49 protein-coding genes are annotated in these 45,618 nt (G+C 65.5%); 24 read left to right on the top strand and 25 right to left on the bottom strand.

Annotation, left to right across the window (positions count from 1 at the left end; all coding sequences use genetic code 11):
* The 3 genes from DKT70_RS15675 to DKT70_RS15665 all read right to left on the bottom strand — a co-directional run.
* Positions 1-471 (bottom strand): pseudouridine synthase (locus DKT70_RS15675; protein ID WP_111560018.1); only part of this gene is annotated, 471 nt, incomplete at its 3' end.
* The gene (locus tag DKT70_RS15670; protein WP_111560017.1) at positions 468-1,094 is read right to left on the bottom strand and encodes a LysE family translocator; all 627 of its coding nucleotides are present in this window, start codon (positions 1,092-1,094) and stop codon (positions 468-470) included. The genes DKT70_RS15675 and DKT70_RS15670, both read right to left, overlap by 4 nt.
* 49 nt (positions 1,095-1,143) lie before the next feature.
* Complete coding sequence (locus tag DKT70_RS15665; RefSeq protein WP_111560016.1) at positions 1,144-1,596, bottom strand: GAF domain-containing protein; 453 nt, start codon at positions 1,594-1,596, stop codon at positions 1,144-1,146.
* Positions 1,597-1,710: 114 nt separating this feature from the next.
* Between DKT70_RS15665 and DKT70_RS15660 the strand changes: the two genes are divergently transcribed.
* From DKT70_RS15660 to DKT70_RS15630, 7 genes are all read left to right on the top strand, one after another.
* Positions 1,711-3,024: a histidine kinase gene (locus tag DKT70_RS15660; RefSeq protein ID WP_158530087.1), complete on the top strand. Its 1,314-nt coding sequence runs from the start codon at positions 1,711-1,713 to the stop codon at positions 3,022-3,024.
* Between the two features lie 12 nt (positions 3,025-3,036).
* Positions 3,037-3,663, top strand: a complete 627-nt coding sequence (locus DKT70_RS18680) for a response regulator (protein WP_158530085.1) — start codon at positions 3,037-3,039, stop codon at positions 3,661-3,663.
* A gap of 15 nt (positions 3,664-3,678) precedes the next feature.
* The gene (locus tag DKT70_RS15650) at positions 3,679-4,191 is read left to right on the top strand and encodes a DUF2478 domain-containing protein (protein ID WP_111560013.1); all 513 of its coding nucleotides are present in this window, start codon (positions 3,679-3,681) and stop codon (positions 4,189-4,191) included.
* Positions 4,188-4,436: a sulfurtransferase TusA family protein gene (locus tag DKT70_RS15645; RefSeq protein ID WP_111560012.1), complete on the top strand. Its 249-nt coding sequence runs from the start codon at positions 4,188-4,190 to the stop codon at positions 4,434-4,436. The genes DKT70_RS15650 and DKT70_RS15645 overlap by 4 nt, the downstream gene beginning before the upstream one ends.
* A 9-nt stretch (positions 4,437-4,445) precedes the next feature.
* The gene (gene mbfA / locus DKT70_RS15640) at positions 4,446-5,426 is read left to right on the top strand and encodes an iron exporter MbfA (protein ID WP_111560011.1); all 981 of its coding nucleotides are present in this window, start codon (positions 4,446-4,448) and stop codon (positions 5,424-5,426) included.
* A 26-nt stretch (positions 5,427-5,452) separates the two neighbouring features.
* Positions 5,453-6,376 carry an AEC family transporter gene (locus DKT70_RS15635; protein WP_111560010.1) on the top strand — a complete coding sequence of 308 codons (924 nt, stop codon included), beginning with the start codon at positions 5,453-5,455 and terminating at the stop codon, positions 6,374-6,376.
* Between the two features lie 70 nt (positions 6,377-6,446).
* Positions 6,447-7,247, top strand: a complete 801-nt coding sequence (locus DKT70_RS15630) for a crotonase/enoyl-CoA hydratase family protein (RefSeq protein ID WP_111560009.1) — start codon at positions 6,447-6,449, stop codon at positions 7,245-7,247.
* A 102-nt stretch (positions 7,248-7,349) separates the two neighbouring features.
* On the opposite strand, the gene DKT70_RS15625 is transcribed toward DKT70_RS15630, so the two are convergent.
* Genes DKT70_RS15625 through dapD form a run of 3 tightly spaced genes read right to left on the bottom strand, consistent with a single transcriptional unit; the run spans position 7,350 to position 9,283 of the window.
* On the bottom strand, positions 7,350-7,928 hold the full coding sequence (locus tag DKT70_RS15625; RefSeq protein WP_111560008.1) for an exopolysaccharide biosynthesis protein: 579 nt from the start codon (positions 7,926-7,928) through the stop codon (positions 7,350-7,352).
* Positions 7,929-7,987: 59 nt separating this feature from the next.
* Positions 7,988-8,440, bottom strand: a complete 453-nt coding sequence (locus DKT70_RS15620; RefSeq protein ID WP_111560007.1) for a YaiI/YqxD family protein — start codon at positions 8,438-8,440, stop codon at positions 7,988-7,990.
* 18 nt (positions 8,441-8,458) lie between these two features.
* Positions 8,459-9,283, bottom strand: a complete 825-nt coding sequence (gene dapD, locus DKT70_RS15615) for a 2,3,4,5-tetrahydropyridine-2,6-dicarboxylate N-succinyltransferase (RefSeq protein WP_111560024.1) — start codon at positions 9,281-9,283, stop codon at positions 8,459-8,461.
* 103 nt (positions 9,284-9,386) lie between these two features.
* On the opposite strand from dapD, the gene DKT70_RS15610 reads away from it, so the two are divergent.
* On the top strand, positions 9,387-10,220 hold the full coding sequence (locus tag DKT70_RS15610) for an LOG family protein (protein ID WP_111560006.1): 834 nt from the start codon (positions 9,387-9,389) through the stop codon (positions 10,218-10,220).
* On the opposite strand, the gene DKT70_RS15605 is transcribed toward DKT70_RS15610, so the two are convergent.
* Complete coding sequence (locus DKT70_RS15605; protein ID WP_158530083.1) at positions 10,217-11,119, bottom strand: EamA family transporter; 903 nt, start codon at positions 11,117-11,119, stop codon at positions 10,217-10,219. The genes DKT70_RS15610 and DKT70_RS15605 overlap by 4 nt on opposite strands.
* Positions 11,120-11,167: 48 nt before the next feature.
* Here DKT70_RS15605 and DKT70_RS15600 point away from each other — a divergent pair, with 48 nt between their 5' ends.
* Positions 11,168-11,671 carry a MarR family winged helix-turn-helix transcriptional regulator gene (locus tag DKT70_RS15600; protein ID WP_233490616.1) on the top strand — a complete coding sequence of 168 codons (504 nt, stop codon included), beginning with the start codon at positions 11,168-11,170 and terminating at the stop codon, positions 11,669-11,671.
* On the opposite strand, the gene rlmN is transcribed toward DKT70_RS15600, so the two are convergent.
* The gene (rlmN, locus tag DKT70_RS15595; RefSeq protein ID WP_407672226.1) at positions 11,672-12,844 is read right to left on the bottom strand and encodes a 23S rRNA (adenine(2503)-C(2))-methyltransferase RlmN; all 1,173 of its coding nucleotides are present in this window, start codon (positions 12,842-12,844) and stop codon (positions 11,672-11,674) included.
* Between the two features lie 110 nt (positions 12,845-12,954).
* The gene (locus DKT70_RS15590) at positions 12,955-13,473 is read right to left on the bottom strand and encodes an invasion associated locus B family protein (RefSeq protein ID WP_111560023.1); all 519 of its coding nucleotides are present in this window, start codon (positions 13,471-13,473) and stop codon (positions 12,955-12,957) included.
* A 171-nt stretch (positions 13,474-13,644) separates the two neighbouring features.
* On the opposite strand from DKT70_RS15590, the gene DKT70_RS15585 reads away from it, so the two are divergent.
* A complete protein-coding gene (locus tag DKT70_RS15585; protein WP_407672225.1) occupies positions 13,645-14,616 on the top strand; it encodes an asparaginase in 972 nt (323 codons plus the stop codon).
* A gap of 112 nt (positions 14,617-14,728) precedes the next feature.
* On the opposite strand, the gene DKT70_RS15580 is transcribed toward DKT70_RS15585, so the two are convergent.
* Together DKT70_RS15580 and serB are read right to left on the bottom strand one after the other, a co-directional pair.
* On the bottom strand, positions 14,729-15,487 hold the full coding sequence (locus tag DKT70_RS15580; protein WP_111560022.1) for a TSUP family transporter: 759 nt from the start codon (positions 15,485-15,487) through the stop codon (positions 14,729-14,731).
* A 64-nt stretch (positions 15,488-15,551) separates the two neighbouring features.
* On the bottom strand, positions 15,552-16,430 hold the full coding sequence (gene serB / locus DKT70_RS15575; protein ID WP_111560001.1) for a phosphoserine phosphatase SerB: 879 nt from the start codon (positions 16,428-16,430) through the stop codon (positions 15,552-15,554).
* A gap of 131 nt (positions 16,431-16,561) precedes the next feature.
* On the opposite strand from serB, the gene DKT70_RS15570 reads away from it, so the two are divergent.
* The 5 genes from DKT70_RS15570 to hspQ all read left to right on the top strand — a co-directional run bounded on the left by DKT70_RS15570 (position 16,562) and on the right by hspQ (position 21,109).
* Entirely contained in the window at positions 16,562-17,704 is a 1,143-nt protein-coding gene (locus DKT70_RS15570) for a phosphoserine transaminase (protein ID WP_111560000.1), read from the top strand.
* A 111-nt stretch (positions 17,705-17,815) separates the two neighbouring features.
* Positions 17,816-19,405 (top strand): phosphoglycerate dehydrogenase, encoded by a 1,590-nt coding sequence (gene serA, locus DKT70_RS15565; RefSeq protein ID WP_111559999.1) that lies wholly within the window; start codon positions 17,816-17,818, stop codon positions 19,403-19,405.
* A 75-nt stretch (positions 19,406-19,480) separates the two neighbouring features.
* Positions 19,481-20,203: a metallophosphoesterase gene (locus tag DKT70_RS15560; protein ID WP_111559998.1), complete on the top strand. Its 723-nt coding sequence runs from the start codon at positions 19,481-19,483 to the stop codon at positions 20,201-20,203.
* 3 nt (positions 20,204-20,206) lie between these two features.
* The gene (locus DKT70_RS15555; RefSeq protein ID WP_111560021.1) at positions 20,207-20,668 is read left to right on the top strand and encodes a CreA family protein; all 462 of its coding nucleotides are present in this window, start codon (positions 20,207-20,209) and stop codon (positions 20,666-20,668) included.
* Between the two features lie 93 nt (positions 20,669-20,761).
* Positions 20,762-21,109, top strand: coding sequence for a heat shock protein HspQ (gene hspQ, locus DKT70_RS15550; RefSeq protein WP_407672224.1), 348 nt, complete (start codon positions 20,762-20,764; stop codon positions 21,107-21,109).
* A gap of 6 nt (positions 21,110-21,115) precedes the next feature.
* On the opposite strand, the gene DKT70_RS15545 is transcribed toward hspQ, so the two are convergent.
* Positions 21,116-21,613: an ATP-binding protein gene (locus DKT70_RS15545; RefSeq protein WP_111559997.1), complete on the bottom strand. Its 498-nt coding sequence runs from the start codon at positions 21,611-21,613 to the stop codon at positions 21,116-21,118.
* Entirely contained in the window at positions 21,610-21,942 is a 333-nt protein-coding gene (locus DKT70_RS15540; RefSeq protein ID WP_111559996.1) for an STAS domain-containing protein, read from the bottom strand. Before DKT70_RS15540 ends, DKT70_RS15545 begins: the two co-directional genes overlap by 4 nt.
* An 82-nt stretch (positions 21,943-22,024) precedes the next feature.
* Here DKT70_RS15540 and DKT70_RS15535 point away from each other — a divergent pair, with 82 nt between their 5' ends.
* The 4 genes from DKT70_RS15535 (at position 22,025) to DKT70_RS15520 (ending at position 26,567) form a co-directional block, all read left to right on the top strand.
* Positions 22,025-23,191 carry an acetyl-CoA C-acyltransferase gene (locus tag DKT70_RS15535; RefSeq protein ID WP_111559995.1) on the top strand — a complete coding sequence of 389 codons (1,167 nt, stop codon included), beginning with the start codon at positions 22,025-22,027 and terminating at the stop codon, positions 23,189-23,191.
* A gap of 175 nt (positions 23,192-23,366) precedes the next feature.
* Positions 23,367-24,779 (top strand): circularly permuted type 2 ATP-grasp protein, encoded by a 1,413-nt coding sequence (locus DKT70_RS15530; RefSeq protein ID WP_111559994.1) that lies wholly within the window; start codon positions 23,367-23,369, stop codon positions 24,777-24,779.
* A gap of 14 nt (positions 24,780-24,793) precedes the next feature.
* The gene (locus tag DKT70_RS15525; protein WP_111559993.1) at positions 24,794-25,750 is read left to right on the top strand and encodes an alpha-E domain-containing protein; all 957 of its coding nucleotides are present in this window, start codon (positions 24,794-24,796) and stop codon (positions 25,748-25,750) included.
* A gap of 4 nt (positions 25,751-25,754) precedes the next feature.
* The gene (locus DKT70_RS15520; protein ID WP_111559992.1) at positions 25,755-26,567 is read left to right on the top strand and encodes a transglutaminase family protein; all 813 of its coding nucleotides are present in this window, start codon (positions 25,755-25,757) and stop codon (positions 26,565-26,567) included.
* Between the two features lie 66 nt (positions 26,568-26,633).
* On the opposite strand, the gene DKT70_RS15515 is transcribed toward DKT70_RS15520, so the two are convergent.
* Positions 26,634-28,607: a bifunctional 2',3'-cyclic-nucleotide 2'-phosphodiesterase/3'-nucleotidase gene (locus DKT70_RS15515; RefSeq protein WP_111559991.1), complete on the bottom strand. Its 1,974-nt coding sequence runs from the start codon at positions 28,605-28,607 to the stop codon at positions 26,634-26,636.
* A 154-nt stretch (positions 28,608-28,761) separates the two neighbouring features.
* Here DKT70_RS15515 and DKT70_RS15510 point away from each other — a divergent pair, with 154 nt between their 5' ends.
* Both DKT70_RS15510 and DKT70_RS15505 read left to right on the top strand, forming a co-directional pair.
* A complete protein-coding gene (locus DKT70_RS15510) occupies positions 28,762-29,487 on the top strand; it encodes an Ntn hydrolase family protein (protein WP_111559990.1) in 726 nt (241 codons plus the stop codon).
* Between the two features lie 114 nt (positions 29,488-29,601).
* Positions 29,602-31,881 (top strand): NADP-dependent malic enzyme, encoded by a 2,280-nt coding sequence (locus DKT70_RS15505; RefSeq protein WP_111559989.1) that lies wholly within the window; start codon positions 29,602-29,604, stop codon positions 31,879-31,881.
* A gap of 9 nt (positions 31,882-31,890) precedes the next feature.
* Here DKT70_RS15505 and trhO read toward each other — a convergent pair whose 3' ends face one another.
* Complete coding sequence (gene trhO, locus DKT70_RS15500; protein WP_111559988.1) at positions 31,891-32,766, bottom strand: oxygen-dependent tRNA uridine(34) hydroxylase TrhO; 876 nt, start codon at positions 32,764-32,766, stop codon at positions 31,891-31,893.
* 127 nt (positions 32,767-32,893) lie between these two features.
* Between trhO and pncA the strand changes: the two genes are divergently transcribed.
* Together pncA and pncB are read left to right on the top strand one after the other, a co-directional pair.
* Positions 32,894-33,490 carry a bifunctional nicotinamidase/pyrazinamidase gene (gene pncA, locus DKT70_RS15495; protein ID WP_111559987.1) on the top strand — a complete coding sequence of 199 codons (597 nt, stop codon included), beginning with the start codon at positions 32,894-32,896 and terminating at the stop codon, positions 33,488-33,490.
* Between the two features lie 73 nt (positions 33,491-33,563).
* A complete protein-coding gene (gene pncB, locus DKT70_RS15490; protein WP_111559986.1) occupies positions 33,564-34,856 on the top strand; it encodes a nicotinate phosphoribosyltransferase in 1,293 nt (430 codons plus the stop codon).
* Between the two features lie 6 nt (positions 34,857-34,862).
* On the opposite strand, the gene DKT70_RS15485 is transcribed toward pncB, so the two are convergent.
* From DKT70_RS15485 to DKT70_RS15460, 6 genes are all read right to left on the bottom strand, one after another.
* Positions 34,863-36,302 (bottom strand): inorganic phosphate transporter, encoded by a 1,440-nt coding sequence (locus DKT70_RS15485; RefSeq protein ID WP_111559985.1) that lies wholly within the window; start codon positions 36,300-36,302, stop codon positions 34,863-34,865.
* A gap of 15 nt (positions 36,303-36,317) precedes the next feature.
* Entirely contained in the window at positions 36,318-36,776 is a 459-nt protein-coding gene (locus tag DKT70_RS15480; RefSeq protein ID WP_233490614.1) for an NUDIX hydrolase, read from the bottom strand.
* The gene (gene arfB, locus DKT70_RS15475; protein ID WP_111559984.1) at positions 36,773-37,195 is read right to left on the bottom strand and encodes an alternative ribosome rescue aminoacyl-tRNA hydrolase ArfB; all 423 of its coding nucleotides are present in this window, start codon (positions 37,193-37,195) and stop codon (positions 36,773-36,775) included. Before arfB ends, DKT70_RS15480 begins: the two co-directional genes overlap by 4 nt.
* A gap of 70 nt (positions 37,196-37,265) precedes the next feature.
* Complete coding sequence (locus DKT70_RS15470; RefSeq protein WP_111559983.1) at positions 37,266-38,126, bottom strand: carbon-nitrogen hydrolase family protein; 861 nt, start codon at positions 38,124-38,126, stop codon at positions 37,266-37,268.
* Entirely contained in the window at positions 38,123-38,707 is a 585-nt protein-coding gene (locus tag DKT70_RS15465; protein ID WP_111559982.1) for a GNAT family N-acetyltransferase, read from the bottom strand. Before DKT70_RS15465 ends, DKT70_RS15470 begins: the two co-directional genes overlap by 4 nt.
* Complete coding sequence (locus DKT70_RS15460) at positions 38,704-39,099, bottom strand: ketosteroid isomerase-related protein (RefSeq protein WP_111559981.1); 396 nt, start codon at positions 39,097-39,099, stop codon at positions 38,704-38,706. Before DKT70_RS15460 ends, DKT70_RS15465 begins: the two co-directional genes overlap by 4 nt.
* Positions 39,100-39,264: 165 nt before the next feature.
* Here DKT70_RS15460 and DKT70_RS15455 point away from each other — a divergent pair, with 165 nt between their 5' ends.
* Positions 39,265-40,653 (top strand): phosphohexomutase domain-containing protein, encoded by a 1,389-nt coding sequence (locus DKT70_RS15455; RefSeq protein ID WP_111559980.1) that lies wholly within the window; start codon positions 39,265-39,267, stop codon positions 40,651-40,653.
* A 42-nt stretch (positions 40,654-40,695) separates the two neighbouring features.
* Here DKT70_RS15455 and DKT70_RS15450 read toward each other — a convergent pair whose 3' ends face one another.
* From DKT70_RS15450 to DKT70_RS15435, 4 genes are all read right to left on the bottom strand, one after another.
* Positions 40,696-42,093: a hypothetical protein gene (locus DKT70_RS15450; protein WP_111559979.1), complete on the bottom strand. Its 1,398-nt coding sequence runs from the start codon at positions 42,091-42,093 to the stop codon at positions 40,696-40,698.
* On the bottom strand, positions 42,090-43,784 hold the full coding sequence (locus DKT70_RS15445; RefSeq protein WP_111559978.1) for a DUF5927 domain-containing protein: 1,695 nt from the start codon (positions 43,782-43,784) through the stop codon (positions 42,090-42,092). The genes DKT70_RS15450 and DKT70_RS15445 overlap by 4 nt, the downstream gene beginning before the upstream one ends.
* Positions 43,781-44,806 (bottom strand): glycosyltransferase family 2 protein, encoded by a 1,026-nt coding sequence (locus DKT70_RS15440; protein WP_111560019.1) that lies wholly within the window; start codon positions 44,804-44,806, stop codon positions 43,781-43,783. The genes DKT70_RS15445 and DKT70_RS15440 overlap by 4 nt, the downstream gene beginning before the upstream one ends.
* Positions 44,807-44,893: 87 nt before the next feature.
* The coding region (locus tag DKT70_RS15435) for a glycosyltransferase family 2 protein (RefSeq protein ID WP_111559977.1) at positions 44,894-45,618 on the bottom strand (725 nt) is incomplete at its 5' end.

Raw genomic sequence — 45,618 nt, 5'->3', positions numbered from 1 at the left:
CACCGGCATCAGACGCACCCGCGTTTCATCGGCCAAGGTCTTCATCACCCGCCAATCGGTCTGCGAGGGGCGGCCCTGTTCGTGGTCGACCTTCTGGCGCGGGCGGTTCGGCCAATCGACCATCAACGGCAGGTCGACGCGTCCGGTCTTGGGCTGCAATCGGCCCCAGACCCGCGCGACATAGGATTTCTTGGTCTGGCGATCCTCGAATTGCTTGGACAGATGGCGCTGCGCATGGGGCGTCAGGCCAAAGACCATCACTCCGGACGTGTCCAGATCAAGCCGGTGGACCAGAAGGACCGTGGGAAAGGCGCGGCGCAGGCGGGCGATCAGGCAATCCGCGCGGTCATCCCCCCGCCCCGGCACCGACAACAGACCCGCCTGCTTGTCCACCACCAGGATTTCATGGTCGGCATGCAGGATGACCGGATCATCGGGCGGCGGTTGATAGATGAAACGTTCTTCAGTCATTTCGCCACAAGGCGGATCGCAAGGCCTGCGAACATCACGGCGGCGATCTTGTTGACCAGCCCCAGACGCTTGCCGATGACATGACCAGCGACCCCGCCCACGATGCCGTATCCCATCGTCACCAAGGTCCCGGTAAAGGCAAAGATCAGCCCCAGCCCCAGGATCTGCTGCCAGATCGGGCCCCAGGCGATGTTGGTGAATTGCGGCAGGAAGGCCAACATGAACAGAACCGGTTTGGGGTTCAGCGCATTGGACAGGAACCCCCGGCGGATGATGTTCCAGACCCGGACGCTGCCCCGCGCCGACGGGTCGATGTCGCCCGCGCGCCAGCTTTTCCACGCCAGCCACAGCAGATAGGCCGCGCCCGCGTATTTGATGGCGCGCAAGGCCTCGGGGTGGGCGGCGACGACGGCACCAAGGCCGATGGTGGCCAGCGTGACATGCATCAGCACGCCCAGGCCCACGCCGAAGCCCGCCCATGCGCCCGCGCGGGGGCCGCCCTGGATGCCGCAGGCGCTGGCAAAGAACACGTCCTGGCCGGGGGCAAAGTTCAGCACCAGCCCGCCCGCGATGAATGCCATCATCTGGCCCGCGGGAATGTTCATCAAGGTATCCCAGATCATCAGATGTCCTTTCGCACCCATGCAGGCGGCGCGCCCGCGACGTTTCGGATCAAAGCCGGCCGAAGACCTCGGCCAGCATGGAGGAAAGCGCATCGGCGTCGCTCTGGTCGAAGGCGTCCGGACGGTCGCTGTCGATGTCCAGCACCCCGATCAGCCGGTCGTCGCGCCCGATGACCGGCAGCACGATCTCCGACCGGGTCGAGGACGAGCAGGCGATATGGCCCGGGAAAGCCTCGACATCGGCGACGATCTGGGTCTGGCGCGTGCGGGCGGCGGCGCCGCAGACGCCCCGCGCGAAGGGGATGACCAGACAGCCGTGACCGCCCTGATAGGGGCCGATCTTCAGCAGATCGGGCGCCACGACCCGATAGAAGCCGGTCCAGTCGAAGCGGTCGTCCGAATGGTGCAATTCGCAGGCCATGGTGGCCATCAGGGCGACCTCGTCGGTCTCTCCCTCGGTCAGGGCCCGGATGCGGGCGGCAAGGTCTTGATAATCGCTCATGCGCCATCTCTACGACGGCGGCAGGGCGCGGAAAAGCCCGTCCCGCGCGGCCCGTGCAAATATCGGTCCCGCTTGCCCATTGCCCCGGCAACCGCTTGCCGCCAGTCTGCGCCCATGACGCTGAAGACCCGCATCCTGATCGTGATCCTGACGACGCAGCTGTTGCTGATCGGCGTTCTGGCCATGGGCAGCCTGGACCGGCTGCGCGGCGATATTGCGGCGGGCAGCCGCCTTGGGGCGCAGGCCGCGCGTCACCTGGTTCTGGCCACGATCGGCACGATGCAGGGCGCGGTGCCCCCCGACCGCATCATGGCGCTGCTGCCCGAACGCCTGAGCGAGCCCCCGAATGCCCGCATCGCGGTCCTGGACGCGCGCACCGGAACGCCGCGACGGCCCGCAGGCGTCATCGACCGGCCCGATGGCGCGCCGGGATGGTTCCGCGACCTTGTCGCGCCCAACGTGACCGAATCGCGGCTGCCCGTGGTCATCGCCGGACGTCCGCAGGGGATGGTCGTGATCTCGGGCGATCCGTCGCGCCAGATCGCGGTGGCATGGCGCGACATGCGCGATCTGATGGCGCTGGTCCTGGCTATGGCGGCGCTGCAGGGGGCGCTGGTCTGGTGGGCGGTGCGCCAGGCGCTGCGCCCCGTCACGGCCCTTGGCGCCCGCCTGTCCGAAATGACGCGCGGCCAGCTTGATGAGCGGATCGGTAGGCTGCGACAGCCCGATCTTGCGCCCTTGGCCCGCCACGTGGACCAGCTGGCCGACACGCTGGCCCAGGCCCGCCTGGACCGCCAGCGGCTGCAGCATCAGATCGTCAGCCGCGCCGATGCCGAACGCAAGGCAATCGCCCGCGACCTGCATGACGAGATGGGCCCCTGCCTGTTCGGCCTGCGCGTCGAGGCGGACGCCATGGCCACCGCCGCCCCCGATGCCGCCACCGCAGGTGCGGCCCGCCAGATCGCCGCGATCGCCGATCAGATCGGCCAGCTGAACCGCAACCTGCTGAACGACCTGCGGCCCATGGCGGTGGGCCAGCTGCCCTTGGCCACGGTGCTGGGCGATTTCGTCGACGACCTGTCCCGCCGCATGCCCGACATCCGCTTCCGGCTGGAGATCGCCGCGGGCCTTCCCGAACCCGACGAGGCGACCGCCCTGACCCTGTTCCGCATCGTGCAGGAGGGGACGACCAACGTGCTGCGCCATGCCGGGGCGCGGCAGGTGGTGATCCGGCTCTGGACCGATCCGGCGCATTGGCGCATGATCCTGACCGATGACGGGGTGGGCCTTGGCCCTGACCACCGCGAAGGCACCGGCCTGACAGGCATGCGCGAACGGATCACCCTTCTGGGCGGGACCCTTTGCATCGGCACCGAGGGCCGGGGAACCCAGCTGCAGGCCAGTCTGCCCCGTCCGACGACATCATGAATGGACCCTGACGTGACCAAACGCGCACTTGTGATCGACGACCACCCCATCACCCATCTGGGCGCCAGCCGCCTGCTGCGCGATCTGGGCTATGATCATGTGGGCCAGGCCATGTCCGGCGAGGAGGCCCTGACGCAACTGCAGGACCAGCCCCCGCCGGACCTGATCGTTCTGGACATCAGCCTGCCCGGTGCGGGCGGGCTGGATCTGGTGGCGCCCCTGCGGGAACGGGCGCCGGATGCGCGCATCCTGATCTTTTCCATGAACGACCAGACGGGGTTCGCGGCCCGCGCGTTGCAGGAGGGCGCGCAGGGTTTCCTGTCCAAGAACGCGCCGCCTGCGGATTTCCGTCAGGCCGTCACCACGCTGGAGGCGGGCGAGTTTTATCTGGACCCCCGTCAGGCCATGGCGCTGGCCACGCTGCGGGCGGGGGCGGCGGATGACCCCCTGGGGGCGCTGTCGGACCGCGAAAGGCAGGTGCTGGCGTTGATCGGGCAAGGTCATGGGCTGCAGACCATCGCGGATCGGATCGGGGTCAGCTACAAGACGGCGGCGAACACGTCATCGGCCCTGAAAAGAAAGCTGGGCGTGGACGGGATCAACGGCTTGATGAAATTCGCGCTGGATAGCGGCGTCTGAAGCAGGAGAGATGCGATGCTGGCATGGTTCGGCCTTGATGAAACCGCCGCCCCCGGTGCCGCCGACCGCCTGATCGCGGATCTGGCCCGCGATCTGCAGGCGCGCGGCCTACGGATCGCGGGGGCGGTGCAGACCAACCACGACCTGGGCCCCGATTGCGCCTGCGACATGGACATGCAGGTGATCGGCGACGGGGCGGCCCCGGTGCGGATTTCGCAATCGCTTGGGGCGGGCGCCTCGGGCTGTCGGCTGGATACCGGCGCGCTCGAGGAGGTCGTGGCCCGCACCGCCCCGACCCTGCCCGGTGCCGATCTGGTCGTCATCCCGAAATTCGGCCGGCAGGAAGCGATGGGACGCGGTTTTTACAGCCTGATCGCCGAGGCCGCCGCCGCGGGCCAGCCGGTCGTCCTCTATGTTCCGCGCCAGCAGCGCGCGGCCTTTCTGGCGTTTGCGGGCGGGCTGGCGGTCGAACTGGCACCCGGCGACGTCGCGGGTTGGTGCCTGGAACAGGCGGCGGCGCTGTCATGACCCATGTCGATGCGCGGGGGCTTTTGTGCCCGCTGCCGGTGCTGCGGCTGCGCAAGGCCCTGATGGCGGTAGCGCCGGGGGACCAGGTCGTGATGGTCGCATCCGATCCGATGGCGGTGGTCGATGTGCCGCATTTCTGCGGGCAGTCGGGTCATGCCATGGTGGCACAGCGCGACCTGCCTGACGGTGCGCATGAATTCACGGTGCAACGGGGGCACGCCGCCCCGCCCCCCGAGGATATTTGAGCACGAACGATGAACCTGTCCTTCATGTCCACCCGCAAGCGCCTGACCGATCTGTCCGAGCGCGAGATCCTGGCCCTGGCCATCGCATCCGAGGAGGATGACGCCCGCATCTATCGCAACTGGGCTGATTTCCTGCGGGCCGATTATCCCGCCACCGCCGCCGTCTTCGAGGGCATGAGCGCCGAGGAGGACGGCCACCGTCGCCAGCTGATCGATGCCTTTGCCGCGCGGTTCGGCGACGCGATCCCGGTGATCCGGCGCGAACATGTGGCGGGGTATTTCACCCGTCGCCCCGCTTGGATGATGCAGAATCTGTCGTTGGAAACCATCCGCGCCGAGGCGGCGGGCATGGAACGCGACGCCGCCGATTTCTATGCCCGCGCCGCCCAGCTGAGCCATGATGCCGGGACGCGCAAGCTGCTGGGCGATCTGGCCGCCGCCGAACGCGGCCACGAAAACCGTGCCCACGAACTGACCGATCAGCATCTGGGTGACGACGCCCGCGCCGACGAGGATGCCGTGGCGCATCGCGATTTCGTGCTGACCTGGGTGCAGCCGGGACTGGCGGGGCTGATGGATGGCAGCGTGTCCACCTTGGCGCCGATCTTTGCGGTGGCCTTTGCCACGCAGGACCCCTGGACCACCTTTCTGGTCGGGCTGGCCGCCAGCATCGGCGCGGGCATCAGCATGGGCTTTACCGAGGCCGCATCCGATGACGGCGTCATCTCGGGTCGCGGATCGCCATTGAAGCGGGGCCTGTCCTCGGGGGTGATGACGGCGGTGGGCGGCCTGGGGCATGCGCTGCCCTATCTGATCCCCGATTTCTGGACCGCCACCACCATCGCCATCATGGTCGTCTTCGTCGAGCTGTGGGCCATTGCCTGGATCCAGAACCGCTGGATGCAGACCCCCTTCTGGCGGGCCACCTTGCAAGTGGTCGTGGGCGGTGGTCTGGTGCTGGCTGTGGGGGTGCTGATCGGTTCCGGATGACGCCCCCGGCAACGGGGACCATTGGATTGACCGAGATTTTCCTGAAGACGCTGCCCTTTTTCGGGCTGATCGGATTGGGCTGGGCCGCTGCCGCATCGCGGTTCTTTCCGCCCGAGGCAGCCGCGTGGCTGACGAAATTCGTCTTCTACTTCGCGCTGTCGGCCATGCTGTTCCGCTTTGCGGCGGGGCTGGACTTGGGGGCGCTGTTCGACCTGCGCTTCGTTCTGGCCTATCTGGCGGGATCGACCCTGGTCTGGGCGATCGGCATGGCGGTGGGCCGGTGGCGCGGCCTGCCCCTGCCTGATGCCGCGATGGAGGCGCAATGCTGCATGACCGGCAACACGGGCTTTCTGGGCGTGCCGATGCTGGTCGTGCTGCTGGGCGAACGCACCGTGGGGCCGGTGCTGATGGTGCTGACCATCGACATGCTGGTCTTTTCCACGCTGATCACGCTGATCATCCATGGCGCGCGCCAGGGGGGACTGCGCGGGGCGGCGATCCTGCCGGTGCTGCGCGGGGTGGCCGCCAACCCGATGATCCTGTCGATGGTGGCGGGACTGTCCTGGTCGCTGCTGCATCTGCCGATGCCGGGGCCGCTGGACGAATTCCTGACCATTCTGGGACAGGCCGCCACGCCCGGCGCGCTGTTCGCAATCGGGGCCAGCCTTGCGGGGCGGCAGCTGCGGCGGATGGCGACGTCGGGGTGGCTGGGTTTCGCCAAGCTGGTGCTGCATCCCCTGGCCGTGGGCGTTGCGGCCCTGCTGCTGGCTGTCGAACCCTTCTCCGCGGGGGTCATGATCGCGGCGGCGGCCCTTCCGGTCGCGGGCAACGTCTATATCCTGGCCCAGCATTTCGGGGTGGGCCAGCAGCGGGTGTCGACCGCGATCCTGATCTCGACCGCGTTCAGCATCGTCACCATTCCACTGGTGATCGGGTTGATCGCCGCCTGATCGGGCCTCTCGACCCCGGCGGGGTGGCGGGCTATCCCCATCAGGTCACTTTGAGGGAGGAGACCCGGACATGCGCGGCATCGCGGACCTGACGCTGGAAAACATCGTGCTGGAGGTGGACGAGGATGACATCGCCACCGTCACGCTGAACCGACCCGCCAAGCGCAACGCGCTGGATGCCGCCACGATCGAGGAACTGGTCGACATCTTTTCGACCCTACCCCGCGCGGGCGTGCGCGCGGTGATCCTGCGATCCAACGGCGATCATTTCAGCGCCGGACTGGACTTGGTGGAACATCACCGCGAAAACCGCAATGCCAGCGATTTCATGCATCTGTGCCTGCGCTGGCACGAGGCATTCAACAAGATGGAATATGGCGGCGTGCCGATCATCGCCGTGCTGAAGGGCGCGGTCGTGGGCGGCGGGCTGGAACTGGCCAGCGCCGCCCATATCAGGGTCGCGGGGCCGGACACCTATTTCGGCCTGCCCGAGGGCCAGCGCGGGCTGTTCACCGGCGGCGGGGCCACGATCCGCGTGGCGGACCTGATCGGCAAGGCGCGCATGATCGACATGATGCTGTCGGGGCGGCTCTATCGCGGGACCGAGGCTGTCGATGTCGGGCTGTGCCAGTACTTGGTCGAGGATGCCGAGGCCAAGGCGTGGGACATCGCGCGGGCCGCCGCCAAGAACCCGCCCTTGTCGAATTTCGCCATCTGTTCCGCCATCAGCCACATGCAGAACATGAGCGCCCTGGATGCCGCCTATGCGGAGTCAGTGGTCGCGGGGGTGGTAAACACCCAGGATGCCGCGCGCGAACGGCTGGCGGCCTTTGCCACAGGATCCGCCACCAAGATAAAGCCCGTTGACTGAAGGTAGGATCGCCACGTCGTCGGCCATTGAGGCCGACGCCGCGGCGGCGCATGCGCCGGCCTCGATGGCCGGCTCATGCGCTCTCTCGCTACCGGTGGTGCATCAGGTGATCAGGCGCATCGCGGCCCAACCCACGCCGCCCAATGCCCCCAACCCCAACAGCGTGAACAGCCCATCCCGCGCCAGCATTCCGAAGGCAAAGAGGCAGACCACCACCCCCATCAGTGATGACGTAAAGGGAACCAACTCCAGCAGAGGCATCGTCAGACCGCACAGCAGACAAATCAACTGCGTCACCCAGAGGAACGGCCGGTGGACAAGCAGTCGCAACCGTTCCTTGGTGATGCGGTCCAGAAACCGTGCGGGTTTCTTCATCCAATCAGTCGCCTTGCGCACCCGCTGCGTGCTCAGATGCTTGCGCATCAGGAAGTCCGGCAACCAGATGTGATCGCGCTGGATCACCATCTGCATTGCCACCAAAGCGATCGTCAGACCGCAGATCGACGAGAATAGCGGCACCCCTGACAGAGGCGACACGACCGCTAGTGCCGGGATCATCATGTTGGGCAGGAAGGACGTCTGACCAAGGGCCTGAACGATCTGCGCCACGCTGGTCTGATCGCCATCCGAGGCATGGCTGACCCTCTCGACCAGATCCGTGATGCTGATATGGTCGGTCATGCTGCCTCGGTCTGTTGGGGAATGTCGCGCGTCAACGCGGTGGCCCCCGGACGGTTTCCCTAGCCGCGCAAAGCCTTGGTCAGTTCGCGGTCCAGCGCCTGCAGGAACCTTGCGCGATCGGCCTTGCCGAAGGCCGCGCCGCCGCCCTGCATGAAGGGATTGGCGGCCCGCAGATCGGCCATCAGGTCGCGCGTGGCAAGCCGTCCGCCGATATTGGCGATGGTCAGCGGCTCTCCGTCGTGGCGCAGGACGCGGGCGCCCGCCTTGAGGCAGCGATCGGCCAGGGGCAGGTCGCCGGTCACGACGACATCGCCTGGCCCGCAATGTTCGGCGATCCAGATATCGGCGATATCGGGACCCTCGGGGACGATCTGCAACGTCACGAAGGGGTTCTGCGACGGGCGCAGCCCGCCATTGCAGACCAGTACCATGGGAACGCGCAGCCTGGTGGCCACGCGTTCCGCCTCGGATTTGACGGGGCAGGCATCGGCGTCGATGTAAAGCGTCGTCATCCCTGCCCCCTTTCGCGATCAGTCGCGCAGCAGTTCATTGACCGAGGTCTTGGAGCGCGTCTGCGCATCCACCCGCTTGACGATCACCGCGCAATAGAGATGCACGCCGTTCTTCGAGGGCATTGAGCCCGACACGACGACCGAACCCGCGGGGACTTCGCCATACATGACTTCGCCCGTTTCACGGTCGACGATCTTGGTCGATTGGCCGATATAGACGCCCATGCCCAGCACCGCGCCTTCGCGGATGATGCAGCCCTCGACCACCTCGGAGCGGGCGCCGATGAAGCAGTTGTCCTCGATGATGGTGGGGCCCGCCTGCAGGGGTTCCAGCACGCCACCGATGCCGACGCCGCCCGACAGATGGACGTTCTTGCCGATCTGCGCGCAGCTGCCGACGGTGGCCCAGGTGTCGACCATCGTGCCTTCGCCCACATGGGCACCCAGGTTCACGAAGGACGGCATCAGCACCGCGTTCTGGCCGATGAAGGCGCTGCGGCGTACGATCGAACCGGGGACGGCGCGAAAGCCCGCCTCGCGCCACTGGTTGTCGCCCCAGCCGTGGAATTTCGACGGCACCTTGTCCCACCAGTTGCTGCCCTGCGGGCCGCCCGACATTTCTTCCATGTCGTTCAGACGGAAGGACAGCAGCACGGCCTTCTTCGCCCATTGGTTCACATGCCAGTCGTCACCGCGCTTTTCGGCCACGCGCAGTTCGCCGCTGTCCAGCTGGGTCAGGGTCTGTTCGACGGCCTCGCGCACGGGTCCGGTGGTGGCATTGTTGATCTGGGCGCGGTTTTCCCACGCGGCTTCGATGGCGGTTTCCAGGGCTTGGGTCATGATGGCCTCTCTTGGATCGGGTGTGCGGGTGGAAAACGTCTTGGTCGGGCTATAAGCATCGGGGAAAGCCCGCGCAATCCGCGCGTGGCCGCAGATGAGGCCATGGATGACCGACACGCCCAAAGACGACCACGTTCACGCCCTTCCCCACAGCGATCAGGACGTGGCGCGGGCAAGGCGCACGCCCGACACGCCCCAGACCCGCGCGCCGTCCTATCGGCTGGCCTTCACCGACACCGACTTCATGCTGCGCGACGAATTGCGCCCCGTCCGCCTGCAGCTGGAACTTTTGAAGCCGCAGATGATCATGGACGAACATGGCATCGAATCGACCGTAGTAATCTTTGGCGGTGCGCGCATTCCCGCCCCCGACCGCGCCGATCAGGCCCGCACGCCGGAACTGGCGGCGCTGTCGCAATATTACGAACAGGCGCGCCTCTTTGGCCAGAAGATGACCGAACGCAGCCTGGCCAGCGGCGGGCGCGATTTCGTCATCTGCACCGGCGGCGGCCCCGGCGTGATGGAGGCGGGCAACCTGGGCGCCGAACAGGCGGGCGGGGAATCCATCGGCTTGGGGATCGTGCTGCCGCACGAGCAGGCCCCGAACGCGCATGTGACGCCGGACCTCTGCTTCAACTTCCACTATTTTGCGATCCGCAAGATGCATTTCCTGATGCGTGCCTGCGCGATCACGGTCTTTCCGGGCGGGTTCGGCACCTTCGACGAATTATTCGAGACGCTGACTTTGATCCAGACCGGCCGCATGGCCCGCGTGCCGGTCCTGCTGTTCGGCAAATCCTTCTGGGAAGAGATCATCAACTGGAAGGCCTTGGCCCGCGCCGGAACCATCAGCGATGCCGACCTGGACCTGATCCACTATGTCGAGACCGCCGAGGAGGCCATCGCGATCATCGACGGCTGGTCCGACCCCGCGGGCTAGGCGGCTTCCGGGGCGGGGCGGCGGCGCATCAGCATCAACATGACCCCCGTCCCGACCAGAAGCCCCGCCAGCAGGAAGCCCTGCGGCAGCGGTTCGGCAAAGATCCACAGCGCGCCTGCAGCCCCGGTCAGGGCAGCGACCGGACCCAACAGCGACAGCGTCACCGGCCCGCCAAGGCGCTGAAGCTGGAAGAAGGCGATGTACTGGATGACGAAGACGGCGATGTCGACGCCCAGCAGGTGGCGCAACGCTCCCTCATGCCACAGCGCGGCGGGTGATCCGTCCATCAGGGCCGCCACCGGCACGCAGGCCAGCCCGCCCATTAGCAGCGTCAGCCCCGACAGCGTCAGCGGGCGCGCGCCTTTCGGCCAATAGCGGCTGCGGAAGATGTTGCCGCCCGCGATTACCACCGGCATCGCCGTCGCCGCCAACAGCCACAGCGTCGCATCCGAAGGCAGCTGCGTCAGCTTGGACGTCGCGATGATCAGGCCCCCGATCAGCCCCAGCCCCACGGCCAGCGTGCGGCGGCGATCGGCGCCTTCCAGCCCGATCAGCCGGGCCAGCGCCCAGGTCAGCAGGATCGGAAAGGCGAAGGTCATCGAGATGTAGCCCGCCCCCACATGCGACACCGCCAGATAGCCAAGCGCGGTTGGTCCCGCCAGCAGCGCCCCCGCCCCAAGGGCGAAGACCAGCATCGGTCGCATGTCCTGCCCCTGGCCCAGCACCTGGGCCAGCACCAGCTGCGCCAGACCGCTGCCCGCCAGCACCGCGCCCAGGAACCAGATCATCGGCGCCCCGGCATCGGATGCCATCCGCGAAATCAGGATGGTGACCGCCAGCGCGGCCCCCGCCGTCACCAGGCATCCCAGCATGACGATGCGCGCTTGCAGGTCGGTCATTGAAACACCTCGCCTCCGGGGGGTAATGTCTTGATGGAAAGTATCTTGATGGAAAGACATATGCCCGAAAAGGATCGCGCTGCCAAGGCCGCCGCATCATGGCGCCGCGAACGTCCCGATCTGGATGTCGAGGCGATGGAAATCATCGGCCGCCTGAATGAACTCTCCGCCCTGATCACCCGCGACCATCTGCAGCCGGGATTTGACCGATTCGGGCTGCAGGGGGGGGAATTCGACGTGCTTGCGACGCTGCGCCGCGCGGGCGCGCCCTATCGGCTGACGCCAACCGCGCTTTACGAGGCGACGATGCTGAGTTCGGGGGGCATGACGGCGCGGCTGGACCGGTTGCAGGCGCGCGACCTGATCCGACGCGAACCCAACCCCGATGACCGCCGTGGGACGCTGGTGGGTCTGACGGAGGCGGGGCTGGCGCTGATCGACCGCGCCATCGGACCCCATGCGGAGAACGAGACGCGGCTGCTGTCGGCCCTGACCGGTGACGAACGCGCGCAGCTAAACGGCCTCTTGGCCCGACTGCGCGCGGTGCTGTGATCAGCCGGCGGCTTCGGCGGCGATGGCGGCGGCGGATTTGCGGCCGCGTTCGGTCGCCGATTTCAGCTGGCCACAGGCAGCCATGATATCCTCGCCCCGCGGGGTGCGGATGGGGCTGGCATAGCCGGCATTGTGGACGATGTCGGCAAAGGCATGGATGCGATTATTGCTGGACCGCTTGTAGGGCGCACCGGGCCATTCGTTGAACGGGATCAGGTTGATCTTGGCGGGAATGCCCTCGATCAGCTTGACCAGACGGTATGCATCCTCGTCGCTGTCGTTCACCCCGGCCAGCATCACGTATTCGAAGGTGATGCGTTCGCTGTTCGTCAGCCGCGGGTATTCGCGCAAGGCGTTCAGCAGGGTCTCGATATTCCAGCGCTTGTTGATGGGCACCAGCTTGTTGCGCACTTCGTCGGTGGTGGCATGGAAGCTGACGGCCAGCAGGCAGCCGATTTCCTGCGCTGTGCGGGCGATCTCGGGGACGACACCGCTGGTCGACAGGGTGATGCGACGGCGCGACAGCGACAGGCCCTCGTTGTCCATGACGATCTTCATCGCGTCACGGACGTTTTCGAAATTGTACAGCGGCTCGCCCATGCCCATCAGGACCATGTTGCTGATCAGGCGGGTTTCGTCCTTTGGCGCACCCTGAACGGGCCATTCGCCCAGATCGTCGCGGGCCAGCAGCAATTGGCCGACGATTTCACCAGCAGTCAGGTTGCGGACCAGCTTCTGCGTGCCGGTATGACAGAAGGAACAGGTCAGCGTACAGCCCACTTGGCTGCTGACGCACAGCGTGCCGCGGCCTTCCTCGGGGATATAGACCACCTCGACCTCGTGCCCGCCGGCGATGCGGACCAGGTACTTGCGGGTGCCGTCGGTGCTGACCTGACGGGACACGATCTCGGGCAGGGTGATCTCGAATTTATCGGCCAGCAGCTGGCGATAATCCTTGGCCAGGTTCGTCATCTGCGCGAAATCGCGCACGCCCCAGTGATAGATCCACTGCCAGACCTGCCCGACGCGCATCTTGGCCTGACGTTCGGGGGTGCCTGCTGCGACCAAAGCGTCGTGCAACTGGTCACGGGTCAGACCGACGATGTTCATGCGGCCCGATTCGGGCAGCTTGCGGGGGATGGTCAGAACATCCTGCGTGATCGGGGCGGACATGACGATACCTGAGTTTGGGTGAAACGACGCAGATATGCCAGACGGGGCCGGAAATCAACCAGCCCCGCCCGATCGTGATGGAACCGTGGGGGATATCCCCCAAGGTCGCCTTACTTGCAGCGTTCGCGCGCCGTGTTCGTCGCGGCGGTGATGCCCGACAGGCTGAACGTGTCCTTGGTGGTCGTGCCACGCGACGAACGGCCCGTCACGACGGCGGCCGAACCCGCACGCAGCGCGCTGATGATCGCCTGATCATCCGAGGGGCTGCCCGTCCAGGCGCTCTCGCCTTCGGTGAACAGGTTGAACTGGCGACCGCCGATATCAACCTCGACCGTCGAATCGGGCGCGAAAGGATAGCCGCCAGTAAAGGACAGCTCGCCCTCCTGACCCGGACGATAGGCGACGTAAAGCCGGATATCCCCACGGGCCACTTCGGTCGGCTGACCGTCCTTGGTGTTGATCGTCGATTTGGGCGGGGACACCGCCCAGCATTCGCGGGGGTTGTCGGCGGCAAAGACCGTCCAGTCCCCTTCCGTCGCCACGACGTTGTTGGATTCCTGTGCCATCGCCGTACCAAGTCCGCCGATCAGGACAAGACTTGCACCGATGCCGCGCAGCGTAGTTTTCATCATGCTCTGGCCTCCTGACATTCATTTCGCCACTTCGATCGGCGTTGTTCCCGATTGCTGTGGTCTTTTCAACCGTCTCTCGTCAGGATAGCGAAAATCGCGGCCCCCGAAAGGGTGCACGATGCAAATCGCGCAATTGTCAGGGAGAATTTGCGTATGCGGTCTGCGGACATGATCGAATTGTGGCGTGGCGACCTGAGGGAAAGCCTGCACCGGGGCCATGCCGTCATCTGCGACGCCCATGGCCTGGTCGAAGCCTGGGGCCAGCCAAGCCGCACGATCTTTCCGCGATCATCATGCAAGATGATCCAGGCGCTGCCCCTGGTGGAAAGCGGGGCGGCGGATGCGGCCGGGCTGACCGACCGGCAGCTGGCGTTGGCCTGCGCCAGCCATTCGGGATCGGCGATGCACGTCCAGGCGGTGCGCGACTGGACCCGCGCGCTGGATCTGTCCGAGGACGATCTGCGCTGCGGCACCCACATGCCCCGCGACCCCGACGAGAACCGCCGCCTGACCTGTTCGGACGAAAGCCCCTGCCAGTTCCACAACAATTGTTCGGGCAAGCATGCGGGTTTCCTGACGCTGAATCGCCATCTGGGCGGCGGGCCGGACTACATCGACCCCGACCACCCCGTCCAGCAGGCCGTCAAGGACGCCTTCGAAGATGTGACCGGCGAAACCAGCCCCGGTTACGGCATCGACGGATGCTCGGCCCCGAACTGGGCCTGTTCGCTGGAAGGACTGGCCCGCGCCATGGCGCGCTTTGCCAATCCTGGCGACGACACGCGCGGCCGCGCCATGCGTCGACTGACCGACGCGATGCGCCACCATCCCGACATGGTGGCGGGGGCGGGCCGGTCCTGCACCCTGCTGATGGAGGCGATGGACAACAAGGTCACCGTCAAGACCGGGGCCGAGGGCGTCTTTGTCGCCATCCTGCCCGAACAGGGTCTGGGCGTCGCGCTGAAGATCACCGACGGCGCCACCCGCGCCAGCGAAGCGGCCATCACCGCACTGCTGATCCATCTGGGCGTGCTGGACGCTCAGCACCCGATTGCGGGCAAATTGCTGAACAGCCCCATCGTCAATTGCCGCGGGATCGTCACGGGCCGCATGTGCACCGCCGACGCCTTTCCGCACTGACCCGTCACAAAACCGTCGCGCAAACATGGTTTCATCACGGGCACAAGGTCCCCGCCTTGCCTGTCCCGTATCATGACCGGCGCCCTCTTGGCAGAGAGGGCGCCGCGACCATTCACAGCATCTGCCAGATCAGCCGCAGCGCCAGGATGGTTGAGGTTGCGACCAGCAGCGGCTTGATCAGCCGTGATCCAATTCGCGTGGCCAGCCGCGCCCCCAGCGCCGCCCCCGCGATCTGCGCCAGACCCATGCAGATCCCCAACCCCCACAGCGGATTGCCGACCAGCGCAAAGGCCGCCAGCCCGCCCAGGTTCGAGGCGAAGTTCAGCATCTTGGTATGGGCGGTGGCCTTCAGCACGCCGTATCCGGCCAGGGTGACGAAACCGATCATGTAGAAGGCCCCCGCCCCCGGCCCGATCAGCCCGTCGTAAAAGCCGATCAGCGGCACGATGGCAATCGCGAAGGCCAAGGGCGTCAGGCGGCGCGTGCGGTCCAGATCGTCAAGGCCGGGCTTCAGCGCAAAGAACAGCGCGATGGCGATCAGCACCACCGGCAGGATCAGCCGCAGCCCATCCGTCGGGATCCAGCTGACCAGCGCCGCGCCCGCGGCCCCCGCCGCCCCCGCGATCAGCGCCGACCGCCATTGGCTGCGCAGGTCGACCAGCCCCTTTGCGGCATAGCTGACGGCGGCGGTCGCGGCGCCGAACACGCCCTGCACCTTGTTGGTGGCCAAAGCCTGCGCGGGCGGAATGCCCGCCAGCATCAGGACGGGCACGGTGATCAGCCCGCCACCGCCCGCGATGGCATCGACGAATCCCGCCGCAAAGGCGGCGCCGACCAGCAGGATCAGCAATTCGATAGTCAGGTCCAGCATCATGCACCACGCTTGCGGGACGGGCGGCCCAAGGGGCGCGCGTCGAAAGTCGGTCGGGGTCGGCTCAGGCTGTTACGAAATCGGCCTGCGCATAGCCCTGAAGATACAGCAGCGCCGTCAGATCGCCGTGGTTGATGCGGATATGCGCCTGAGCGGCCACCGCTGGCTTGGCATGCAGCGCGACACCCGATCCGGCCATCTGGATCATGCCCAGATCATTCGCCCCGTCGCCCACTGCCATCACGTCCTGCGCCGTCAGGCCGAATCGGTCGATAATACGCTCCAAGGCCTCGACCTTGGCCTCGCGGCCCAGAACGGGCAGTGCGACATGGCCGGTCAGCACGCCGCCATCGGCCAGCAGGACGTTGGCGCGGTGTTCGTCGAAGCCCAACTGTTCGGCCACCGCTGAGGTGAAGGCCGTGAACCCCCCCGAGACCAGTGCCGCATGTGCGCCATGCGCGCGCATTGTGGCGACAAGTTCCCGCCCGCCCGAGGCCAGCGTGATGCGGTTTTCCAGCACCTGCTGGATGACGCCTTCATCCAGCCCCGCCAGCAGCGAGACGCGCTCGATCAGGGCCTCGTGGAAGTCCAGCTCGCCGTTCATGGCGCGGGCGGTGATCTCGGCGACGCGGGTGCCGACGCCCGCGAAGTCGGCCAGCTCGTCGATGCATTCCTGGTCGATCATGGTCGAATCCATGTCCGCCAGCAGGACCTTCTTGCGGCGGCCCTCGACAGGCTGGACGACCATGTCGATGCCGATGGCCTGTAGTTCCGACCAGACCTGATCAATGTCGACGGGCGTCTCGGGGATGTCGAATTCGGCGGCGATACCCGGGGCCAGCCAGCGCGGATCCGAGCCCTTCCACCTCGCGGAAATTCCCTGCGGCAGATCGCCGTCCAGGTTGGCGGCGGCAGGGGCGGCAATCAGCGAGACGGTGAACATGGCGGTTCCTTCGTTGGGCTGATCCGGGGTGTAGATCAAAGATTTTGCTTGCGCCAGAGAGCGACGCCCACTAAGTCCGACGGCGGGACACCCTTCCCCAACGAAGGGCTTTTAGCTGGAAGGCTAGTCACATGACCGAACTGAAGACCCCGGCAACGCGGCCGGCAAACCCGCGCTTTTCTTCGGGCCCCTGCGCCAAGATCCCCCAATACAATCTGGACATGCTTGCCGACGCGCCCCTGGGCCGTTCGCATCGCGCCGCAATCGGCAAGTCGAAGCTGGCCGAGGCCATCGACCTGACCCGCGAGGTCCTGAACGTTCCCGCCGACTACCGCATTGGCATCGTCCCCGGTTCCGACACCGGCGCGGTCGAGATGGCGATGTGGACCATGCTGGGCGCCCGCCCCGTGGAAATGCTGGCCTGGGAAAGCTTCGGTGAAGGCTGGGTCACGGATGCCATGAAACAGCTGAAGCTGGACGCCACCGTCCGCAAGGCCGATTACGGCCATATCGTCGATTTCGCCGAGGTCGATTTCAACAAAGACGTCGTCTTCACCTGGAACGGCACCACCAGCGGCGTGCGCGTGCCCAATGGCGATGCGATCCCCGCCGACCGTCAGGGCCTGACCATATGCGACGCCACCAGCGCCGCCTTTGCCATGGACCTGCCTTGGGACAAGTTGGACGTCGTCACCTTCAGCTGGCAGAAGGTGCTGGGCGGCGAAGGCGCACACGGGATGCTGATCCTGTCGCCCCGCGCGGTCGAGCGTCTGGAAAGCTTTACCCCCGACCGTCCTCTACCGAAAATCTTCCGCCTGACCAAGGGCGGCAAGCTGATCGAGGGCATCTTCAAGGGCGAGACGATCAACACGCCCTCGATGCTGGCCGTCGAGGATTACCTGGTCGCGCTGAAATGGGCGCAGTCGCTTGGCGGCGTGTCGGGCCTGATCGCCCGCGCCGATGCCAATGCCAAGGCGGTGCGCGATTTCATCGCCGACAAGGATTGGATCGCAGACCTTGCCGCCGATCCCGCGACCGCATCGACCACCAGCGTCTGCCTGAAGTTCACCGACCCGGCCATCAAGGACGGCGCTGCCTTTGCAAAGGCCGTGGCCAAGCGGTTGGACAAGGAGAACGTTGCGCTGGACGCGGGTGCCTATCGCGATGCGCCCGCCGGTCTGCGGATCTGGTGCGGATCGACGGTGGAAGCCAGCGACGTGGAAGCCCTGATGCCCTGGATCGAATGGGCCTATCGCGCTGAACTGGCCGCGTAATAAGCCGGACCGTCCGGGGGCGAGCCCCCGGACCCCCGGGGTATTTTTCCAAAGAAGAAGCAGGATGTCAGCGTGGCCAAGCCCGGACGTCCCCAGACAAGGATAGACCACATGCCCAAGGTTCTCGTTTCCGACAAGCTTTCCGAAACCGCCGTCCAGATCTTTCGTGATCGTGGCGTCGAGGTCGACTACATGCCCGATCTGGGCAAGGACAAGGAAAAGCTGGCCCAGGTGATCGGTCAGTATGACGGACTGGCGATCCGCTCGGCCACCAAGGTCACCGACAAGCTGCTGGAGGCCGCGACCAATCTGAAGGTCATCGGCCGCGCCGGTATCGGGGTCGACAACGTCGACATCCCGGCCGCCAGCAAGAAGGGCGTGATCGTTATGAACACGCCCTTCGGCAACAGCGTCACCACCGCCGAGCATGCCATCGCCATGATGTTCGCCGTCGCCCGCCAACTGCCCGAGGCCAGCGTCAGCACCCATGCTGGCAAGTGGGAAAAGAACCGCTTCATGGGGGTCGAGCTGTTCAACAAGACCCTGGGCGTGATCGGCGCGGGCAATATTGGTTCGATCGTGATCGACCGGGCGCTTGGGCTGCACATGAAGGTCGTGGCCTATGACCCCTTCCTGTCCGAGGAGCGCGCCAAGGAACTGGGCGTCACCAAGGTCGAGCTGGACGAGCTGCTGGGCCGCGCCGATTTCATCACCTTCCACGTGCCGCTGACCGACAAGACCCGCAACATCATGTCGCGCGACGCCATCGCCAAACTGAAGCCGGGCGTGCGCATCATCAACTGTGCCCGCGGCGGCCTGGTCGATGAGGACGCGCTGGCCGAGGCCCTGAAGGAGGGTCGCGTCGCCGGGGCGGCCTTCGACGTCTTCGCGGTCGAACCCGCCACCGACAGCCCGCTGTTCAACCTGCCCAACGTCGTCGTCACCCCGCATCTGGGTGCCGCCACGACCGAAGCCCAGGAGAACGTGGCCCTGCAGGTCGCCGAGCAGATGTCGGATTATCTGCTGACGGGCGCGGTCGAAAACGCGCTGAACATGCCTTCGGTCACCGCCGAAGAAGCCGCCGTCATGGGGCCGTGGATCAAGCTGGCCTCGCATCTGGGGGCCTTTGTCGGCCAGATGACGGACGAGCCGATCAAGGCGATCAACGTGCTTTACGACGGGTCGGTATCGGGGATGAACCTGAACGCACTGAACGCGGCCGTCATCGCGGGCGTGATGAAGGCGACGAACCCGGACGTTAACATGGTTTCGGCCCCCGTGATGGCCAAGGAACGCGGCGTGCAGGTCGCGACCACACGCCAGGACAAGGCCGGCGCCTATGAGGGTTACATCAAGCTGACCTGCGTGACCGCCACACGCGAACGGTCCATCGCGGGCACCGTTTTCAGCGACGGCAAGCCGCGCTTCATCCAGATCCGCGGCATCAATGTCGATGCCGAGGTGGGTGAACACATGCTGTACACCCGCAACAAGGACGTTCCGGGCGTCATCGGCCAGCTGGGCATGACCCTGGGGGATCTGGGTGTGAACATCGCGAACTTCACGCTTGGCCGTTCGGCCAATGACAAGGACGCCATCGCCATCCTGTACCTGGACGAAGCGATCAGCGACGAGGCCCTGGCCACGCTGCAGAACACCGGCAAGTTCCTTCAGGCCCGCCGTTTGCAATTCGAGGTTTGACCTGAACGCCGCGCGCCCTTACCCAAGGGCGCGCGGCATGCCTGCCTTGCCGCCCGCCACGACAAGGATGACAGGATGCGACTTTACGCGATCGGCGACATTCACGGACAACTGGATCTGCTGAAGGCCGCGCATGGGCGCATCTTCCGCGATGGCGGGCGCGATGCCACCATCGCCCATGTGGGCGACCTGATCGACCGCGGCCCGGATTCCGCAGGCGTGGTCGAATACCTGATGAAGGGGCGTGCGGATGGCCGGCCCTGGATCGTGACCCGCGGCAACCACGACCGCTTTTTGCCGAAATTCATCGACGATCCGGACTGGATCGATCCGGGCCTGTCCTCGGGTGCGCATTGGGTCGATCATGCGGGGCTGGGGGCGGCGGCGACGCTGGCCTCCTATGGGGTCGATCCCGACATGCCGCGCGATGCGGTGCTGCGCGACACCCGCCGTGCCGTCCCCCGGTCGCATGTGCGGTTCCTAGCAACGCTGCCACTGTGGTATTTGCACCCCCGCGCGCTGGTCGTGCATGCGGGCATCCGCCCCGGGGTCGATCTGCAGGCCCAGGACGAAAGTGACCTGGTCTGGATCCGCAAGGGTTTTCTGGACAACGATATCGATCACGGCCCTCTGGTCGTGCATGGACATACCGCGCTGGATCGGCCCATGCTGCATCGCAACCGGTTGAACATCGACAGCGGCGCCGCCTATGGCCGCGAACTGACCGCGGTCGTCATCGACGATGACGGCGTGCATGTGCTGACGGAAACGGGCCGCGTGCCCATGATGATGGAATAGATGATGCGCAGAATTGCCGCCGCGATCGCCTTGGCCGCCCTTCCCCTGACCGCCGCCGCCGAGGAGGTCGCCCGCGTGGGCGTCGATTGGGTGGGCAACGACGTGATCGTCGAGGCGATCCACGACCCCAAGGTGTCGGGCGTGACCTGCCACCTGGCCTATTTCAGCCGTTCGGTCCTGGACCGCCTGAGCCAGGGCAACTGGTTCGAGGATCCCTCGAACAGTGCCATCCAATGCACGCGGACCGGCCCCATCGACCTGTCGCAGATCGACACCGGCGATGACGGCGAACAGGTGTTCAGCGAAGGCCGGTCACTGATTTTCAAGTCGCTGCGCGTGCGGCGGATCTATGACGCGGAGAACCGGGTGTTGATCTATCTGGCCCACAGCGCCGAACTGTCCGAAGGGTCTGCCAAGATGTCGCTGGCGACCGTTCCCCTGGCCCAGGACGACAAGGCCCCCTGATGGCCCGGCCGTCATGCACCGGTCATCTGGTGGACAGAATCGCCCAAGCCAGCTAGAAGGCCCGCTGTCTTTCAAGGATATCGGACTTTGACGATGGATGCCCCCTCTATGCCGGTTGCAAGCCGCAGCGCCAAATACAGCCTGGGCCAGGTGGTCAAGCATCGCAACCGCCCCTTTCGGGGGGTGATCTTCGATGTCGATCCGGAATTCGCCAATACCGACGAATGGTACGATTCCATCCCCGAAGATGCGCGTCCCGACAAGGATCAGCCCTTCTACCACCTCTTTGCCGAAACCGAGGCGACCTATTACGTGGCCTATGTCTCGGAGGGGAACCTGGAACCGGATGCGTCCGGGGAACCGCTCGACCACCCCGAGGTCGACGAGATGTTCGGCGCCTTCGAGGATGGCCGCTATCATCTGGCGGCCCACGTCAACTAGACGCGTTCAGCCCTCTCCGTCCGCGGAAAAAGGGATGTTGAACGCCAGATAATTCCGGCTTTCGCGCCGGTAATAGCACAGCGCCTGCGTCAGGTCCTGGATCAGGAACCAGCCGAAGCCGCCTTCGGGCAGGTCATCGGGAATGGCGGCGGGCAGGCTGCGCGGCAGCACGCATTCGTCGGGCAGCGAAGTGCCGTCATCGGTCAGCGCGCAGGCCAGCCCCCCATTGTGGCGCACCACGCACAGATGGATCACCGGAACGCGGCGCGGGCGTTCCTTACCGGTTGGCGCATGTTCGGCGACGTTGTTCATCAATTCGGCCAGCACCAGCTCCAACCGGCCCAAGGTGTCGTCGCCGACATCACGCGCAAAACGGCGGCGCACGTCCATCAGCGTGGCGCGGACGATCATCGGCTGCGCGTTCAGCACGCGGTGGAACATCGGCTGCCCGGGCACGTCCTTGAAGCCCACCGCGCCGGTTTGTCGGTCTTCGTGTGCTGTCATTCGCGGATATCCTTGCCAGTGGCATCTGCCCGGATGTCGAAGACGCTGTCCATGCGCGTCAGCCGGAACACGCGTTCCACATTCGGCGTCATCGCGCAAAGCACCATCGCCAGGTTGGCCGGCAGGCTTTTTCGGACGGCGATCATCGCGCCCAGTCCCGAACTGTCCATGAAATCGACCGCCGCCATATCCAGATGAACGGGCTTGCGGTTCTTCATCACGATCTCTCGCAGCTTGTCCTTGAAGGGGGTGGCAATGGCCGCGTCGATCCGCGTCTCGGTCACCTTGATCTGCAGATGGGTTGCGGCATCTTCGACGATGAACTTCATGGGGCGGCCTTCCTTGGTGTTTCCAAGCTGACTAGACGCAAAAGGTTACGATCCGGTAAGCGTGGACCCAGGGGAGGACACCATGAACGACAGACAGGTCTATGTGCTGGGTGCCGCGCGCACGCCGATGGGCGGGTTGCAGGGTGCATTTGCGGGCGTCACGGCGCCGCAACTGGGGGGAACCGCAATCGCTGCGGCGTTAGCGCGGGCCGGGGTGGGGCCGGACGCACCGCAGGCGCTCTATATGGGATGCGTGCTGCCGGCGGGCTTGGGACAGGCACCGGCACGCCAGGCGGGCTTTGCAGCAGGGATGCCCGAATCGGTGCCCGCCACCACGCTTAACAAGATGTGCGGGTCGGGGATGCAGGCCGCGATGATGGCCTGCGACGCGATCCGCGCGGGCAGCGCCGACCTGGTCGTGGCGGGCGGCATGGAAAGCATGACGAACGCCCCCTATCTGCTGCCCAAGATGCGCGGGGGCGCAAGGCTGGGCCATGGCCAGGTCATCGACCACATGTTCCTGGACGGGTTGGAGGATGCCTATGACAAAGGCCGCCTGATGGGTACCTTGGCCGAGGATTGCGCCTCCGAATTCGCCTTCACCCGCCAGGCGCAGGACGAATTCGCCTTGGCCAGCCTGACCCGCGCCCTGTCGGCCATCGAAACCGGCGCCTTTGCCGCCGAGATCGCCCCCGTGACCGTTCCGGGCCGTGGCGGCGACAGCGTGATCGACACCGACGAACAGCCCGGCAAGGCCCGCCCCGACAAGATCCCGCAGCTGAAGCCCGCCTTCCGCAAGGATGGCACGGTGACGGCCGCCAACAGCAGCTCGATCTCGGACGGAGCGGCGGCGCTGGTGCTGGGCACGCGCGCGGATGGCGCGATCGCCCGCATCATAGGCCATGCGAGCCATGCCCAGGCCCCGGGCGATTTCCCGACCGCCCCCGTCCCCGCCGCTGAAAAGCTGCTGGCACGGATCGGCTGGACCCGCGACGATGTCGATCTGTGGGAGGTGAACGAGGCTTTTGCCGTCGTGCCCATGGCCTTCATGGCGCGCATGGGTGTATCCCATGACAGGGTCAACGTGAATGGCGGGGCCTGCGCGCTTGGTCATCCGATCGGCGCGTCGGGGGCGCGGATCATCGTGACGCTGATCCATGCCCTGCAGGCCCGCGGGTTGAAACGCGGTGTCGCCGCCATCTGCATCGGCGGCGGCGAGGGTACGGCCCTGGCCGTGGAACTGGCCTAGGACTGCTTCGAAAACGGGCAGAGCGTGCATGCTCTGCCTGATTCCACCTCGGGGCGGCGGGGGGATTGCGGAACCAACGGGCATGGCGGACGGTTCGAATATGGACTTGCCGCAAAGCTTCGGGATCTGATGTTTGCGCAAGACCCAAAAAGAACATGCGTCAGGCAGTGGGGGAATGATGAGTTATTACAATGAAATGTTCGAGGGCGACCAGGTCCGCGACCCCTATGCGCGTCTGCAAGAATGGGTGCAGACCATGCCCGACGATTTCCGCCAGATGAAGCAGGCCGAGGCCGAGGCGCTGTTCCGACGCATCGGCATCACCTTCGCCGTCTATGGCGAAGGCGGTGATCCCGACCGGCTGATCCCCTTCGACATGATGCCGCGCGTCTTCGAACAGGCCGAATGGCGCAAGCTGGAACGCGGCATCAAGCAGCGCGCCCGCGCCCTGAACGCCTTCCTGCGCGACGTTTATGGCCGCGGAGAGATCGTCCGCGCCGGCCGCATTCCCGCGCGCCTTGTCTATCAGAACGAAGCCTATGAGAAATCCGTGGTCGGCATCGTGCCGCCGCGCGGCGTCTATTCCCACATCATCGGCATCGACCTGGTGCGGACCTCGAAGGACGAGTTCTATGTCCTTGAGGACAATTGCCGCACGCCCTCCGGTGTCAGCTACATGCTGGAAAACCGCGAGATCATGATGCGCATGTTCCCGCAGCTGTTCCGCAAGAACCGGATTGAGCCGGTGGACCAGTATCCCGACCTGTTGCGCCGCACGCTGGAATCGGTGGCCCCCGCCAAGTGCAATGACCGCCCCACCTGCGTGATCCTGACGCCCGGCCATTACAACAGCGCCTATTACGAACACAGCTTCCTGGCCAACCTGATGGGGGTTGAATTGGTCGAGGGGCAGGATCTGTTTGTCGATGGTGATTTCGTCTATATGCGCACCACCACCGGCCCGCGGCGCGTCGACGTCATCTATCGCCGCATCGACGATCCCTATCTGGACCCTCTGTGCTTCCGCCCCGACAGCATGCTGGGCATTCCCGGTCTGATGAACGTCTATCGTTCGGGCGGCGTGTCGATCTGTTCGGCCCCTGGCGCCGGCGTGGCCGATGACAAGGCGATCTATACCTTCGTTCCCGAAATGGTCCGGTTCTATCTGGGCGAGGAGCCGATCCTGAACAACGTCCAGACCTGGACGCTGTGGAAAGACGACGACTACCGATATGTCATGGAACACCTGCCCGAACTGGTCGTGAAGGAAGTCCATGGATCGGGCGGCTATGGCATGCTGGTCGGCCCGAAATCCACCAAGGAGGAGATCGAGATCTTCCGCGCCAAGATCCAGGCCAACCCGTCGAACTATATCGCCCAGCCCACGCTGGCACTGTCCACCTGTCCGACCTTCGTCGAGGAAGGCATCGCACCGCGTCACGTGGACCTGCGCCCCTATTGCCTGTGCGGCGACCGGATCGAGCTGGTGCCGGGCGGTCTGACCCGCGTGGCCCTGCGCGACGGCAGCCTTGTCGTGAACTCGTCCCAGGGCGGGGGCGTCAAGGACACTTGGGTGTTGTCAGAATGAGGGGACGTTCCACGATGCTCAGCCGCACCGCCGCCAACCTGTTCTGGATGGGTCGCCACCTGGAACGCGCCGAAACCGCCGCACGCCTCTTGGACGTGGGTCAGCGCATCACGCTGTTGCCCAATACCGATGCGGGTTATCAGAACGAATGGCGATCGCTTTTGCAGGCCTCGGGAACATCGGACATGTTCACTGCGAAATACGACGAGTTCAGCCAAGAAAACATCGAGGAATTCATCTTCTTCGACCGCGACAACCCCTCTTCGGTCGTCAACTGCATCGAGAGGGCGCGCGAGGCGGGCCGCATCGTCCGCACCGCTCTGACCAGCCAGGTCTGGGACGCGTTGAACGTTACCTATCAGGAATTGCGCAAGATCGAGAACACCCCCCGTCACCGGCTGGACACGGCATCGCTGACGGATTTCACCACGGGCCATACCTCGACCGTGCGGGGCGCCATCAACGCGACCCAGCTGCGCAACGACGGCTGGCATTTCATGAACCTGGGCTATGGCCTGGAACGCGCCGATGCCACCGCCCGCCTGCTGGACGTCAAGTATTTCGTCCTGCTGCCTCGGATCGAATTCGTGGGATCGGGGCTGGACACCTATCAATGGCAGGTGATCCTGCGGTCGCTGTCGGCGCATCGCGCCTATCACTGGGCCTATGGCGGTGACATCACGGCGGGACAGGTGGCCGATTTCCTGATCCTGAACGGCGAAAGCCCGCGTTCGCTGATCACCTCGCTCTATGAGGTCGTCTGGCACCTGGAAGGGCTGGCGCGGCGCTATGGCGATGCCGTCAGCACCGATGCCCGCGACAAGGGCCGCGAGGTTCTGGAACAGCTGCAAAGCCGCGACATCGACATGATCTTCGACGAGGGTCTGCACGAATTCCTCAGCTGGTTCATCCGCGAATTGGGGACAATCTCGAACCTGGTGCACCAGGATTACCTGCTGGGGGGCGCTTGAGGCCATGAAACTGCGCATATCGCATGAAACGACCTATCGCTATGGCCAGCCGATCCGCAATTTGGTCCAGAGCCTGCGCCTGACGCCGTCGATCTTCGAAGGGCAGAAGGTCCATGAATGGCAGATCGACGTGACGGGCGGCATCCGCGGCCCGGGCTTTCGCGACGGGGCGGGCGACTGGATCGAGGGCTGGACCGTGCGCGGCCCCGTCGATCAGGTCACCATCCGCATCGACGGGCGCATCGACACCCGCGACATGGCCGGCGTCCTGCGCGGCCACCGCGAGATGATCCACCCGATGGCCTATCTGACCAAAACGGCGGCGACGAAACCCGATGCCAGCCTGCGCGACTTGGCGGCCGGGGTTCAGGGCAGCACCGCCGACAGCCTGGATCTGGCGCACCGCCTGTCCACGCAGGTCAGCGACAGCATCGCCTTCAGGCCCGGCGTCACCGGCCACGCCACCACCGCCGCCGAGGCCTTGGCCTTGGGCGAGGGCGTCTGCCAGGATCACACTCATGCGCTGCTGGCACTCGCGCGCATCCGCGACCTGCCCGCGCGCTATGTCTCGGGCTATCTGCAATCGACCGTCGACGGCAAGGCCAATGACGCCGCCCATGCCTGGGCCGAAATCCATGTCCAGGGGCTGGGCTGGGTCGGCTTTGATGCGGCGAACAAATGCTGCCCCGACGAACGCTATGTCCGGCTGGGCTCGGGGCTCGATGCCTCGGACGCGGCCCCGATCCGCGGTGTGGCTATGGGCAGCGGCTCCGAGGAACTGGCCGTCGCCGTCCGGGTCGAGGAATTGGCCCAGTAACAGGGCGCGATGATGCCAAGGGGCGGACCGGTCATTCCGGCCCGCCCCTGTTCCGTTGCGGGGGCCCTACAGCGTGATCCGATACTCAACAAAGCCGTCCTCGGCCTCGCCCGCGGCGGCAATGTCCAGCGTGGTCACGTCCCCGACATAGGCGGCAGCGCCCGGCCCGGTCTGGAAGATCACCGTGGCCCCGTCCAGCGGTGCAAAGGACCAGTTCCCGTCAGCCTGCGGGTCGATGGTCCCCTTGTCGACGATATAGCGCACAATGATGTCACGGTTGGTATCGGGGCCTTCGAAGACGACGGTCGACCCGTCCGCCCCCGGAAACGCCCCCCCACCCGAGGCGCGGTAGTTGTTCGTCGCCACGATGAATTCGGCCGCCATGTCCAGCGGCTTGCCCTGCCAGGTCAGATCGACGATCCGGTTCGCCCCGGCATCCGCCACTGCGCCTTCGCTGTCGAACCGCGCGGGCTGGGACAGGTCGATCCGATAGCTGACCCCGTCGATCACGTCGAAATTATAGCTGGGGAAATCCGGGTTGATCAGTTCCTGATCCGCCTCTCCGGGCGTGATCCGGTTGAAGGCCCCGGCGCTGCGCTCCAGCCAATCCTTGACCTGCTGGCCGGTGATCCGGACGGCCCGGATGGTATTGGGATACAGATAGAGATCCGCGACGTTCTTGATGGCGATATCGCCCGCCGGCACGTCGGTATAGTAATCCGCGCCCCCACGTCCGCCCGCCTTGAAGGGTGCCGCCGCCGACAGGATGGGCAGGCCTTCATGCGCGGTCCCCGCCATCATCTGTTCGATATACCAGCTTTGGGCATTCGACACGATCTGCACCGACGGATCATCCGCCACCATCGCGAAATAGCTGTAGAGCGGCGCGCTGGTCTGGCCCACGGGTCGGCGGACATAGTCCAGCGTCGCTTGGTGTTCGGCCCGGGTGACCTTTTCGATGGCGGGCACGCTTTCGACCAGGGGCGTCACGTTGCGATCCGCGTCACGCTCATAGATGGGGCGTGCCTCGGATTGGTGGCTGGCAACGATCCACCGATCGCCTTGGCGTTCCATCATCAGGTCGATCAATCCCATATGCGACCCCCAGAAGCCCCCCATCACGGCGGGTTTGCCATTGATCGTGCCGGCGGCCACGTCGACCTCTTCGACGCCTTCGAAGTCGGGCCCCGGAAAGACCAGGTGCTGGTGGCCGGTCAGAACGACGTCGATGCCCTGAACCCCGGCCAGCGGCACCGAGGCGTTCTCCATCCCCTGAACCGCCTCCGCATCGCCGATGCCCGAATGGGACAAGGCGACGACCAGTTCGGCCCCCTGTTCCAGCAGCTTGGGAACCCAGGCCTCGGCCGCCTCGACGATGTCGCGGGTGGTGACGTTGCCCTCCAGATGCGCGCGGTCCCATTGCATGATCTGGGGCGGGACGAAGCCGATGACGCCGATGCGGATCGGATGCGACGCCCCCGCCCCGTCGGTCAGCTGATGGTCGATGATCGCATAGGGCGGCACCAGCGTCTGGTCCAGATCGGGCGTGGCCCCGCGTTCGGTCACCACGTTGGCGCAGACCACAGGATAGCCTGCCCCCGCCAGTGTGGTCTTCAGGAAATGCAGGCCATAATTGAATTCATGGTTCCCCAGCGTGCCTGCCGCGACGCCGACCTCGTTCAGGGCCGACACGATCGGGTGCATCTGCCCCTCGGCCATGCCGCGTTCATAGGCGATGTAATCGCCCATCGGGTTGCCCTGCAGGAAATCGCCATTGTCGAACAGGATGGCATTCGTCGCCTCGGCCCTGATTGCCTGCACCAGCGCCGCGGTGCGGGCCAGCCCCAGCGTATCGACCGGCTTGTCGGCGTAGTAGTCATAGGGCCAGACATGCACATGCAGGTCGGTCGTTTCCATGATGCGCAGATGCGCCTGCCCCGCCTCGGCGCGGGCCGAGAAGGGGTGCAGCACCACGACCGCCAACCCGGCGGCGCTGGATGTCAGGAAACCGCGGCGGGTCAGGGCAAGGGATTTGGACATGGCGAAGGCTCCGGGATGATGATGCCGGAAAGTTGCACGAACTGCAGGCGAATTGCCAAGACTTCTCTGCGCGACTCCTATCCATTCGGAAGCATTGCCTCGCCCGCGGCAGACCCCTAGTCTGCTTTGCGGAATACGAAGGGAAAGACCGCCGATGACCTATTGCGTCGGACTGAAACTGGATGCCGGGCTGGTGCTGTTGTCGGATACGCGCACCAATGCGGGGCTGGACAACATATCCTGCTATCGCAAGATGTTCTTCTTCGAAAACCCCGGCGAACGCATCATCACCATCATGACCGCCGGGTCGCTGTCGGTCACCCAGACCACCATCGCCCGCCTGGAGGAGGCGATCGAGGACGACCTGGCCGATGAGACGACATCGATCCTGAAGGCGCCGACGATGCTGCGCGTGGCCACGATCATCGGCGACACCCTGTCGCGCACGCGCCGCGAAATCGCTGACCAGTGCCGCGACCTGAAACAGCAGGCATCGGCCAGCATGATCGTCGCGGGCCAGCGGCAGGGCGGCGACATGCGCATGTTCCTGATCTATCCCGAAGGCAACTTCATCGAGGCGACCGAGGACACCCCCTTCCTGCAGATCGGCGAACACAAATACGGCAAGCCGATCCTGGACCGGGTGGTGACGCCCGACACGAACCTGCAAGACGCCCAGAAGGCGGTGCTGCTGTCGATGGATTCGACGCTTCGATCCAATCTGTCGGTGGGCATGCCGCTGGACCTGGCCGTGATAGAGCGGGATCATTGCGGCATCACCCTGCGCCGCCGCATCCAGGACGGGGATGCCGATTTCATGCAGATGAGCGCCGCCTGGTCCGCCGCCCTGCGCGACAGCTTCGTCAATATCACCATCTGAAATCCCCCGGGGCGACCGGTCCCGCATGTTAGCGCAACCCCGCACCCGTTGCGCGTTGATGCAGCCAAACCGGCGCGTTAAGCATGCGGGACACAGTCCCCGGGGAACGATTTCATGACCGACAAGACCACCCGCAGCACACGGATCACCCCCGAGGAGGCGCTGGCCTATCACATGGAGCCGCGGCCGGGGAAATACGATATTGTGGCCTCCACCCCCATGACGACGCAGCGCGACCTGTCGCTGGCCTATTCGCCGGGCGTCGCGGTTCCCGTGCAGGCCATCGCGGACCGGCCGGAAACGGCATATGATTATACCACCAAGGGCAACATGGTGGCGGTCATTTCCAACGGGACGGCGATCTTGGGCATGGGCAATCTGGGCGCGCTGGCCTCCAAGCCCGTGATGGAGGGCAAGGCGGTGCTGTTCAAGCGCTTCGCCGATGTGAACGCCATCGACCTGGAGCTGGACACCGAGGACGCGGACGAATTCATCAATGCCGTCAAGCTGATGGGCCCGACCTTCGGGGGCATCAACCTGGAGGACATCAAGGCGCCGGAATGCTTCATCATCGAACAGCGCCTGAAGGAGCTGATGGACATTCCGGTCTTTCACGACGACCAGCACGGCACGGCGGTGATCTGCGCCGCCGGCCTGCTGAACGCGCTGGAGCTGTCGGGCAAGAAGATCGAGGATGTGCGCATCGTCCTGAACGGCGCGGGGGCCGCTGGCATCGCCTGCCTTGAACTGTTGAAGTCGATGGGCGCGCGGAACGACAACTGTATCATGTGCGACACCAAGGGGGTCATCTATCAGGGCCGCACCGAGGGCATGAACCAGTGGAAATCGGCCCATGCGGTCGCAACCACCGCCCGCACGCTGGAGGAGGCGATGAAAGGCGCCGACGTCTTCCTGGGCGTCAGCGCCAAGGGTGCCGTGACCCAGGACATGGTCGTCAGTATGGCCGACAACCCGGTGATCTTCGCCATGGCGAATCCCGACCCCGAGATCACCCCCGAAGACGCTCATGCCGTCCGCCCCGACGCCATCGTGGCCACCGGCCGCAGCGATTATCCAAACCAGGTCAACAACGTCCTGGGCTTTCCCTACCTGTTCCGCGGCGCGCTGGACATCCACGCCCGCGCCATCAACGACGAGATGAAAATCGCCTGCGCCGAGGCCTTGGCGAAACTGGCGCGCGAGGATGTCCCCGACGAGGTCGCCGTCGCCTATGGCCGCAAGCTGCAGTTCGGGCGTGACTACATCATTCCGACGCCCTTCGATCCGCGCCTGATCCATGTGATTCCGCCCGCCGTGGCCCGCGCCGGGATGGAAACCGGCGTCGCCCGCCGCCCGATCATCGACATGGACGGCTATGTCCAGACGTTGAAGAACCGGATGGACCCGACGGCATCGATCCTGCAGGGCATCCATGCCCGCGCCCGATCCAAGCAGGCCCGGATGATCTTTGCCGAGGGCGATGATCCCCGCGTGCTGCGCGCCGCCGTGGCATGGCAACGCGGTGGCATGGGCCAATCGCTGGTCGTAGGCCGCGAAGCCGAGGTCAAGGCCGAGCTGGAGGCCCTCGGCATGGGTGACGCCTTCCGCGAGATCAGCGTGGTGAATGCCGGTAACACCCGCCATTTGGAAAGCTATCACGAATTCCTGTACCAGCGCCTGCAACGCAAAGGCGTCGACCGAGAGGACGCCTACAAGCTGGCCAACCGCGACCGCCACATCTTTGCCGCCCTGATGCTGGCGCATGGCCATGGCGACGGGCTGGTGACCGGGGCCACGCGCAAGAACGCGCCGGTGCTGGCGCAGATCGGCCATGTCTTCGACGTGCGCCCGCAGGATGGGGCGGTGGGCATCACCGCCGTGCTGCACCGGGGCCGGATCGTGCTGATCGGGGACACGCTGGTCCATGAATGGCCCGAGGCCGAGGATCTGGCCGATATCGCCACCCGCGGTGCATCCGTCGCGCGCGGCTTGGGGCTGGACCCGCGCGTGGCCTTCCTGTCGTTCTCGAACTTCGGCTATCCGGTCAGCGAACGCGCCATCAAGATGGCCGAGGCCGCCAAGGTGCTGGACCGCCGGGGCGCCGATTTCGAATACGAGGGCGAGATGACCGTGGACGTGGCGCTGAACATGGACGCCGCCGCGCGCTATCCGTTCAGCCGCCTGACCGCGCCCGCGAACGTGCTGGTGGTGCCCGCGCGGCATTCGGCATCGATCTCGGTCAAGCTGCTGCAGGAAATGGCGGGGGCGACGGTAATCGGGCCGATCCTGACGGGCGTGCCCAAGCCGATCCAGATCTGTTCCACCAATTCGACCGTCAGCGACATCCTGAACATGGCGGCCATCGCGGCGGGGGGCGTCGGCGCGGCAGGCTGAGGGCGCCCCTCAGCCGTTCCGGTCGAACTGTCGCTGGCGTTCGCGAAAGCGTTCGCGATCGGCGTCGGTATATTCATCGACGCAGCGATGACAGCAGGCGCCCTCTTCGTATTCGGGGCGCTGGCGGTCCTCGGGGGACAGGGGGCGGCGGCAGGCGTGGCACAATTGATGCCGGCCCTGCTGCAACCCGTGCCCCAGGCTGACGCGTTGGTCGAAGACGAAGCATTCGCCTTGCCACAGGCTGTCGTCCTGCGGGACCTCTTCCAGGTATTTCAGGATGCCGCCCTTCAGGTGGAAGACATCCGTGACACCCTGCGCCATCAGGAAATTGGTCGATTTCTCGCAGCGGATGCCGCCGGTGCAGAACATCGCGATCCGCTTGTTGTGGAAGCGATGGGCGTTTTCCTCCCACCAGGCGGGAAAATCGCGAAAGCTGGTCGTGCCGGGATCGACCGCGCCCTGGAAGGTGCCGATCTGAACCTCGTAATCGTTACGGGTGTCGATGACGGCGACATCAGGGGCGCTGATAAGCGCGTTCCAGTCCCGCGCCTCGACATAGCTGCCGACCGCGGCGGTGGGGTCCACGTCGGGCTGGCCCATGGTCACGATTTCCGCCTTCAGGCGGACCTTCATGCGGGCGAAGGGCGGGGTCGCCGCAGAGCTTTCCTTCCAGTCCAGCGTCGAAAATCCGGACCAGGCGCGAATATGCGCCAGCACGGCGTCGATGCCCGCGCGGGGACCGGCAATGGTGCCGTTGATGCCTTCGGGGGCCAAAAGCAGGGTGCCGCAAAGGCCCTGCGCCCGACACAGGTCCAGCAGCGGGGCCTGCCGGACCGCGGGGTCGGGCAGCCGGGCGAAATGATAAAGGGCGGCAACGGTCAGCATGCGCGTGATTTAGACAGCGCCGGTGTCCGGGGCAAGGGTCACCGTCGCATCGGACGTCGCATCGGGGCTTGACCATGGCTGCCCGGCCCCGGCTTACTGGACGCCCCGGGAATGGCACAGGTGGACCATGGCAAACGCGCTGATCGTGATCGACATGCAGAACGATTTCTGCCCCGGCGGCAGCCTGGCGGTGCCGCATGGCGACCAGATCATTGACCCGATCAACCGCCTGATGGAGGATTTCGACGCCGTCATCCTGACCCAGGACTGGCACCCCGCCGATCATGCCAGTTTCGCTGACAACCATGACGGCGCCGCACCCTTCAGCGTGACGCAGATGCCCTATGGCCCGCAGGTGCTGTGGCCGCGCCATTGCGTCATCGGCACGCCGGGCGCTGCTTTTCACCGCGATCTGGCGGTCAAGCGGGCGGATATGGTGCTGCGCAAGGGCTTTCGCGCCGGGATCGACAGCTATTCCGCCTTTTACGAGAACGACCATGCGACGCCGACCGGCCTGGCGGGCTATCTGCGCGAACGCGGCATCACGCAACTGTCGCTGGTGGGGCTTGCCCATGATTTCTGCGTCGCCTGGAGCGCGATCGACGCCGCCAGGCTGGGCTTTGCGACGCAGGTGATCGAAGATGCCTGCCGGGCCATCGACATGGATGGCAGCCTGGCCGCGGCCCGCAAGGCCATGCGCGATGCCGGCGTCACGCTGGCCTGACGCGACTTGACGTGGGCTTGCGCCCCGATGCCGGAACGGGCACGAAAGGCGAAATGCCATAAGGAATGCGGTCATGGTCGATATCGCCACGCGCGTCTATAACCACAAGTGGAAGATCGACCCCATCGTGCGGTCCCTGATCGACACCGATTTCTACAAGCTGCTGATGTGCCAGTCGGTGTTTCGCAACCATCCCGACACCACCGTCACCTTCAGCCTGATCAACCGCAGCAAATCGGTGCGCTTGGCCGACATCATCGACGAGGGAGAACTGCGCGAACAGCTTGACCATGTGCGCGACCTGTCCCTGACAAGGGGCGAGAGCACATGGCTGCGCGGCAACACCTTTTATGGCAAGCGCCAGATGTTCCGCCCCGATTTCATGGAATTCCTGGAGGGGCTGCGCCTGCCCGCTTATCACCTGCGCAAGCATGACGGGCAGTATGAACTCACCTTCGAGGGCAAGTGGCCCGAGGTGATGCTGTGGGAAATTCCCGCCCTGTCGATCCTGATGGAACTGCGGTCCCGCGCCGTTCTGAAGGATATGGGCCGGTTCGAGCTGCAGGTGCTTTATGCCCGCGCCATGACGCGCCTGTGGGAAAAGATCGAGGCCCTGCGCCAGCTGGACGATCTGCGCATCGCCGATTTCGGGACCCGCCGCCGCCACAGCTTCCTGTGGCAGGACTGGGCCGTGCAGGCCATGATCGAAGGGTTGGGCGACCGGTTCACCGGCACCTCGAACTGCCTGATCGCCATGCATCGCGACATCGAGGCGATCGGCACGAACGCGCATGAACTGCCCATGGTCTATGCCGCACTGGCCGAAACCGACGCGGCGCTGAAGCAGGCCCCCTATGACGTGCTGGCCGACTGGCACGAGGAACACGAGGGCAACCTGCGGATGATCCTGCCCGACACCTATGGCAGCGCGGGCTTTTTGAACGACGCACCCGACTGGCTGGCGGGCTGGACCGGCATCCGCATCGACAGCGGCGATCCCGCGACGGGCGCGGAAACCGCCATCCAGTGGTGGAAGGACCGGGGCGAAGACCCGCGCCAGAAGCTGATCATCTTTTCCGACGGGCTGGATCAGGACCGGATCGTGGCGCTGCACAGGCAGTTCCACGGGCGGGTCAAGGTCAGCTTCGGCTGGGGCACGCTGCTGACCAACGATTTCCGCGGGCTGGTGCCGGGCGATGGGCTGGCGCCGTTCAGCCTGGTCTGCAAGGCGGTCGCGGCGAATGGCAGGCCCACGGTCAAGCTGTCGGACAACCCCGCCAAGGCCACCGGACCCGCGGCCGAGATCGAACGCTACAAGCGGGTCTTCGGCGTCGGCGCCCAGGAAAGCCAGGCCGTCACGGTCTAGGGCCCGTCAGACGCCGGTCGCGCGCAGGACCAGCGCACAGGCCAGCGCGCCCAAACCCGCCGTGATCGGCAGGGTGATCAGCCATGCGGCCGTGATCGTCACGACATGGCTGCGCCGGACCAGCATGCGCCGGCGGGATTCCTCGGCAGGCATGGCGTCGTGACGGGTGTCGCGGCGACGGTCCAGCCATTCGCGTGCAAACCCCACGCCAAAGATCCCACCAACCGCCACATGGGTCGTCGATACCGGCAAGCCAAAGCCCGATGCCCCCAGCACCGTGACCGCCGTCGCCAGCGACACGCAGAAGGCACGCCCGGCATTCAGCTTGGTGATGCCGCTGCCGACCATGGTGACCAGCCGCCGCCCGAACAGCAGGGTGCCCGCGGCGATGGCCAGTCCACCCCCGATCAAGATGGCGGCAGGCACGACCCCGATCTGGCCGCTGACCGCATGGCCCTGCAGGATGACCGACAAAGGCCCGGCGATATTGCCGACATCGTTCGCCCCGTGGGCAAAGCCCATGATGACCACCGCGATCAGCAAGGCGGGGCGCAGCAGGCGCTTGGTGCTGGGCTTCTTGGGGTGGTCGCGCAATTCGCGCAGGACGCCGCGATGGGTGATGCCATAGCCCGCTGCCCCGGCCAAGGCGGCGGCGGCCGGTTGCAGCAGCACCAGTTGCGACCCGTCGAAGGTCAGGACGCAGACATAGACGGCAAAGGCGGCGCACATCGTCGCCACCATTCCGGGCAGCCACCGCAGGGCCGCCGCCCCCCGGTCAGGCGCATCCACCACATTGGCCCGCAAGAAGACCAGCAGCAGGGCCGCAAGCCCACCCGCCACCAAGGGCGTCGCCACCCAGACCGAGGCGATCATCAGCACGGTCGTCCAGGCCACTGACGACACCCCAAGGGCCACCGCGCCCGCCCCCGTGATCCCGCCCACGATGGAATGCGAGGTGCTGACCGGCAGGCCAATCCCTGTCGCCAGCGTGATCCAGGACGCCGCCCCGATCAGCGCCGCGACCATGACCATCGGCCCGCGGATCCCCTGGTTCAGTGGGGCAAGGTCGATGATGCCCCCCGCCAGCCTGTCCGACACGGCGCCGCCTGCCAGAAAGGCACCCAGCAGCCCCGCCACCGCCACCAGCACCAGCCCCGGCAGCAGCGGAACTGCCCCCGCCCCGACCGCCGGCCCAAGCGAGTTCGCAACATCGTTCGACCCGATCGCCACACCCAGCCAAGCGGCCACGATCAGGCCCGCCCCCGTCGCCAGAACCCCCGGCGCGGCCCCCGACAGCGCCAGGAAGACCAGAAGCCCGCCCACCAGCGCCAGCACGCTCAGCCCCAGGCGCCAGACGGGGCGAAAGGCGTGCAGCTGGGCGACCTCGGCATGGGTGATGCGGCCAAGATCCTTGTCCAGGGTGCGAAAGCTGGGGCGTGGGCTCATGCGGGGGTCCGGGCCTCAGATCTGGAAATCATGGTGGGCCAGGGCGCTCAGCATCGTCTTCAATTCCGGTTCGACGACCATGTTGGCGGCGTCGGCGGGGGCGAACCAGCGGCGCTTGCGTTCGCTGGCCTCGGGGAAATCGTCGTGCAGCTTGTGGACCGACAGCAGGAAGACCCGCACCTCGACCGGGACGGCAAAGCCGCGATCCTGGCCCTTGTCATAGGTGAAGCGCCCCATTTCCTGCGCGGCGATCTCGCCGCGAACGCCGGCCTCTTCCCAGGCTTCCTGGGCGGCGGCACCGGGCAGGCTGCGCCCGGCCATCGGCCAGCCCTTTGGAATGACCCAACGCCCCGTGTCGCGGCTGGTGATCAGCAACACCTTGCGCGCGACCGGATCGCAGCAGACCGCACCCACCTGCATCGACACCGGCCTGCGCCCCAGCAGCATGTCCATCGCACCGCGAAACCAGCTCATTCTGCGTCATCCACCTTGCCGCGCATCGCCTTGACGCCCGACCGTACGGTCTTGGCCTTCAGGCGGCGGCGCTGGCTGCCCAGGGTGGGGCGGGTCGCGATGCGCCGCTTGGGGGCGGTCAGGGCTTGGCGAATCAGTTCGGCCAGCCGTTCACGCGCCAGTTCGCGGTTGCGCGCCTGGCTGCGGGTTTCCTGCGCCAGAATCAGCAGCGCGCCCTCCGAGGTCCATCGCCGTCCGGCCAGCCGTTGCAGGCGGCGCTTGACGGGGTCGGACAGGTTGGGCGACCGCGCGGCCTCGAACCGCAATTCGACCGCGGTTTCGACCTTGTTCACGTTCTGCCCGCCCGGGCCTTGCGACCGGGTGAACTGTTCGGAAAGTTCCCATTCCTCGATGGAGATGTTGTCGGTGACATAGAGCATGACCACAGGATATGGCGCGTTACCGACACAGTTAAAGCGCAAACCGGTTAATTTGCGGTAAATATGGACACTAATCGGTCAGCAGGCGGCTTGCAGTCTGCTCGGGCCAATGCGCGAAGGGCAAAACGGCCCCATCGGCGCGGCTTTGACGCACGCGCGACAGGTCGACCTCGGCAATGACCCATCCCGGTTCGTCCATCGCGCCTTCCGCGATGATGCCGGTTTCGGGCCAGAACCCGTCCGGCGGACCATAGATCGCCGCCTGCCCCCGGTTTTCGTCCAGCGCGGGCATCCAGTCGCAGGCACCCACCGTCGGGGCTTGGACCACCACGCATTGGCTTTCCAGCGCCCGCGCCATCGCCCCGATGCGCACCCGGTGGAACCCCGCCACCGTATCGGTGCAGCTGGGCACCAGCAGCAGTTCCGCGCCGGCTTCGGCCAGGATGCGCCCCAGCAGGGGAAATTCGCTGTCATAGCAGATCAGGATGCCGATCCGCCCCAGCGCCGTGTCAAAGATCCGCAAGCCCGGACCGCCGGTCACGTCCCAATCCTCCCGCTCGAATCGGGTCATGATCTGCTTGTCCTGATGGCCGATGACGCCGCCGGGACCATAAAGCACGGCGCGGTTCACCGGGCGCGCGCCGTCGAAAACCGGACCGGACGCCGCCAGGATATGACAGCCATGTTCCGCCGCCAGCGCCGCATGCAGATCGCGCATGGCATCGGCATGACGCGCGACCTGATGCAGGCTGGCCTCCAGATCGCCCGCCACATCGCGCCCGCCCAGCGAAGCCAACTCCATCGCCGCATATTCCGGAAAGACCAGCAGATCGGCCCCCTTCGCATCGACGACCCAGCGGCTGATCTTGGAGCGGTAGGCGTCGAAATCGTCGAACCAGTCGATGGGATAGGCGGCAGCGGCGATCTTCACAGGGCTTTCATCCAGAATTGCAGCGGCTTGTCGGTTTCCTCGGGCCGACCGATATCCTTCCAGGCAAAGCGCGCGATCACCCCCGGCAGCGGAGCATAGCCGCGCTTGCGCCAGAACGGGTCCAGCGGCCGGTAATCGGCGGGGCGCGCGGGGTGGTCGCCCGGGCGGATCACGCTGCAAAAGGCGCTGAAGCGGTGACCCAAGGCACGCGCATGATCTTCGCGCGCGTCAAAGAAGGCGTGACCGATGCCCTGCCCGCGATATTCGGGCAAGAGCGCCGATTCGGCACAATAGAAGATGTCGGACAGATCCTCGGGGCGATCCTGAAAGGCGGCGGCGAAATCGGCGGCGTGGTCGACCATCGGCGCGCCCGTGGCCGCGCCCACGATTCGGTCGCCGTCCAGGGCCGCCACCACGACCGCGCCGGGCGACAAATAGGCCTGCAGGTAATCGCGCTCGTAATCCTCGTCCCCGTCGTAGAGATAGGGCCAGTCGCGAAAGACCGTCATCCGCAACCGCGCCACGTCGTCCAGCGCATCGGCCAGCGCCTGTCCCGTCAGGACGCGGGTCGCGACGCTCATCCGCCGACCTGCCGCATCCAGTCGGCCAGGTTGTAATAGGTGGTGACGCGGGCAATCTTGCCGTCGCGGATGGTGAAGAAGGCCCCTGCGGGCAGGCGATAGGTCTGGCCATCGGCGGGGGGCAGGCCTTCGTCCGTCTTCAGATAGGTGCCGTTCACCACGAATTCGGCGGCCGCACGATCGCCATTGGCCATGACGACCATGTCGGTCAGATTTTCACGATAGCATTCGGTCATGTGGGCGTTGAATGCCGCGAACAGGTCGCGCCCCTTGCGGATCTGTCCCTCGTTAACGTGATGTTCCACGTCATCATGCAGCAGATCCAGCATGCGGTCGGTCTGACCGGCGTTGAAGGCATCGTAATAGGTCTGGATCAGGGTGACGGCGTCCATGGATGTCCTCTTGGCTGTTCTCAGGGAACTTAACGCCCTGTCGATGCGTCGTCACCTGCTTCCAAGGTTGCAGGTGGGCATTTCATCCCCTCGCCATCCCGGCGACTTGAATTTAAGCCTGAACCTGTTAGCGCTGATAGCTAAGATACCATCGGAGGACCCGGAATGACCGGAAAAGATCAGCTAGGCAGGCGCGAGATCACCTGCTTCAAGGCATATGACGTGCGCGGCGAACTGGGCAAGAACCTCGACCCCGATGTCGCCTATCGCATCGGTCGCGCCTTTGCGCAGGCGCGCGCGGCCAAGCGCGTCGTCGTGGGCCGCGACAGCCGCGAATCCTCGCCCGAACTGGCCAAGGCCCTGATCGAAGGGCTGACCGATGGCGGCGCCGACGTGTTGGACCTGGGTCTGGCCGGCACCGAGGAGGTGTATTTCCACACCGGCAACCAGGATACCGATGGCGGGATCGAGGTCACGGCCTCGCACAACCCGATCAACTACAACGGCATGAAGATCGTGGGCCGCGGCTCGGCGCCGCTTGATCCCGCAACCGAACTGCCGCCCATCGTCGATCTGGCGACCAGTGGCGATTTCGCCCCCGCCACCAAGGGCAGCGTCACCGATTTCAGCGATGCCCGCGCCGAATACGCATCGCGCATGGTCGATTTCGTCGATATCGACGCGCTGCGCCCGATGAAGATCCTGGTCAACGCGGGCAATGGCACCGCGGGCCCGACCTTCGACGCCATCGCCGCCGAGCTGGAACGCCGTGGCGCGCCGCTGACCTTCGTGCGCATGCACCACGACGTGGACAGCAGCTTCCCGAACGGCATCCCGAACCCGCTGCTGGACGAGAACCAGCCCCCCACCGTCGAACGCATGATCGCCGAAAAGGCCGATCTGGGCGTGGCATGGGACGGCGACTTCGACCGCTGCTTCTTCTTCGACGAAAACGGCCGCTTCATCCCCGGCGAATATATCGTCGGCCTTCTGGGCGCGGCCTTCCTGGAAAAATCGCCGGGCGAGAAGATCGTGCATGACCCCCGCGTCATCATGAACACCCGCGCCATGATCGAGGAAGCCGGGGGCGAGGCCGTGGTCAGCAAGACCGGTCACGCCTTCATCAAGCGCAAGATGCGCGACGTCAGCGCCATCTATGGCGGCGAGATGTCGGCCCACCATTACTTCCGCGACTTCTATTACTGCGACAGCGGCATGATCCCGTGGTTGCTGATGATCGAACTGCTGTCGCGCAAGGGCAAGACCCTGGCCGAGATGCTGGAAGAGCGGATGAGCCTCTATCCCTCCTCGGGTGAGACGAACTATCATATCGAGGACCCGGATGCGGCCATCGCCCGCCTGATCGAGACCTATGAGCCCAAGGCCGACAGCCGTGACGATCTGGACGGCGTGTCGCTGAACTTCGGCAAGTGGCGCTTCAACCTGCGCAAGTCGAACACCGAGCCGGTGGTGCGTCTGAACGTCGAGGCCGACGGCGATGCAGCCCTGGTCCGCGAAAAGCAGGCCGAGCTGGCTGCCCTGCTGAAAGCCTGATCCCGAAGGGGGCCGCATCAACCCGATGCGGCCCCTTTTCCATTACGCCGGGTCTTCGAACCCGAAGGCGATGTAGTCGCGCAGATAGGCCGCCCGCGCCGCTTCGATCAGCGGCTTGCGCAGCAGGAATTCCGGCATGGCATCGATCTGCAGGTGACGCAGCTTGGCATTGCCAATCCCCGCCGCCCCTGCCAGAAGTTCCATGTCCTGCGCCAGCCGATCCTCGCGGATCAGCATGTCGGGCGTGGCAAAGCGCGCAAAGCCCGAGATCACCTCGGACTGGCTGGCCCATGCGGCATAGGTCGGCAGTGTCGTCTGGCCGTTCAGGTTGCGGCGCAGAAAGTTCAGGAAGGGCTTGAACAGGTCCAGCTGCTGATCCTGCGACAGCCCGGACAGATCGCCATCATCGGGCAGCGGCACGCGCTGGACATCGCGCAGCAGCTGGCGCAGTTCGGGTGGCCCTTCGCTCAGCACCTGCTGGAAGGCACGCCACGCCCGATGCAGCGGATGGCGCAGCACGGTAAAGCTGCGGTGGCCGGGATGCTTGCGCTTCCATTGCCGCAGGCTGGATTGGGTGAAATCCTGCCCCAGATCGCCCAGCTTGCCCATCCAGTCGCGCACCTGCGGGCCCGGCCCACCGCGCACCGGCATGTAGAGCAGACCCTGCCCCGCCTCGACGGCGGTGAAACTGGGGACGGAAGGCCCGCGGCGCGGTTCGAAATTCGGGATGCGGCGCAGGATGAAGGGGTCGACCTGCTGCAGGTCCTGCTGCATCTGGTCGAAGTTCTTCACCTTTTCGGCCAGTTCGCGCGGGTTCTGCGGGACCTGGTCGCGAGCCGGTTCCAGTCGGGCCACGTCGCTTCGTCCCAGCCAATGCGCCAGCCCGGTCATCACGTCGGCATCGCGCAGATCCTCGTATCCCAGCCAGAACCCCGTCTGCCCCGACACCTGCAGGCGGTGCAGCACCCGCGCCTGGAACCGTTCGACCGCGTCCAGCATCTGGCGGAATTCGGGGCCGTCATAGGTGATGGACGCGGGAATGGGGGTCTCGGTCTCGTTCAGCTTCCACTGGTTGGTTTCCCATGCCAGCCGGGTCGAAACATAGCTGTCCAGCGGGTTGCGTGTCAGGATGATCTTGGCGCAGCTGGCGTCGTTCATGATGGCATCGAAGACACGCGGATCGTGATCGTGGAAATAGCGGAAGCCCGACATGTGGCCGGGCTTGTCGATCAGCCGGTTCAGCAGGACCAACGGGTCGGCCTCGCGCTCGGCGCGGGTGACGCCCTCCAGTTCGTCCTTGTCGGGCCAGCCTATCATGTAGGGGTTGAAGGCCTCACCGAAGCAGGTGACGCCGCGCAGCCCGTTCAGGGTCGCCTCCAGCAGGTTCGAGCCGGTCCGCATCTCGGCAAAGATCACGAAGCTGCGAAATGGTTCGGTCATTCGGCGGCCGTCCTTTCAGACAGGGATGGATCGACAAGCGGCAGGCCGTCGCCCGACAGGCGCGGCTTCAGCCCGGAATTGCGCAGCCTGCGCAGCAATTCGGACAACCCGTCCAGATTGCGCATCCGCGGCATGCTGTCCAGCAGGTCCGGCGTCACGGGCATCTGCTGCAGCGCCTGCATGATGATCCCCTGCGGACGTGCCAGAAAATCGTTCAGCTCGTGGACCTGGACCCGCGCCTTGACCCAGACCGAATTCAGCACCTCGAGATGCCGGGTCTCGGCGCGCTGCAGGATGGCGGTGACGCGGCGGATGTCGTCGAAAGGCATGTCCGATTCCAGCAGCGGCAGCATCCAGGCACCGGTGACGACATGGATATGGGCATTGGGATCGGTGGCCATGAACCAGTTCAGCGCCTGGTTGTCGCGCGGGCTGGTCTGGAAGACCTGCATGCGCGACGTGATGCGGATCAGCGCCGTCAGAAACCCCTGCGGATCGCGGTCGCGGATCAGCGGGTTGGACGAGATCGCCCCCGGCCCGATCCGCGGACGGCCCGCGAATTCCACCATTTCCGGGGAAAAGAGATGGCCGTGGATGTCGGCGTCGATGATGCCCGCCAACCATGCCTCGAATTCGGGAAAGATGTCGGTGAAGCCCTGGAAGACCGCATAGGGCGCCGAGGTCTTGCCGTTTTCGCTGTCCTTGCGGGGATAACGGCTCTGCATATAGAGGCCCGGCCGGCCTTGGGTGCGACGGCGCACGGTGCGGCTGATCATCCGTTCAAAACGCTGCGGCTGCGGGGGGCGCAGCTCGGGACCGGCCGTCCGCGCGACGGGAAACTGTTCCAGCAGCAGGGACGCCCCCGGCCAGATCTTGCGCGCCACGAAGCAATGCGATTCTTCCAGCATGCGCGCGTGATCGTCGTAAAGCTGATAGGGACGCCCGTCCTGGTCGAACTTGGCAAGGGTCAGGCTGTGGCTTTCGATGCGCATGGCATGGCGGCGGGCCAGCGTCTGGAAATAGCTTTCGTCGGGTATCCAGACCAGCCGGAAGTAACGGTCGAATTCCGCGCGGCGCGGATCGCCCAAAATCGCGCGCAGGGTCGAGGCCGTCAGGCACCACCATTGCGACCCCAGATAGGGGACGATACCCTTGGGTAGGCTGCGCCTGATCTTCAGGCGGCGCTGCCAGTCCACCAGCCGATCGAACAGCCAGCGTTGCCGCCGCCAGTCCAGCGGATAATAGAGAGTGAAGCGTTCCTCGTTCAGGCCGCCCACCGTCCAGCCCACGTCATTGGCGCTGGCGCTTTCGATGTGATCGCGTGCGGGGTCCAGCGCCAGATAGCCACACAGTTCGGCCACGGGACGCAGGGGCAGGCAAGACCCCGAGGCCAGATAGACATGGGTCAGATCGGGATGCTGCTCCAGCAGCAGCTGCGCGGCATCCTGCGTAGCCTCGATCAGCGAAAAGCGTCCCCAGTCGCAGGACACGCGCCGGGAATAGATGATCCCCGGCAGATCCTGCAGCGTCTCCTTCATGCTGGCGACCGCCTTGGCCGGGGCCTTGGCGTCGATATGGATGGCGACCCGGGCGCCGCCTTCGACCCAGATGCGCGCCATATGGGCTGCGACCTGCAACTGGGCGTGACACAGCAAGACAACCCCCAGGCGGATGTCGGCGGCCCCCGTCATGCCCAGTTCCCGCGCGATATCAGGCCAAGATCCTCAAGCTGGCGCCAGTCGGTGTATTCGCGCGATTCGCTGCACCACAGGTTGGTGCCCTTGGACAGCCCGGCGTGATAGGCCTTGTATTCCTTGCTGTTGGCATAATGCTGACGACGGTCCAGCTCCTCGGCGGATTTTTCGGCGAAGGTCGACAGGAACTTGGCATGCAGCAGGCAACCCGATGCCTGTTCGCCGCCATCCTCATCATAGACTCGGTTAAGGAATTTCGGCAGCAGAAGGTGGGTCGAGCTGACATAGGCATAGCGCCACGACCATTTGACCAGCGGCGTCTTGTTCAGCGCGGGCCCCGAGATCGGGTCCGATGAAAAGAAGTTCCGCGTCCGTGGTCCACCCTGGATCCAAAGATTGCCGTAATACCAGTTCTTGGTGATCGTGTAATTCGCCGGGTCAAACCATTTGGCGATGGAAAAGGGATCGGCACCCTCCTCATAGGGCTCGTCCTCGATATTGCCGCGCGGATACATGTCCAGCAGCATCGCCGGAAAGGACCGCCGCCCCGATGCGTCCAGCCAGTCGGTCAACGCCCGCAAAGGGCGCGAGTCGCAATGCGGATAGATCAGGAATTCGTCGGGATCGACTGTCAGGCACCAATGCCCGTCACCGTATTTCATCAGCAGCCGGTTGATCCAGTCCATCCCGAAGCGCGACCGCTTGTAGCTGGCATTGGTCCACCACAGCGACACGTCGGGCTGTTCGGCCAAGTAGTTGCCGCTGCCGTCCTGGCTGTTGTTGTTGACGAACAGGAAGTGCTTCACCCCAAGGTTGCGGTAATAATCCAGGAAGAAAGGCAGGCGGACGCGTTCGTTGCGCATGGTGACAAAGGCCAGGACGTCACCCTTGCGGATCTGGCCGGTGCGGTTGACAATCGTCTTTAGCGCGCGGCGACGATTGAAGGCCCGAGCGATCATGTACTGACGTTCGATCCGCCGACGCAGCCGATCCGAGATGGGCAGTTTAGAGATACGCATCGCCACCGCCGACCGAATTTCGTGAGTTCCGCAACCAAGTCATGATACCAAGCAATGTGCTGCATGCATCCGATTGGCAAGGTTTTTTCAGGTTTCGCGATCGTCCGGCCAGCCACCTGTACCCATCAGGCCCAACTGCACCAGTTGACGCCAACCCGTCAGGCGCAGAGAATTCGCATCGCGCAGGACCGGCCCCCGCGCCACCGCGCGATGATAATCGGCATAGGCCTCGGGGCGGACGAAATGCTGGCGGCGGGTCAGTTCCTCGGTGGATTTTTCGACGATGCCGGGCAGGAACTTGCCATGCAGAAGAACCCCCGACAGCCGCCTGTCACCCGGCCCGTCGTAAAGGTCGTTCAACCTTGGCGGCAGTAGCGAATGGGTCGAATTCATATAAACCTGCCGCCAACTCCAACGCATCAGGGGCAGCTTGTTCAAGGTCGGGGACCGCACCGGATCGTCGGCAAAGAAGGCTCTTTCGCGCACCCCGCCCTGCACCCACAAGTTGCGTCGCGGCATCATGCGCCGTGCGCGATAGGGACCGGCGTCGAACCAGGGCAGCCGCTGCGCCAGGGGGGAACCCTCGGGGGCATCCGCGCTGCCCACGGGCCCGTCCGGATAAAGATCCAGCATCAGCGCCCCCATTCCGGCGATGCCCTGCGCCTGAAGATGCGCGACCAGCCGCGGCAGGGGACGGGTGTCGTGATGGGGATAGATCAGCAATTCGTCGGCATCGACCGTGACGCACCAATGGCCGTGGCCATGCCGCATCAGCAGCGCGTTCGTCCAGTCCAACCCAAAGCGCGCCGCCC

Source organism: Paracoccus sediminilitoris (genome assembly GCF_003259195.1).
GTDB classification, from domain to species: Bacteria; Pseudomonadota; Alphaproteobacteria; order Rhodobacterales; family Rhodobacteraceae; genus Paracoccus; species Paracoccus sediminilitoris.
The sequence above is the reverse complement of the archived record's forward strand: the minus strand, read 5'-3'. Positions and strand labels throughout refer to the sequence as shown.

What these genes read in the sequence shown, in the direction of transcription:
- DKT70_RS15670 (WP_111560017.1), bottom strand. Translation starts at nt 1,094, where the DNA reads ATGATCTGGGATACCTTGATGAACATTCCCGCGGGCCAGATGATGGCA.
- DKT70_RS15665 (WP_111560016.1), bottom strand. Translation starts at nt 1,596, where the DNA reads ATGAGCGATTATCAAGACCTTGCCGCCCGCATCCGGGCCCTGACCGAG.
- DKT70_RS15660 (WP_158530087.1), top strand. Translation starts at nt 1,711, where the DNA reads ATGACGCTGAAGACCCGCATCCTGATCGTGATCCTGACGACGCAGCTG.
- DKT70_RS15650 (WP_111560013.1), top strand. Translation starts at nt 3,679, where the DNA reads ATGCTGGCATGGTTCGGCCTTGATGAAACCGCCGCCCCCGGTGCCGCC.
- DKT70_RS15645 (WP_111560012.1), top strand. Translation starts at nt 4,188, where the DNA reads ATGACCCATGTCGATGCGCGGGGGCTTTTGTGCCCGCTGCCGGTGCTG.
- mbfA (WP_111560011.1), top strand. Translation starts at nt 4,446, where the DNA reads ATGAACCTGTCCTTCATGTCCACCCGCAAGCGCCTGACCGATCTGTCC.
- DKT70_RS15630 (WP_111560009.1), top strand. Translation starts at nt 6,447, where the DNA reads ATGCGCGGCATCGCGGACCTGACGCTGGAAAACATCGTGCTGGAGGTG.
- DKT70_RS15625 (WP_111560008.1), bottom strand. Translation starts at nt 7,928, where the DNA reads ATGACCGACCATATCAGCATCACGGATCTGGTCGAGAGGGTCAGCCAT.
- DKT70_RS15620 (WP_111560007.1), bottom strand. Translation starts at nt 8,440, where the DNA reads ATGACGACGCTTTACATCGACGCCGATGCCTGCCCCGTCAAATCCGAG.
- DKT70_RS15610 (WP_111560006.1), top strand. Translation starts at nt 9,387, where the DNA reads ATGACCGACACGCCCAAAGACGACCACGTTCACGCCCTTCCCCACAGC.
- DKT70_RS15605 (WP_158530083.1), bottom strand. Translation starts at nt 11,119, where the DNA reads ATGACCGACCTGCAAGCGCGCATCGTCATGCTGGGATGCCTGGTGACG.
- DKT70_RS15600 (WP_233490616.1), top strand. Translation starts at nt 11,168, where the DNA reads ATGGAAAGACATATGCCCGAAAAGGATCGCGCTGCCAAGGCCGCCGCA.
- rlmN (WP_407672226.1), bottom strand. Translation starts at nt 12,844, where the DNA reads ATGTCCGCCCCGATCACGCAGGATGTTCTGACCATCCCCCGCAAGCTG.
- DKT70_RS15590 (WP_111560023.1), bottom strand. Translation starts at nt 13,473, where the DNA reads ATGAAAACTACGCTGCGCGGCATCGGTGCAAGTCTTGTCCTGATCGGC.
- DKT70_RS15585 (WP_407672225.1), top strand. Translation starts at nt 13,645, where the DNA reads ATGATCGAATTGTGGCGTGGCGACCTGAGGGAAAGCCTGCACCGGGGC.
- DKT70_RS15580 (WP_111560022.1), bottom strand. Translation starts at nt 15,487, where the DNA reads ATGCTGGACCTGACTATCGAATTGCTGATCCTGCTGGTCGGCGCCGCC.
- serB (WP_111560001.1), bottom strand. Translation starts at nt 16,430, where the DNA reads ATGTTCACCGTCTCGCTGATTGCCGCCCCTGCCGCCGCCAACCTGGAC.
- DKT70_RS15570 (WP_111560000.1), top strand. Translation starts at nt 16,562, where the DNA reads ATGACCGAACTGAAGACCCCGGCAACGCGGCCGGCAAACCCGCGCTTT.
- serA (WP_111559999.1), top strand. Translation starts at nt 17,816, where the DNA reads ATGCCCAAGGTTCTCGTTTCCGACAAGCTTTCCGAAACCGCCGTCCAG.
- DKT70_RS15560 (WP_111559998.1), top strand. Translation starts at nt 19,481, where the DNA reads ATGCGACTTTACGCGATCGGCGACATTCACGGACAACTGGATCTGCTG.
- DKT70_RS15555 (WP_111560021.1), top strand. Translation starts at nt 20,207, where the DNA reads ATGCGCAGAATTGCCGCCGCGATCGCCTTGGCCGCCCTTCCCCTGACC.
- hspQ (WP_407672224.1), top strand. Translation starts at nt 20,762, where the DNA reads ATGGATGCCCCCTCTATGCCGGTTGCAAGCCGCAGCGCCAAATACAGC.
- DKT70_RS15545 (WP_111559997.1), bottom strand. Translation starts at nt 21,613, where the DNA reads ATGACAGCACACGAAGACCGACAAACCGGCGCGGTGGGCTTCAAGGAC.
- DKT70_RS15540 (WP_111559996.1), bottom strand. Translation starts at nt 21,942, where the DNA reads ATGAAGTTCATCGTCGAAGATGCCGCAACCCATCTGCAGATCAAGGTG.
- DKT70_RS15535 (WP_111559995.1), top strand. Translation starts at nt 22,025, where the DNA reads ATGAACGACAGACAGGTCTATGTGCTGGGTGCCGCGCGCACGCCGATG.
- DKT70_RS15530 (WP_111559994.1), top strand. Translation starts at nt 23,367, where the DNA reads ATGATGAGTTATTACAATGAAATGTTCGAGGGCGACCAGGTCCGCGAC.
- DKT70_RS15525 (WP_111559993.1), top strand. Translation starts at nt 24,794, where the DNA reads ATGCTCAGCCGCACCGCCGCCAACCTGTTCTGGATGGGTCGCCACCTG.
- DKT70_RS15520 (WP_111559992.1), top strand. Translation starts at nt 25,755, where the DNA reads ATGAAACTGCGCATATCGCATGAAACGACCTATCGCTATGGCCAGCCG.
- DKT70_RS15515 (WP_111559991.1), bottom strand. Translation starts at nt 28,607, where the DNA reads ATGTCCAAATCCCTTGCCCTGACCCGCCGCGGTTTCCTGACATCCAGC.
- DKT70_RS15510 (WP_111559990.1), top strand. Translation starts at nt 28,762, where the DNA reads ATGACCTATTGCGTCGGACTGAAACTGGATGCCGGGCTGGTGCTGTTG.
- DKT70_RS15505 (WP_111559989.1), top strand. Translation starts at nt 29,602, where the DNA reads ATGACCGACAAGACCACCCGCAGCACACGGATCACCCCCGAGGAGGCG.
- trhO (WP_111559988.1), bottom strand. Translation starts at nt 32,766, where the DNA reads ATGCTGACCGTTGCCGCCCTTTATCATTTCGCCCGGCTGCCCGACCCC.
- pncA (WP_111559987.1), top strand. Translation starts at nt 32,894, where the DNA reads ATGGCAAACGCGCTGATCGTGATCGACATGCAGAACGATTTCTGCCCC.
- pncB (WP_111559986.1), top strand. Translation starts at nt 33,564, where the DNA reads ATGGTCGATATCGCCACGCGCGTCTATAACCACAAGTGGAAGATCGAC.
- DKT70_RS15485 (WP_111559985.1), bottom strand. Translation starts at nt 36,302, where the DNA reads ATGAGCCCACGCCCCAGCTTTCGCACCCTGGACAAGGATCTTGGCCGC.
- DKT70_RS15480 (WP_233490614.1), bottom strand. Translation starts at nt 36,776, where the DNA reads ATGAGCTGGTTTCGCGGTGCGATGGACATGCTGCTGGGGCGCAGGCCG.
- arfB (WP_111559984.1), bottom strand. Translation starts at nt 37,195, where the DNA reads ATGCTCTATGTCACCGACAACATCTCCATCGAGGAATGGGAACTTTCC.
- DKT70_RS15465 (WP_111559982.1), bottom strand. Translation starts at nt 38,707, where the DNA reads ATGAGCGTCGCGACCCGCGTCCTGACGGGACAGGCGCTGGCCGATGCG.
- DKT70_RS15460 (WP_111559981.1), bottom strand. Translation starts at nt 39,099, where the DNA reads ATGGACGCCGTCACCCTGATCCAGACCTATTACGATGCCTTCAACGCC.
- DKT70_RS15455 (WP_111559980.1), top strand. Translation starts at nt 39,265, where the DNA reads ATGACCGGAAAAGATCAGCTAGGCAGGCGCGAGATCACCTGCTTCAAG.
- DKT70_RS15450 (WP_111559979.1), bottom strand. Translation starts at nt 42,093, where the DNA reads ATGACCGAACCATTTCGCAGCTTCGTGATCTTTGCCGAGATGCGGACC.
- DKT70_RS15445 (WP_111559978.1), bottom strand. Translation starts at nt 43,784, where the DNA reads ATGACGGGGGCCGCCGACATCCGCCTGGGGGTTGTCTTGCTGTGTCAC.
- DKT70_RS15440 (WP_111560019.1), bottom strand. Translation starts at nt 44,806, where the DNA reads ATGCGTATCTCTAAACTGCCCATCTCGGATCGGCTGCGTCGGCGGATC.